General features: G+C 41.5%; 39 protein-coding genes. 16 read left to right on the forward strand and 23 right to left on the reverse strand.

Annotation, left to right across the window (positions count from 1 at the left end; translation table 11 throughout):
• Positions 1-113: 113 nt before the first annotated feature.
• The 6 genes from IQ264_RS14960 to IQ264_RS14985 form a co-directional block, all read right to left on the reverse strand.
• Positions 114-638: a protein jag gene (locus tag IQ264_RS14960; RefSeq protein ID WP_193981591.1), complete on the reverse strand. Its 525-nt coding sequence runs from the start codon at positions 636-638 to the stop codon at positions 114-116.
• 5 nt (positions 639-643) lie between these two features.
• Positions 644-1,792, reverse strand: a complete 1,149-nt coding sequence (gene yidC, locus IQ264_RS14965; protein ID WP_193981592.1) for a membrane protein insertase YidC — start codon at positions 1,790-1,792, stop codon at positions 644-646.
• Between the two features lie 225 nt (positions 1,793-2,017).
• A complete protein-coding gene (locus IQ264_RS14970) occupies positions 2,018-2,398 on the reverse strand; it encodes a PH domain-containing protein (protein WP_193981593.1) in 381 nt (126 codons plus the stop codon).
• Positions 2,385-2,831 (reverse strand): ribonuclease P protein component, encoded by a 447-nt coding sequence (rnpA, locus tag IQ264_RS14975; protein ID WP_193981594.1) that lies wholly within the window; start codon positions 2,829-2,831, stop codon positions 2,385-2,387. Before rnpA ends, IQ264_RS14970 begins: the two co-directional genes overlap by 14 nt.
• A gap of 34 nt (positions 2,832-2,865) precedes the next feature.
• Positions 2,866-3,003, reverse strand: coding sequence for a 50S ribosomal protein L34 (rpmH, locus tag IQ264_RS14980; protein ID WP_073594336.1), 138 nt, complete (start codon positions 3,001-3,003; stop codon positions 2,866-2,868).
• Between the two features lie 77 nt (positions 3,004-3,080).
• Complete coding sequence (locus tag IQ264_RS14985) at positions 3,081-3,611, reverse strand: DUF2808 domain-containing protein (RefSeq protein ID WP_193981595.1); 531 nt, start codon at positions 3,609-3,611, stop codon at positions 3,081-3,083.
• 728 nt (positions 3,612-4,339) lie between these two features.
• Here IQ264_RS14985 and IQ264_RS14990 point away from each other — a divergent pair.
• The 3 genes from IQ264_RS14990 to IQ264_RS15000 all read left to right on the forward strand — a co-directional run bounded on the left by IQ264_RS14990 (position 4,340) and on the right by IQ264_RS15000 (position 7,501).
• Positions 4,340-5,500 (forward strand): Re/Si-specific NAD(P)(+) transhydrogenase subunit alpha, encoded by a 1,161-nt coding sequence (locus IQ264_RS14990; protein WP_193981596.1) that lies wholly within the window; start codon positions 4,340-4,342, stop codon positions 5,498-5,500.
• Positions 5,501-5,601: 101 nt separating this feature from the next.
• Positions 5,602-5,895, forward strand: a complete 294-nt coding sequence (locus tag IQ264_RS14995) for an NAD(P) transhydrogenase subunit alpha (RefSeq protein WP_193981597.1) — start codon at positions 5,602-5,604, stop codon at positions 5,893-5,895.
• Positions 5,896-6,097: 202 nt separating this feature from the next.
• Complete coding sequence (locus IQ264_RS15000; RefSeq protein WP_193981598.1) at positions 6,098-7,501, forward strand: NAD(P)(+) transhydrogenase (Re/Si-specific) subunit beta; 1,404 nt, start codon at positions 6,098-6,100, stop codon at positions 7,499-7,501.
• Positions 7,502-7,575: 74 nt separating this feature from the next.
• Here the strand turns inward: IQ264_RS15000 and IQ264_RS15005 are convergent, their stop codons facing one another.
• Complete coding sequence (locus IQ264_RS15005) at positions 7,576-8,760, reverse strand: homospermidine biosynthesis protein (protein WP_193981599.1); 1,185 nt, start codon at positions 8,758-8,760, stop codon at positions 7,576-7,578.
• Between the two features lie 207 nt (positions 8,761-8,967).
• Between IQ264_RS15005 and cobO the strand changes: the two genes are divergently transcribed.
• The gene (gene cobO, locus IQ264_RS15010) at positions 8,968-9,633 is read left to right on the forward strand and encodes a cob(I)yrinic acid a,c-diamide adenosyltransferase (protein ID WP_193981600.1); all 666 of its coding nucleotides are present in this window, start codon (positions 8,968-8,970) and stop codon (positions 9,631-9,633) included.
• 21 nt (positions 9,634-9,654) lie between these two features.
• On the opposite strand, the gene IQ264_RS15015 is transcribed toward cobO, so the two are convergent.
• A complete protein-coding gene (locus IQ264_RS15015; RefSeq protein ID WP_193981601.1) occupies positions 9,655-10,242 on the reverse strand; it encodes a hypothetical protein in 588 nt (195 codons plus the stop codon).
• Positions 10,243-10,684: 442 nt separating this feature from the next.
• Here IQ264_RS15015 and IQ264_RS15020 point away from each other — a divergent pair, with 442 nt between their 5' ends.
• Positions 10,685-10,822, forward strand: a complete 138-nt coding sequence (locus IQ264_RS15020) for a hypothetical protein (protein ID WP_193981602.1) — start codon at positions 10,685-10,687, stop codon at positions 10,820-10,822.
• An 80-nt stretch (positions 10,823-10,902) separates the two neighbouring features.
• The gene (locus tag IQ264_RS15025) at positions 10,903-11,493 is read left to right on the forward strand and encodes an SMI1/KNR4 family protein (RefSeq protein WP_193981603.1); all 591 of its coding nucleotides are present in this window, start codon (positions 10,903-10,905) and stop codon (positions 11,491-11,493) included.
• A gap of 173 nt (positions 11,494-11,666) precedes the next feature.
• Here the strand turns inward: IQ264_RS15025 and IQ264_RS15030 are convergent, their stop codons facing one another.
• From IQ264_RS15030 to IQ264_RS15040, 3 genes are all read right to left on the reverse strand, one after another.
• Entirely contained in the window at positions 11,667-12,653 is a 987-nt protein-coding gene (locus IQ264_RS15030) for an RNA polymerase sigma factor, RpoD/SigA family (protein ID WP_193981604.1), read from the reverse strand.
• 773 nt (positions 12,654-13,426) lie between these two features.
• Complete coding sequence (locus IQ264_RS15035) at positions 13,427-15,163, reverse strand: helicase HerA domain-containing protein (protein ID WP_193981605.1); 1,737 nt, start codon at positions 15,161-15,163, stop codon at positions 13,427-13,429.
• A gap of 177 nt (positions 15,164-15,340) precedes the next feature.
• Positions 15,341-16,132 (reverse strand): glutathione S-transferase family protein, encoded by a 792-nt coding sequence (locus tag IQ264_RS15040; RefSeq protein WP_193981606.1) that lies wholly within the window; start codon positions 16,130-16,132, stop codon positions 15,341-15,343.
• Positions 16,133-16,447: 315 nt separating this feature from the next.
• Between IQ264_RS15040 and IQ264_RS15045 the strand changes: the two genes are divergently transcribed.
• Entirely contained in the window at positions 16,448-17,053 is a 606-nt protein-coding gene (locus IQ264_RS15045) for a fasciclin domain-containing protein (protein ID WP_193981607.1), read from the forward strand.
• Positions 17,054-17,164: 111 nt separating this feature from the next.
• On the opposite strand, the gene IQ264_RS15050 is transcribed toward IQ264_RS15045, so the two are convergent.
• From IQ264_RS15050 to IQ264_RS15075, 6 genes are all read right to left on the reverse strand, one after another.
• Positions 17,165-17,716 (reverse strand): hypothetical protein, encoded by a 552-nt coding sequence (locus tag IQ264_RS15050; RefSeq protein WP_193981608.1) that lies wholly within the window; start codon positions 17,714-17,716, stop codon positions 17,165-17,167.
• A gap of 43 nt (positions 17,717-17,759) precedes the next feature.
• Entirely contained in the window at positions 17,760-18,146 is a 387-nt protein-coding gene (locus IQ264_RS15055; protein WP_193981609.1) for a hypothetical protein, read from the reverse strand.
• A gap of 39 nt (positions 18,147-18,185) precedes the next feature.
• Positions 18,186-18,512, reverse strand: coding sequence for a hypothetical protein (locus tag IQ264_RS15060; RefSeq protein ID WP_193981610.1), 327 nt, complete (start codon positions 18,510-18,512; stop codon positions 18,186-18,188).
• 144 nt (positions 18,513-18,656) lie between these two features.
• A complete protein-coding gene (locus tag IQ264_RS15065) occupies positions 18,657-19,040 on the reverse strand; it encodes a hypothetical protein (protein ID WP_193981611.1) in 384 nt (127 codons plus the stop codon).
• Between the two features lie 145 nt (positions 19,041-19,185).
• Complete coding sequence (locus tag IQ264_RS15070; RefSeq protein WP_193981612.1) at positions 19,186-19,569, reverse strand: hypothetical protein; 384 nt, start codon at positions 19,567-19,569, stop codon at positions 19,186-19,188.
• Positions 19,570-19,714: 145 nt separating this feature from the next.
• Complete coding sequence (locus tag IQ264_RS15075; RefSeq protein WP_193981613.1) at positions 19,715-20,098, reverse strand: hypothetical protein; 384 nt, start codon at positions 20,096-20,098, stop codon at positions 19,715-19,717.
• A 273-nt stretch (positions 20,099-20,371) separates the two neighbouring features.
• Between IQ264_RS15075 and IQ264_RS15080 the strand changes: the two genes are divergently transcribed.
• The 4 genes from IQ264_RS15080 (at position 20,372) to IQ264_RS15095 (ending at position 27,842) form a co-directional block, all read left to right on the forward strand.
• A complete protein-coding gene (locus IQ264_RS15080; RefSeq protein ID WP_228061557.1) occupies positions 20,372-22,369 on the forward strand; it encodes an AAA-like domain-containing protein in 1,998 nt (665 codons plus the stop codon).
• A 44-nt stretch (positions 22,370-22,413) separates the two neighbouring features.
• Positions 22,414-22,785: a hypothetical protein gene (locus IQ264_RS15085; protein WP_193981614.1), complete on the forward strand. Its 372-nt coding sequence runs from the start codon at positions 22,414-22,416 to the stop codon at positions 22,783-22,785.
• A gap of 372 nt (positions 22,786-23,157) precedes the next feature.
• Entirely contained in the window at positions 23,158-26,547 is a 3,390-nt protein-coding gene (locus IQ264_RS15090) for an AAA-like domain-containing protein (RefSeq protein ID WP_193981615.1), read from the forward strand.
• Positions 26,548-26,648: 101 nt separating this feature from the next.
• Positions 26,649-27,842 (forward strand): TPR domain-containing glycosyltransferase, encoded by a 1,194-nt coding sequence (locus IQ264_RS15095; RefSeq protein WP_193981616.1) that lies wholly within the window; start codon positions 26,649-26,651, stop codon positions 27,840-27,842.
• 114 nt (positions 27,843-27,956) lie between these two features.
• Here IQ264_RS15095 and IQ264_RS15100 read toward each other — a convergent pair whose 3' ends face one another.
• Complete coding sequence (locus tag IQ264_RS15100) at positions 27,957-29,309, reverse strand: D-alanyl-D-alanine carboxypeptidase (RefSeq protein ID WP_193981617.1); 1,353 nt, start codon at positions 29,307-29,309, stop codon at positions 27,957-27,959.
• 351 nt (positions 29,310-29,660) lie between these two features.
• Between IQ264_RS15100 and IQ264_RS15105 the strand changes: the two genes are divergently transcribed.
• The 5 genes from IQ264_RS15105 (at position 29,661) to IQ264_RS15125 (ending at position 37,751) form a co-directional block, all read left to right on the forward strand.
• On the forward strand, positions 29,661-29,858 hold the full coding sequence (locus IQ264_RS15105) for a hypothetical protein (RefSeq protein ID WP_193981618.1): 198 nt from the start codon (positions 29,661-29,663) through the stop codon (positions 29,856-29,858).
• A gap of 349 nt (positions 29,859-30,207) precedes the next feature.
• A complete protein-coding gene (locus tag IQ264_RS15110; protein ID WP_193981619.1) occupies positions 30,208-30,948 on the forward strand; it encodes a class I SAM-dependent methyltransferase in 741 nt (246 codons plus the stop codon).
• Between the two features lie 375 nt (positions 30,949-31,323).
• A complete protein-coding gene (locus IQ264_RS15115; RefSeq protein WP_193981620.1) occupies positions 31,324-32,847 on the forward strand; it encodes an efflux RND transporter periplasmic adaptor subunit in 1,524 nt (507 codons plus the stop codon).
• 120 nt (positions 32,848-32,967) lie between these two features.
• Positions 32,968-36,303 (forward strand): efflux RND transporter permease subunit, encoded by a 3,336-nt coding sequence (locus IQ264_RS15120; RefSeq protein WP_193981621.1) that lies wholly within the window; start codon positions 32,968-32,970, stop codon positions 36,301-36,303.
• Between the two features lie 323 nt (positions 36,304-36,626).
• Positions 36,627-37,751 carry a peptidoglycan-binding domain-containing protein gene (locus IQ264_RS15125; protein WP_193981622.1) on the forward strand — a complete coding sequence of 375 codons (1,125 nt, stop codon included), beginning with the start codon at positions 36,627-36,629 and terminating at the stop codon, positions 37,749-37,751.
• A 304-nt stretch (positions 37,752-38,055) separates the two neighbouring features.
• Here the strand turns inward: IQ264_RS15125 and IQ264_RS15130 are convergent, their stop codons facing one another.
• The 5 genes from IQ264_RS15130 to lipA all read right to left on the reverse strand — a co-directional run bounded on the left by IQ264_RS15130 (position 38,056) and on the right by lipA (position 43,172).
• Positions 38,056-38,511, reverse strand: coding sequence for a Fur family transcriptional regulator (locus IQ264_RS15130; protein WP_193981623.1), 456 nt, complete (start codon positions 38,509-38,511; stop codon positions 38,056-38,058).
• A gap of 140 nt (positions 38,512-38,651) precedes the next feature.
• Positions 38,652-39,152, reverse strand: coding sequence for a Fur family transcriptional regulator (locus tag IQ264_RS15135; protein WP_193981624.1), 501 nt, complete (start codon positions 39,150-39,152; stop codon positions 38,652-38,654).
• A gap of 328 nt (positions 39,153-39,480) precedes the next feature.
• On the reverse strand, positions 39,481-40,719 hold the full coding sequence (gene sigC, locus IQ264_RS15140) for an RNA polymerase sigma factor SigC (RefSeq protein ID WP_193981625.1): 1,239 nt from the start codon (positions 40,717-40,719) through the stop codon (positions 39,481-39,483).
• 446 nt (positions 40,720-41,165) lie between these two features.
• On the reverse strand, positions 41,166-42,095 hold the full coding sequence (locus tag IQ264_RS15145) for an NAD(P)H-dependent glycerol-3-phosphate dehydrogenase (protein ID WP_193981626.1): 930 nt from the start codon (positions 42,093-42,095) through the stop codon (positions 41,166-41,168).
• A gap of 195 nt (positions 42,096-42,290) precedes the next feature.
• Complete coding sequence (lipA, locus tag IQ264_RS15150; RefSeq protein ID WP_193981627.1) at positions 42,291-43,172, reverse strand: lipoyl synthase; 882 nt, start codon at positions 43,170-43,172, stop codon at positions 42,291-42,293.
• Between the last annotated feature and the right edge of the window lie 86 nt (positions 43,173-43,258).

Here is a 43,258-nt window from a genome sequence, read left to right on the forward strand (position 1 = left end):
TGTGTATAAGAGACAGGGGGATGGGGGGATGGGGAGAAATTTACCCTTTTATCCCTGGAGTCCCTCTACCCCTCTGCCCTTTTGCCTTCTGCCTTCTGCCTTCTGCCTTCTTACTAGCGCCGTCGCACCACCAAACGACGGTCTGGTTCTTTACCCCGACTATAGCTTTCTAAATCGGTGAACTCTTTCAAAAAGGTATGAATTTGTCGTCTTTCTGCGGCAGAAAGTGACTTCATTTCAAACTCTTGACCATTGGTGCGTACTTGCTGAATGGCGTACTCTGCCAAAGCCAAAAGTTCTGCTTGTCTGCGAACTCGGTAGCCATCCAACTCAACGGTATAAGCAGCTTGTTCATCATGCTCTTTACCCATATTGAGAATGGCATTAACTAAATATTGAATGGCATCTAAAGTGGCACCTTCATTGCCAATCAATATTTCAATTTGCGATCGCGACAGGTTGGTTTCATCAATTGTTAACCAGTAGCTAGCTGGTTCTTCTGGTTCTTCTGGTTCTTCTGGTTCTGCTAAGTCTACTTGTGTTTCAGCTTTTTGGGCTTTAACCATAGCTGGAACTTTGATTAGTTTTAGCAGTTCTTCCAGCCATTTTTGACCACGTTGTATGCGAGTGTCCGTCATGAAAACTAACCCGAGGCTTTTTTCTTAGAACGACCTGGTTCAAATGGGAGTGCCTCTCTTTCCTTAGCAGTTGCTTCTTTTTCTTGAGCTTCCACTAATTTTTGTAGATTTTCTGGCAATGGTTCCCTAGACAAAATAAAGGTCTGAGCGGTTTGAAAAATATTAGCAATCACCATGTACATTAATACACCAGCGGGTAATGGGAAGAATAAAAACATTCCCGAAAATATCACTGGCGTAATTTTATTTACCGTATCCTGTTGAGGATTGGAAGTAGCACCTGGTTGTTGTCCTGAGAGTAGCTGGTTGATATATAAGCTAATACCAAAAAACAGCACCATCCCCACGATATCCCAGTGGATAGCACCGTCTTCATCAAATGCTCCAACTCTTCCCAAAGCGTCGATAAATAGAAATCCTTTATCAGATGCTAAACCTGGAATTGTTCCCTGAATAGTGGCATCACCTGGTTGTAAGGCTTCTATATTGCCATTGGCATCTATTTTGATCCGCTCTTCGCCTTTTGTAACCTTCCAAGTCGGAACCAGTTTCGTTTCTGGAGATTCTGTTACTAAAGCTTCTAAAGGTTTACCTGCCGGAGTTTGAAAATCTAATTTAGTTTTCTCACCCACTGCGAGTTTATTTCCACCTGGTAATAAAGCAATCACTGGAGCATGGCTGCTATCAGCGAAATAAATATTTTGAGGTGCGGTGGAAAAAGCTTGTTTTTGAACTTGCTCGATTTGTTCTTTGGGTAGTACTTGAACATTCACGGTGTAATTTATATCCGAGAATGGTGAACCACGCAAAGTAGCAAATAGGGCAAATAGTACGGGCATCTGTACTAGTACGGGTAAGCAACCTCCCAATGGGTTGCCAAACTCTTTGTAGACTTTGCCCATTTCTTCTTGTTGCTTTGCTGGGTCGTCTTTGTAGCGTTCTTGAATTTCCTTAACTCGCTTTTGCATTAGCGGTTGGGTGACTCGCGTCTGGCGCATACTGCGAATTGATTTAGCACTTAGGGGATAAAGTGCGAAACGAATCACCAGAGTCAGCGCTACGATAGCCAACCCATAGCTGGGGACGATCCCGTAGAAGAAATCCAGGATCGGCAGCATTACGTTGTTGGAAAGAAAACTTACACCAAAATCCATGCTTATGAAGTCTACCTACAAGCGCTGTATTGTCTTTATCTAATCTATCTTGTGAACCAGCAGTATTAGGGGATAACTGCCTAAACTAGGGGAAATTGAGCAGGGAATGAAAAAGCTTTTTTGTTGGCTTCGGTTCCCTTTTGCCAAGGCGGTTAAGGCAAGATAAAAAGCCAAAACCTTTGTTTTAACGGTTTTTCCCTTGGAGCCTTCTGCCTTCTGCTATAACTACCTGGTAGTTGTTGCTGGCTTAATTTTGGCTTTTTCGGTAATGTAATCGTAAATTTCGCGGAATTTAGGAATTGCTCTGAGTTCTAAACGGCTACCGTCTTTCAAAACTACTACCATGTCTCCCCACAAACCTATGCCACGAGGGACTTTTTTCACTTCGGCTATTTCCGAGTAAATGATGTCAGTGCGGTCTTGTCCACGAAAGCCGCCTGTGACGGAGATCCGTCGATCGGTAATTCGATAACGCAGCCACAGGGCACGAGCGATCGCACCTACGGTTAACGGCAACCCAATTACCGTCAGTCCTATGAGAATGTTTAAAATTAAATCTCCGATATGAGGACCGCCCTCATAGTAAACTTCTTCACGAATACCCATTGAATACCTCAGCTTCTACCAACAACTGCTCTAATTCTTGCAGAAATTGATGATATTCGCACTGCGTAGCTAATGGTTTTACTACTATTACTAGTAACCAACCGGGAGCAACTTTGGGTAAGAGTTGCCGAAAAGCTGCTTTTAGCTGCCTTTTGATCCGGTTTCGCACAACTGCCCGCTTGCTGACTTTTTGGCTGATGGAAATGCCCATCCGGGATGGAAGTTGGGACTGCGCGATCGCTGTATCATTCCCCTGAGCAGCAGTAGCAGCCGCAGTCGGCAATCTCGAAAGCGACTGCTTCCCTGATTCCACTTTGGCTGACTGCCGCAAGGCTCTTAAAGTTAAATGGGGTGTGCTACATCGCATCCCCTTGCGGAATAAGGCAGAGAAGTCCTGCCTATTTTTTAGTCGATGTGCTTTTGGCAAAGCCACAGGCGTTTTTATTCCTGCCTCAAATAGCCTGACATTAAACTGCTAAACGATAACGACCCTTTTTCCGACGGGCTTTGAGTACTAATTTTCCATTTTTGGTTCGCATCCGGGCGCGAAAACCAGAAGTTCTCTTTCTCTTACGGCTAGTGCCGTGTAACGTGCGTTGGGTCATTACGGGTTCTCCAAGCTGGCGAGCCTAAAACAATTCAAAAAGTCACAATCTCTTATTTTATCACCGATTTTCCGTACCTAATCAATACTTACCAACCAAGTGCCGATATAGCGCATCAAAGGCACATCACCCGGAGTCATAATGCTGCAATTAAAGTAAAACATTCCCCCTGAAGAAGGGTTTTTCACGTTGGAGAGAACTAACTCCACGTCGTTACCTGCGGGGACTGGTTCTCTTGGGAAAATTTGGATCGTCCGGTTTTCCTTATCCCAGGTGACTTCATCAAGCTTGACAGATTTGCCTTTAACTTTCACCTCAACGTCTTTGGTGTCAAATGTACCTTTGTAATAGTCAGGATAAGAAATCGAAAACTGCGAAACGGCTAATTTCATCTTTTTATTCGGAATTTTTAGCCGATACCGATCCCAAGTGTTGATTCTCCCACCAAAGTCTAAGCGAAACGGCAGTTGATTTTCGCGAGGTGGCCCACCAAATAGGGTAAATCCGGGAAGGCTATCTGCCCAGACAATGCTAGAAGTCCCCGTGAGTAAGCAACTCGTCACTGCTAAGGCCGAAAGGATACGTCGAAAAGAAAACTGCAAAGACATAGCACTAGATTCTGTTATAGCTTCGGAGTAATGGTTTGTTACCAAACTTAACTTACACTCAATTTACGATATTTAAAGATGTTTTCTAAGTGTTAGTGGTTCCGGCAAAGCAACTTTGATTATAGGGGATCAACTCAGAAAGTTGCGTCAGTAAGGATAAAAAATAAAGCTTTTTTCCCAAATTTGTCCTGAAAAATCTTAGTTAACTTTAATAGGACTTACGGAAAATCAAGGATTGTAGGAGCGGGTTTTGAACTAGGATGAGTTGTGAAATGCCTAATTTATCAACTCTCACCCGCCCCTACACCTCTAATTGACTGCTTAAGTCCTGTTTCAGTTTGTTAAATAACAATTTAGAAAATTCGGTAATCAAAGTAACATTATTTGATGAAAATCATATTTCTAAATGTGTCTAATTGTATATAAATCTTATATGAATATTAAGAAAATAGAGGTAAACAGGCAAATTAAGTAAAGAATAGGTATTTTCTCATTAGCCAAACTATGAATCTATAAAATAAGTTAAAGAGAATACCCCAAAATTTGGGGATCAACATAGGATGAAAAAGTAGAAGAGTTAACAGGGCGAATTAGATTGAATTGCGGCAGCGCTATCAAGAAACTGAATCATGAAAATGTCCAAATAACTAAATTGGAAGGAAAAACTAGCCACGCACTAAATTTGTAGTTTGGCTACAGAGAATTACTTAAACTAGCAAGGAGGTTCAATGAAATTAGCAGTTGCCAAAGAAATTGAAATGGGTGAAAATCGTGTAGCCCTAATACCTGACACTGTGGCTCGGTTGGTTAAACAAGGAATAGAAGTGTGGGTAGAAGCTGGTGCTGGTGAGCGATCGTTTTTTGCTGATGAAGCATACACAACAGCAGGAGCAAAAATTATTTCCGACCCGTATACTTTATGGGGTGAAGCTGACATATTGGTAAAAGTCAGCCCACCTCAAGAACGGGAAGGTAGGCATGAAGTGGATATGCTGCGAGAAGGTGCGGTTTTAATCGGTTTTACTAATCCTTTGGGAAATCCTACTTTGGCGCAAAAATTAGCCCAACGTCGCATCACTAGTTTGAGTATGGAATTAATTCCCCGTACCACTAGGGCGCAAAGCATGGATGCGCTTTCCTCCCAAGCTTCAGTGGCGGGATACCAAGCAGCATTGATTGCAGCAGCGGCGGCACCGAAGTTTTTCCCCATGTTAACAACTGCTGCGGGAACGATCGCACCTGCCAAAGTATTTATTATCGGTGCCGGAGTTGCGGGTTTGCAAGCGATCGCCACCGCCCGGAGACTCGGTGCAGTGGTGGAAGCTTTTGACATTCGTCCTGCGGTAAAAGAAGAAGTACAAAGTCTGGGCGCTAAATTCGTAGAAGTAAAATTAGACGAAGAAACGGTGGCAGACAACGGTTACGCGAAAGAGATTTCTGAGGTTTCTAAACAGAAAACTCAAGAAACGATCGCCGAGCACGTCAAAATGTCTGATGTTGTAATCACCACCGCCCAAGTTCCAGGAAGGAAAGCACCATTACTAGTTACTGAAGAAATGGTAGCGCAAATGAAGCCCGGTTCAGTAATAGTTGATATCGCCGCTGAACAAGGGGGAAATTGTGCTTGCACTCATCCTGGGAGAGATATTCGCTATAACGGTGTAACAATTATTGGCACGATTAATTTGCCTTCTTCGACCCCAATTCACTCTTCGCAAATGTATGCGAAAAATATTCTGACTCTGTTGCAATACTTGATTAATAAAGAGGGAGAATTAATCCTCAATTTTGAGGACGATATTGTGAAGAGTACTTGCGTTACTCACGCTGGGGAAATTCGCAATCAAAAAGTACAAGAAGCATTGGATCAATTGCGGGTAAATGCTTAATTAAAGGGACTGGGGATTAGGGACTGGGGACTGGAAATTTTGACAATTACTCAATCCCTAATTACCAGTCACTAATCAGCAATTTTTAGGAGTTTTAAACGATGACGGAAACATTAATTGCGGCTTTGTTTGTGTTTGTTCTTGCTTCTTTTACTGGGTTTGAAGTGATTAACAAAGTTCCGCCAACTTTACACACGCCTTTGATGTCTGGTTCAAATGCGATTTCGGGAATTGCTGTGCTAGGTGCGATCGTTGTTTCCGGCGAACGTAATACTAGTTTGACAGTAATTTTGGGTTTAATTGCGGTGATTCTGGCAACGGTTAACGTTGTCGGCGGTTTTTTGGTGACAGACAGAATGCTGCAAATGTTTAAGAAGAAGGAAGCTAAGGCTTAGTTTGGTTTATTAGGCTTCTGGCAAATGGCGAAATCTGAATTTTTTACCACAGATGTCCACAGATGAACACAGATTGGGTTATCTGTTTTTGCTAGGGGTTTTTATTGAACCGCAAAGGACGCAAAGAGCGCGAAGGAAGAGAAGAAGAAAGAGAAGTTCTCTCGATTTGCATAGTTACTGAAAGTAAGAAGAAAGAAGGAATATGACTGATTTTTTGCCGACTGGAATTCAGCTGACTTATTTAGTAGCAGCATCTCTGTTTATTTTGGGTTTGAAAAAGTTGGGATCTCCAGCAACCGCCCGTGCAGGTAATGTTTGGGCAGCGGTGGGGATGTTTTTGGCTATTGTGGCGACTTTGCTCGATCGCCAAGTGCTCAACTATGAAATGATTTTAATTGCGATCGCCATTGGCAGTGTTATTGGTGCTGTTGTTGCCTATAAAGTGGCAATGACGGAAATGCCCCAAATGGTTGGTTTATTGAACGGTTTAGGCGGTGCAGCTTCCGCACTTGTCGCTGTTGGGGAATTTTGGCGACTTTTGGGTAGTGGCGAACCCATATCTTTGGATTCTAATATTTCGATGCTGCTAGATGTGTTAATTGGTGGTGTCACTTTTACAGGTAGTTTTATCGCCTTTGCTAAACTGCAAGGGATTATGAGTGGTTCTCCGATCACTTTTTCCTTACAACAACCGTTTAACGCTTCGCTTTTAATCGGTTATGTAGTTGGTAGTGGCTTTTTGATTCTCGATCCGGGTAATTTACCAATATTCTTGGGAATTGTGGTAATTTCTCTGATTTTAGGCGTAATGTTCGTTATCCCCATTGGTGGCGGCGATATGCCAGTAGTAATTTCGCTGTTGAACTCGTTTTCTGGTTTAGCTGCTGCTGCTGCTGGTTTCGTGGTGATGAACAATATGTTAATCATCTCTGGTGCTTTGGTGGGCGCTTCTGGTTTAATCCTTACTCAAATTATGTGTAAGGCGATGAACCGTTCGCTGGCAAATGTGCTGTTTAGTGCTTTTGGTACTGGTAGCGGTGCAGCGGCGGGTGCAGCAGGTGGCGCAACCGATCAAACTGTCCACAGCATCGATGCCGAAGAAGGCGCGATGATGTTGGGTTATGCGCGTTCTGTGGTAATTATTCCTGGTTATGGAATGGCGGTGGCGCAAGCACAACACGCAGTTCGGGAATTGGCAGATCAATTAGATAGGTTGGGTGTGGAAGTAAAATATGCTATCCACCCAGTTGCCGGAAGAATGCCGGGGCACATGAATGTGTTGTTGGCAGAAGCAAATGTGCCTTATCCCCAACTGTACGATATGGATGATATTAATCCTCAGTTTGATCAAACTGATGTAGCTTTGGTAATTGGGGCGAATGATGTGGTGAACCCAGCGGCACGTCATGATAGTGCTAGTCCTATTTATGGTATGCCGATTTTAGATGTCGATCGCGCTAAACATACGATCGTCATTAAACGCGGCATGAGTACTGGTTTCGCTGGCGTAGAAAATGAGTTGTTTTACAAAGATAAAACAATGATGCTTTTTGGCAGTGCGAAAGATATGGTGGCGAAGTTAGTTTCTGAAGTGAAACAGCTTTAGGAAATTTCCATTGCGTAGGGCAGGCATCTTGCCTGCCATTTTTCTAACAAGCAATGACAGGCAGGATGCCTATCCTACGGCATTAATCTACCAGTAGGATAAGTTGCAGGTTCCTCTTCAGGAGTTGAAGTAGCCATAGTTGTTGGTACTTCTTCCGGTGAATTGGTTTTCACTTTTTTGTAATCAGTAATCAGTTTTTCCATCATTTCACCCCGCCGATCGTACAATCGTTTTAAAGGTCGAGGTTCGCATTGATTAATCACGTAAGCAGCAATAATGGGAACTGCGATCGTACTATCGGTATAACAAACAATTGTATCGGGTAATTCTTCAGGATCGACCTTTCCCCAACTCACAGCTTCAGCCGGAGTTGCACCAGATAAACCACCTGTATCGGGACGTGCGTCAGTAATTTGGACAAAGAAATCATGACCTCTTTCTTCTAAACCTAAAACCTCATGTAATTGGGGTTGAGTTTGTAATAAGAAATTCTTCGGACTACCGCCACCAATAATTACCGCCGCGCTTTTACCTTCAGTTTGCGAATTACCAAATTCACGGGCACAATAGGCGATCGCAGCTGTCTCATTCACATCTATTGCTGGATCGATTACTAATTCCGAACCGTCCAAAGCCATCGCCGCCACATTCATTCCAATAGAACTATCACCAGGCGAAGAAGTATAGATTGGAACACCACATTCATAAGCAGTAGCCAACAAGCAAGAATTTTGCACGCCAACTTGCTTTTCCACTTCCCGCACATACTTACCCAAAAGATAGTGAAACTCCGCAGTTCCCATGCGTTTTTGGAAAGGTTCAGCTTGCAAAACCTTCCGTACAAAAGCATCAGTTTCCAACAAAACATCGTAGCCAAAAGTAATATCATAGATGCGAATTGTGCCTTCCTCACGCAACTTCACATCATCTAAAAACGGACTACTAGAATACAAATCAAAACCCAAACCAAAGTGGATATCATGATAAAGATTCGCCCCAGTACTGATCATCCAATCAATAAAACCATTGCGAATTAAAGGTGATAAAGCTGCTACCCCCATACCCGCAGGAGTCATCGCCCCAGAGAGACTAACTCCCACAGTTACACCCTCCTGCAACACCTCCCGACTCAATAATTGACAAATTTCCCGCAACCGAGCCGAATTATAAGCAGTAAAATAATTATTTATCAGATCGACTACACTAAGATCCTTTGGAATAGGCGCAGGTGCAATTTTCCGACCACGCTTTTGCGACATTTTGGCACTCCTAAACAATAAATAGTAAATACGCCAATACTAATGCTACCTATATTTACTCAACTTCCCTCATAACCTTCAGATAACCTTCTTTCTCTCTTTCTTTCCTTCGCGTCCTTTGCGTCCTTTGCGGTTCAAAAAAAAAATCTCTCGTACCAAACAAATAATACTGCTCTACAATCTGAAATATTACCTGACACAAACCAAATGGAATTAAACAACTCCCCAGACTTAACAGCAGAACGCTTAAACGAAGAAGCAACCTCATCATCATTAAGCGAAGAACAATACAAGCGCAAAATGGAAAGGCGCAAAGAAGTTCAAGAACAACGCCTCGCCCAGCGCCACCTAGAAAAAGGATTAATAATCGTTCATACTGGCAACGGTAAAGGAAAAACCACTGCTGCTTTAGGGATTGTAATGCGATCGCTTGGTCATGGTTATCGAGTTGCGATCGTACAATTTATTAAAGGAGCTTGGGAACCAGCAGAAAAAGCAGTCTTAAGTCACTGGCCCGATCTGCTAGAATTTCATGCAATGGGCGAAGGTTTTACCTGGGAGACTCAAGACCGCCAAAGAGATATCCAAAAAGCTGAACAAGCGTGGGAAAAAGCCTTAACTTTTATCAGTAACCCAGAATTTAAATTAATCTTACTCGATGAAATAAACGTAGCTCTAAAATTGGGCTATTTAAAAGTAGAAAATATTCTCGCCGGATTAACAGAAAAGCCAGAAAATTCTCATGTTATTCTCACTGGTAGAGGCGCACCCCCAGCATTAATTGACCAAGCTGATTTAGTTACCGAAATGACACTAATTAAGCATCCATTTCGGGAACAAGGAGTCAAAGCCCAACCAGGAATTGAATTTTAAATTGAACTAAATTAAGCTGTTTTATCTGCCCCAAACTTGTTCCTGCATATCAGCTTTACACATTCCTAAAATCCGTTTGTCATTAGCGCTCACGTTCGCAATTTGGCGATAATTTTGCAGTGTGACCGAGTAGGGAACAGAAACTTGGTCAATACCTTGATAGTTACCTACAGCCGCTACTCTAGCAGCAGGTTGTTTTTCTGGAGGAGTTGAGTCAGCAGTTTCCACCATTGGATCGACCATTGTTACATTTAAGCGTTGCGCCTGAAGCGTGCCATGAAAACAGTTAAATTCGGAACGAGGCATATAAACTGCACCAATCACCCGACCATTACGGATCTCGAATACGACATACTCCTTACCAATCTCTTCTGGCTTGGCAGACTGACCATAGAGATATACGCCATTACTGAGATTAGCTGACGCAGTAGTGTTAGTTCTTGTTTGGGCTACTTGCGTTCTAACTGTGGTTGGTGTATCCTTCTTTGGCGTAGCACTAACATCACCAGAGCTAAAACCTGTCATCAGCATCAAGGCGGCGAGGGAAATTTCTACACCTTTGAATTTTTTCCCTAATTGTAAAGAAGTATGAATAGTATGTTTAATCATGGTTATTGCCCCTGATGAACTTAATTTGCTTGTGAATTCGCCATTATGGGACTGACACACCACCCATTACAGGTAGCTTTTGGAGATTCAATCTGCATAAATCCTCATAATTTCAAGTTACAGGAAAATACAGGTTTTACACTTCACTCTACTGGTTGATTGCTCATATTCCAATGGAGGATTTTTACCTCACCACTATTAGTTACCTATCTAAATAGCGGCACGGTATCTCCAATAGAGGGATTCACTGAGGGCAAAACAGATTTCTGATTTCTGTTACAAAACTTTACGAATATTGTCAGAAAACAAAAATGGCTTTGGTTTTGGGGACTAGGGACTGAGAACTGAGATTCTTGCGATCGCTTTTTAGCCTTTGTGTGAAAACGATTGCTCGCAACCAGCATTCTCATTCAAGAAAGCAAACCTTCTGAACTGATCGTAGTTGCGGCGCACTTTAACAGAGTTAAATGATGCTGTCGCCCAAGATGCTCGAAGTGGCAATTTAGAGCAAAGCAATCGGGTACGCGATCTGCTGGTTCAGGTAAAACGTGAAATTTACAAACTGCTTTCAGAGCCGTAATTAGGAAGTGCAGATGTGTTGATTTCGCGATCGCATTGTATCCTTCAACTTAATGCGAGAGTTCTTTATGGGGTAATATTATGTCAGCTTTAACCGATGCTCTAAACCGCATCATGAAATGGCTTCAACAAAATAGCCCGATTTGTGCGTCAAGTTTTCAGTCAGGCTTATCACCCGCAGAAGTTGAAAAGAAGCTAGGTGAGCTACCTTTTTGTGTATCTCGTGAAGTCCACGAATTATATCAATGGCGTAATGGTACTAATGATAGGTGCGGTGTTTTTGTATATCACTACTTGCTAGATCTAGACACTGCTTTGCAATATTCACAAGAGTTTAATGATTCTTATTGGCTTGAAGTTCGAGAAGAAGATGGAGACCCTCTTTACCTGTTTCTAATATTTGATTTTGAAGGTGAGTATTTTGCTGTTACAGGTAGTAGCAGTCCAAATGATGCTGCTCCTGTTTTTCATGTAGGTGATGATTGTTCAGTGAAGTTTGCTTTCACAAACCTTACTAATATGATGTTGGCCTTAGCTGAGTGCTATGAGACGGGTGTTTATGCAGTGACTTCATACGAGGACGTAGAAGTTACAGATGAGGCTAAGTTTGGCGAGATTCGCCGTAAGCACAACCCTGGTTCGGTTAAACAGCTATATGCTGGGGGATGGTAACGTTGTTTGGCATCGGTTGTAGAACAATTCGCTGCAAGTGGATTGTGGAATTGGTGCAAGATCTAGCGCCCAAGCGCAACAACGTACTTTTTCAGAAAAAATTTAGGGACAGGTAGCAAACAAACTACCTGTCCCTTTTTCATTTTGCGTCAGAAACTAACTAACACTTTGCCTTAACTCGCAAGATATTCGCGGACGTTAGCACGGTGACGGCGCAGGTGATCCAATGCTTGGCGTTCTAGCTGTCTGACTCTTTCCCGACTGAGATTGAGTTGTTCACCTACTTTAGCCAAAGATAGAGCATTTCCATCAGCTAAACCAAAACGCAGGCTCAGTACTTGCCGTTGTTGGGGTGTCAGTTCTGCCAAGAGGTCTTCGAGGTCTTGACGCAGAGACTCTTGGGTGATGAAGTTTTCTGGAGATGGGCCGTCATCTTCCAAAAGGTCGGAAAGTTCGGTATCTTGGTTATCACCAACGCGCACATCCAGAGAAATTGGCTGACGAGCAATAGTTAAGTATTCGCGGATCTGACTGGTGTCGAGTTCCAGAGATGCGGCAATTTCTGAAGGAGTAGCGCTGCGACCAAGTTGTTGGGAAAGTTCTCGTTGGACTTTCTTGATCTTATTCAGTTTTTCGGTGATGTGGATGGGAAGACGAATGGCGCGTCCTTGTTGAGCGATCGCTCTGGTAATCGCTTGTCTGATCCACCAGTAAGCGTAGGTGGAAAACTTGTAACCGCGCATGGGGTCAAATTTTTCGACACCTCTTTCTAAACCTAGAGTACCTTCTTGGATCAAATCCAAAAATTCTAAGTTCCGCTTTTGGTATTTTTTGGCGATCGCAACGACCAAGCGCAAGTTAGCTTCAATCATCTTTTGCTTGGCTCTCTGTCCCCGCCGAATCGCATCAGAAACCTCTGCTTCACTCAACTGGACATCATCTGCCCATTCCTTGCGAGAAGGTTCACGTTTCAAACTGGTCGCTAAGGCTTCCTTCGCTTCCAGCAGGGTCATCATTTGTTGTACCTGCTTGCCATAGACGATTTCTTGTTCACGGGTGAGCAAAGGTACTCGTCCAATTTCCCGCAGATAGGTACGAACCATATCAGCAGTGAATTTGGGGTTGGCATTGGTTGTTTTTTCGGTCTTTACAGTGGGCATGGGTGCTTAATCAACTCTCTTAGACAAACAATGAACTGGTGGCTGGGATGGAGCGGAAGCGGAACCAGAAAACTTGCTTAACAAAAGCTTAGTCTGATGGGTAAAAAAACTGCATCCTGCCATAGATGTAAGGGTTATTATCTTTTCTCTCAATACCAGAGAATTAGAATCAGGCTATCTGGGATAACTAAATTTTTAATTTTTAGCTTTGACCCAGGTATTTCGTCCCATCATTTGGCAAATAAAGAGGTAAGCTGTTTATTAGGGGTTTACTTGATGCCTCAACTCCTGGATTTTGAGGAGCGGGTAAGGATAGTAAATGAGCTGGAACCAGAAATACATCATGAAACCTGCTCCTTTAGACTCTTGGTTATAAATTTTTCAACTTGAACTCGTTATAAAATCGCTCTAGCCTAGCTTTGTTGTAAGTTTAGACAGCGATCGGGGACTTATGGTTCATCCTTACGTTTAATATTCCCCAATTCTCCTCAAAAATTTCGTTGTGAAGATAATCATTGCTCTATGCCTCTTCAATTAATTTAGGCATTCTCTCTAGTGCTCTATATATAAGGATGCCTTACTATCCTTGCCTTGAAAAGGTTTCGGCTTGTGGAATAACCGTACTTTTTGAGGCGTGATAAACGATCATAGCAAATGCGGAAGGTTTTGTGTAGGGGTTTTCTGGGAGTTAGGGACTGGAGATTGGGGACTGGGGACTGGGGACAAGGAGACAAGGATAATTTTTACTTCTGCCTTCTCCTTCTGCCTTTCTTCTAAAAGCCTAAGTCTGCTTTAGCGGCTTCGGCGGCTGCGAAAACTGCTTCGTCTGGCTGTTCTTCCCAGATGGTGTCGCCTATTTCTTGATAGAACTTTTCGTCGTAGGGACGAGTTCGCACGACTACTGGCATGGGGACGGCATGACCTAAAATTAAGGCTTGTTGTTTGGAGTCTAGTTTAGCTAAGACCGATCGCAAACTGCCAGCCCCAGAAACTCCGGTAAAAATCGCATCAATATCTTTTTCGTCGTTCAGTAAGGCAGTGATCCGAGTACCAATTTGGGACATGACTTCATTATCAATTCCCGAAGGACGCTGATCCACAATTAATAATGTAACAAAATATTTCCGCATTTCACGGGCGATAATCCCAAAAATTGTACTGCCGACAATTGCTGGATCGAGAAAACGATGGGCTTCTTCAATGGTAATTACTAATTGTTGGGGGCGATCGATCGGATTTTTAGTTTGCAGAAACATCTCTGCTTTACGGACATACTCTTTATGAATTCTTCTGGTGATCATATTCGTCACCAACATATAAGAAAGCATATCCGATTGCGAACCAAATTCAATTACTACGTGCTGACCAGCTTCTAAAGACTGTAAAATTGAATTAACATAATTTTTCGGACAAGTAGTTCGCATATATTTTAGGTTTTCCAGACGCAACAACTTGCGCTGTAAAGCCATAATTGAACCTTTATGCCCTTTCTTTTCTTCGCAAAAAACTTGGATATCCTCATTTGTCATATTTAACAATGTAATAATCCAAGACTTGCCGAATTCATTATGTAAAATTGTCGCATTATCTAACGCTGCATCAGAAAGCCCTAAATCATTTGCGACTAATTTAATATCTTCTATTTCGATTTGATCGTAACCTAAATATAACTCTTGAGCATCTCTAACACCACGTCGTTTGGTAGATTGCGGATCGAGAGTAAACATTTGCACTTGTCCGGGAAATAGTTGACGCAAACCTTTAACAGTGCTGAAAGCTTTGCCTTCTCGCACCGCTTCCCAACCATATTCCGAGTGCATATCAAAAATTAAATTAACTGCGGCTTGTCTGCGAATAATCCCTGATAATAATAATCTAGTTAAAAAAGATTTGCCAGTTCCCGACTTCCCAAAAACTCCATTACTACGTTCGACAAATCTTTCTAAATCCAGGCAAACTGGTACATCCATATCTAATGGTTGACCGATGGCAAAATTACATCTTTGGGGGTCATCTTCCCAGCCAAAAACGGTGCGAAAATCTCTTTCTTCTGCGTCGTAAACTTGGCTAAAGTGACTGGGAATGGTTTTGACTGGGCGTAGTTCTATTTCTTCGCTATTAGTATTTGGTTGAAATGAAGCTAAATTTTTCGCTGCTTCTGGTAAAGATTTGCGGGATTTACCATTGAGGGGGAAGAAAGCTGGGGGATCGGGAACCGGAGTAAACATTAACATAGGAGTGAGTTCGATCGTCCCATAAGTGCTACTCCCGGCGAGAATTTCCCTTAATAAATCATCACCAAAATCGGGAGGATTAGCAGTAATCCTTTGGCTAGAAGTGCCTAGTGCCACATCGGTGAGCATACAGAAAAAACGCGATCGCGTACCCTGCACCACCAAAAATTTCCCCACCCGCATATCTTCTACCGAAACATCCGGGTGCAAACGCACTTCTAAACCTTCACTCAGAGAACCTTGAATAACTGAACCTAATGGTTTGCCTAAAGTCATTTCTAATAGTTATTAGTCAATTGTCATTGGTCATTGGCAAAATTTTACTTTTGTTTCATGGTATTTGACAATTAATTTTTGTCCTAATTAGCAATTACAAATATATTTTTAGGTAGTTAAGTAGCGGAAATATTCAACCAGCTACCTACTACCTACTAACTACTACCTACTACCAAATTAATCAATTTGAATTGATGTCGGGCCAGAAGAGGGAGAACTAGTAGCAGTCAAAGGCTTGCGATATTGCGCGTAAAGTTGATCTCGCCAGTTAAAGAATGTGTCAAAAGCCATGCTGTCAGCAATTCCTGGGACTCCTTTTCCTCTGAGATTAGGTGGAATATCTAAATAAGGGCCATCAGGGAATTTGATATACATACTCAAACCCGCTACAGCAAAGTCTGCTAAAGTAGGTCGATCGCCAACTAAATAAGGTTTGTCCAACAGCATCATTGACAAGGATTCTAAGATTTGTTTTAGGTCATCCAAAGCTGATTGAACCACATCTGAAGTCATACCCACTCCCAACCCTAAAACATTTAACAAATCGCTGGGTACTGCTGCCACCAACTGTTTGAGAAAGTCTGGTGTGGTGGTGGGCAAAATTGAGGTGCGGAAGTTTTGACTTTGACTCAAACCGCTAAATAGCGCCTTCCGACTTTTCTGCCCAAGAGATTCATCAGCTAACTCTTCAAGCAGGAAACAAAGGGCTCTTTGTTGGGGGTTGGTGGGAAGAATTGGTCTTTCTGGGTACTGACGCTCTAGGTATTTGGCGATCGCAGTTGAGTCAGCAATGATTTCACTACCATCTTTAAGCACAGGTACTTTTCGCTGACCAGACATTCTGTAGAGGTCTATTTGACCAATTCCCGGCGTAACCTCAATCTTTTTATAGGTTAGCCCCTTGTAGTCTAGAATTAGTCGGACTTTCTCGCAATAATGCGATATTTCAAATTGGTATAGCTCTAGCATTTCGCCTTTCCTTGAGCATTTTTTCTAACTATGAAAGTTTATCCGATCGTAGCTGCTATATTCACCTGACTTTAGTTAGTAACCAATGCTTAACCAAATAATTTTTGTTACTAAATATACAAATTCCTAAAAAGGTTGCCAACGTTCGCTTTCTTTACTTCAACCAGTGATTTTTCATCTTTACCAAAAGTAAAGTTAATAAAAATATATCCTGAGTTAGATCTTATTTGTTCATCTTTTCTTTACAAAAGATTATGAATTGATAGTTTAGTTTACAAATCCTTTACAAAAGGACAAAAAAGCAGGAGCAACATAATGAAAGCAGTAAACAGCCAGAATTGGATCAAAAAGCTGAGTGGTGTTGTTGCAGTAGCAGGAGTTAGTGCCTTCATTTCCCTGCCAGTATTAGTCCAAGCTCAATCTACACCAGAAAGCAGTCCTGGTTCCATGACCTCAGAGCCAGCAGCTGCGCCAGCATCAGAAGGTACATCCACTGCACAAGGTCAAACCATTGTAGCTCTCGCTTCTACCAACGATAATTTTTCTACCCTCAAAGCAGCTTTAGAAGCTGCTGGGCTAACAGAAACTTTAGCTGGACAAGGGCCATTTACCGTTTTTGCTCCCACAAATGCCGCATTTGAAGCATTAGGTAAAGAAAAAGTACAAGCTTTGTTGAAGCCTGAAAACAAAGACAAACTAATCAAAGTTTTGACTTATCATGTAGTTCCCGGTCAAGTTCTGTCCACTGAACTGAAGTCTGGAAAAACCAAAACTGTAGAAGGTGCGGAAGTTACAGTAATGGTGAAAGACGGCAAAGTAAAAGTCAATAATGCTCAAGTAACCCAAGCTGATGTTAAAGCTAGCAATGGAGTTATCCATGTAATTGATAAAGTTTTGTTACCTCCAGATTTGAAGTTGTAGTACTTCATTAAAGTGCATTAAGCAAGTTGTTGGGCGAAAGCTCTCTTACTCAATGGTAAGAGGGCTTTCGCCCAACAACGTACCTTTGAGTTATTGGTTTCACCCCTACTTTTAATGCACATTGATAATCAAAGTTTGTTTGAGTTTACCGCTACCACCAGTTGATTGACTTACCGATGTTCCCGGCACTTTTAACTCTATTGCAACTGAGGAATTTACTGGACTGTAGTTGCCTGCAATGAATAAAGTTCGTTTACCTTTGGAGAGAAATGGCGATATGTTTAGGGAAGTTTTATTGCCAGTAAATGTTCTCAAAATTCGGTCATCTAGAGCAATATATCCAACTATAGAAACCCCAGAATCAGCGGTAATTTCTATAGTATGAGGTTGTTCGAGATTTGCTGAATTGATATCGATCTCAGTAGTTTGTTCTTCTGAAGATGAATTGCTATTTGATGCAGAGGCAAAGCTTTGTTTGTCACGGCTGAAATCACAAATCATAAATGATAAAAATGATTGGTCAGCCATGTTTCTTTCTTGACAGGATACCTGCCTATACTCTCTGCTATTTGAGCCATTCAAACTTCCAGTAATTAACTGTTGACTATAACCTGTGAGGGAAGATAAAAAAGCTACAGCCAAAGCCAAAGTGATTAAATTCATATTTGCTCCTTGGTGCAAATTTTTTCCGGCAAGTCGCGCCAACTTAACGATCGATTAGATTTCTATATTTATCTGCTGGATTGCGGACATCGATTTGAGGATTGACTCGGATTTGAATCGTTCGACCACTGCCTGCTTGATTTTTTCCGTCCCCGCGAAGAGTCTGGCGGACATTTCTTTCTTGAACTGCTTGACCTGGACCGACATGAACTTGGGTTCCTGTAGTAACGCCGTAACTTCCAGTACAAGAACCTTCACTGCGTAGTTCTATATTATTGCGGCGTTTGGCTGGGCTCGAACCGCTGATGGAAACTTGTACAGATTGGTCTAGTTGTACGCACTGTCCAGAAGCAGAATTAGTAGCAGAAGGGCTAAAAATCAAAATACTGGAAACAGATAAGAAACCGAAAACTAGTGCTGGGAATTTCATGTTTATCTCCGAAAAATCTCTGATTTAATGACTTATGCTTTAAAAAGACCTCAGCGGTGACTGTATCATTGGTGGTGGATTTTCTTGGATCTGTAGTGGTGGTGGGATCTCTTGGTTTTGTGGAAAGGATCGGATCGATCGCGTTCTCACAGGATTGAATCTTTTATTTGGGCTTCGACCAAAGCGAGGCTGTGTAACATTGATGACGTTGATATTCTGAGTCACATTGTTGTTATTACCGATCACCGTAGAATCTTGCCTAGCTTGCTGAGAATTAGAGAAGCCAACAGTTTGGGCAAGTGAGGCAGTCGGAAAGGTTTCCAGAGTCAGAAAGCTGAATAAGGCGATCGCAACAGTTTTTTTCACTATCTTCTTTCCATCCAAAACACTCTTTAATTTGCATTGCGAATTTAATGAAGAGGAAAAAGTAGCCTTAGCCCAAGACGATCCAGCTTGATACTTGCTTTTTCCTCCAATGAAATCCTGCCAATTCAAGCTAAGGCTCTAATCTTAGATGCACCGCTGAGTGCAAAAAACTCTACGTCCTCTGACCGGAGCCGGAGCATTTCGATTGCTGCTGTTTTGGCGATTGACTTGATTAACTCGGTTGCCAAAACCGCTGCTACTAGCATCTTGAAATTGGTCTTGAACCACACCTTGATTGCCTCTAGTGCCTCGACCAATGGCATTGTTACTACTCTGGCTGGAAATTTGGTTAGTGCTGTTGTGACTTCCCGAAACATGAGATTGCTGTCTACTGGTTTGAATCACCGCATTATCACCACCACCAGTACTAACTCGCTGGCAGCAGGGGTCAGTGGCTCGGGCAGTTAAGGGAAACAAAGACAAGGTGGCAACAGTTAAAAAACCAACTACACAAGAATTCTTCAGCATTTTACTTTTTCCTTTGCGATCTATTGGAGTTACTGGCAAGAGCTTTTCTGCTATCCTCTGAAAATTGGGAAACTATTCAGTCCTCTGAGTGAGAAACTCGTCAAGAAAGTTGTTACAGTTCGTTAGATAAAATTGGTCAGGAACATTAGATGCACCGCTGAGTGCAAAAAACTCTACGTCCTCTTACCGGAGCCGGAGCATTTCGGTTGCTGCTGTTTTGGCGATTGACTTGATTAACTCGGTTGCCAAAACCGCTGCTACTAGCATCTTGAAATTGGTCTTGAACCACACCTCGATCGCCGCTAGTGCCTCGACCAATGGCATTGTTACTACTCTGGCTGGAAATTTGGTTAGTGCTGTTGTGGCTTCCCGAAACATGAGATTGCTGTGTACTAGTTTGAATCACCGCATTATCACCACCACCAGTACTAACTCGCTGGCAGCAGGGGTCAGTGGCTCGGGCAGTTAAGGGAAACAAAGACAAGGTGGCAACAGTTAAAAAACCAACTACATAAGAATTCTTCAGCATTTTACTTTTTCCTTTGTGATCTATTGGAGTTACTGGCAAGAGCTTTTCTGCTATCCTCTGAAAATTGGGAAACTATTCAGTCCTCTAAGTGAGCGCCTCGCCAAGAAAGTTGTTACAGTTCGTTAGATAAAATTGGTCAGGAACATTAGTGCCGTTGCGGGCAAGGAGCTTTACGTTTTTTAACCGGAGTAACGGGAGCATTTTGGGTGCTACTGTTTTGGCTATTCACTTGAGTGACTCGGTTGCCAAAACCGCTGTTATTAGAACTCTGACGTTCGTCTTGGAGAATACCTCGATCGCCTTTAGAAACTCGACCAGTGGTATTGTTACTACTCTGGCTGGAAATTTGGTTAGTGCTGTTGTGGCTTCCCGAAGTATGAGATTGCTGTCTACTGGTTTGAATCACTGCATTATCACCACCACTTGTACTAACTCGCTGGCAGCAGGGGTCAGTGGCTTGAGCAGTTAGGGGAAACAAAGACAAGGTGGCAACAGTTAAAAAACCAACTACATAAGAATTCTTCAGCATTTACTTTATTCCTTTGTCATCTAGTGGAGTTGCTTGCTTGAGCTTTTCTGTTACCCTCTGAAAAACTCTGAAAATATTCTGGCTTTTGACAAGAGCCTCGTCAAGAAGGTTGATACAATTCGTTACATCAGATTAAAGAAACCTGGTTTTTTCAAAAAACCTGGTTTCTGGACAAACAGGGAATAGAGAACAAATGTTTTGCCTAACCTTATCCCGGCTCAGATTGGTAGCTGATATATTAAGCTAAGGTGGAATCAGAGGTATTTATCTGGTTTGTCGAATCAAGTTTGTGAGGTTAAGGGTAGAGGCACGCTATGCGATCGCCTCTACAAAGTAAAACCCTGTTTCTCTCAGACGAGTTGGCAAAACTCAGCCGACTCAAAATCTGCTTCTTTCCACCTTTTGAACCTGTCGTTAAAAACTTTCCTGATGTTTTCCCGCCAATTTCTAGTTCAGATGGCTCACAGTCGCGAACTTTCTCCCGAACAAGAGGAAGTATTCTTGCTGCGGTTTGCAGAAAATCTGGACTACGAACAAATTGCTGCTCAACTGCAAACCTCTCCCGGTGCCTGCCTGAAACGCATGGGCCAAGTGTATAACAAGTTTGGCATCAGCGGATTGAACAGAGGCAAAGAGAATCGGCTGCGAATTTTCCTGATTCAGGAGTTGGAAAACCAGAGAATAGTAGAGCCTGATAAGAATGTGGCGCAGGAGCAATCTATTAGCCATTCGGGAAAAGTCTTAATTAGCTATCGCAGCCAAGAACCAGATAACACTCTGGCGCGGCAATTGTCCACTGCTATTTCTGATTTTGGTTACGAAGTATTCCCAGCGGAAGAAAGCATTAAAGTTGGGAAAAATTGGCCGCAACGCATTCAATCTCTATTAGAAGAATCGGATTTTTTACTGTTACTATTGTCTCCTCAATCTGCTTTCAGCGATATGCTGATTGAGGAATTAAGACAAGCTAAAGAAATGCAGGATTCTGGTGCTGATAGGAAACCTAAAATTTTAGCAATTCGGGTAAATTTTCCGTTCAATTCCCCGCTTAGTTATGACTTACGCAGCTATTTACAAACTGTGCCGCAACGGGAATGGAATTCGGAAGCTGACACCCCAAATATGGTGCAAGAAATCCTGAATTTGATGGCTGGAACTGAAAACTTAATTGATTCGTCTGCCATTTTAGATCGAGCTAGTTTACCAACTGCTTGGGAAAGTTATGATGGTCGTCCGCTGCCAGTAGCGAGCCCTGAATTACCTGAAGGACAGGTAGATTTGGCTTCTAACTTTTATGTTGAACGACCACCGATCGAAACTCGCTGTTATGAAATGATTTTACAACCAGGAGCTTTGATTCGGGTTAAGGCTCCCAGGCAAATGGGTAAAACTTCTTTAATGGCGCGAATTGTTCAGTATGCAGGAGATCGTGGATGTCGAACCGTAACTTTGAGTTTTCATCTCGCAGAAAAGGCAATATTCAAAGATTTGGAACTGTTCTTACGCTGGTTCTGTGCTTATGTTGGTTTGGAGTTACAGTTACCTAATAAGTTAGATGATTATTGGGATGATATTTTTGGCAGCAAGGTTAATTGTAAAGCTTACTTTGAAAAGTATTTGTTGCCAGAATTAGATCGACCGCTGGTGTTGGGGTTGGATGAGGTCGATCGCGTTTTCTTACATCCAGAAATTGCCGATGACTTTTTTGGACTTTTGCGTGCTTGGCATGAAGAATCTAAAAAGCGGGATATTTGGAAAAAGTTGCGCTTGGTAGTAGTACACTCGACCGAAGTTTATATTCCTCTCGATATCAATCAGTCTCCTTTTAATGTGGGATTACCAATTGAATTGCCAGAATTTTATAGCGAACAAGTGCAGGAATTAGCACGGCGCTATGGATTGGATTGGGATATCACCTCAGTTAAACAACTGATGGAAATGATGGGAGGACATCCATTTTTGGTGCGAGTTGCGCTGTATCATATTGCTCGCAAAGATACTACTCTAGCCGAACTGCTGAGATCGGCACCCACCGAATCGGGACTTTATGCCGATCATTTACGTCGTCATTTATGGAATTTACAACAGCATCCTGAATTAGCAATAGCAATGAGGGAAGTTGTTAGTAGTTCTCATTCTGTGAAATTAGAAGCAATTCTGGCTTTTAAATTACACAGTATGGGATTAGTCAATTTGCAAGGTAATGAGGTGAAACCGCGTTGCAATTTATATCGTCTTTATTTTCGGGAAAGATTAGAAAACGGAGGTTAAAAACCGCTCTTAATTTGACCTCAATGCAGTGGGGGGTACTCGCTATGCTGCAAACATTATTTTTATTGTCTGTTCCGACAAATATGCTCAAAGCTGATGAGTTCTCTGATGAAACTATCCAAGCATCTGGGCGTTCTTGCTCGATTTCTGGCAAAATATCTGGTTCTGGTTTAGATCGGGAACGCTCCGATTTTGTGGTGATGGCAAATAATAATAGCGATCGCTCATCCAAAGTGGCTCGGATTAATTCTAATCAACCTGCTTATAATTTGTCATCTTTGCCAGCAGGTCATTATGTGTTGCGGGTATTTCGCAACGAAGCGGGCTCTCTTCTTCCGGTGAGAACTTATCCTCGGCAAAGATTAATTAGATGTCGTGGTAATGAAATCAAAAATGTCGATTTTGAGCTAGAGTAAATATAGTTCCTCTTTCTCTAATCACTCTCAAGGTTATGGTTTAATATCAGCTACGCCTCAGCCGAAATCAGGTTTTTCCTGGGTTAAAATATCTCAAAAATCCGATCTTTTATCTACCGCATCATTGACAGTTTTAAGTTTGGCACACTGGGATAAGAGTTACCAAGACGTAAAAGTTTCTTGAGTTCAAATGTTGCATCTCTCAGTATCTAAGACAATCTTATATTCGTCACAAGGCATTAACGCACCCATAAAAGTTAGAGTACAACCATAGTATACGACCTGCGAAATTTTTAGGTGATCGCCAGCGGTTAATTCATCTAAACAAAGCCGGAGTAAAAATTTTAACTCTAATATTTATGTGGTGCTTTTATGAGAATCAATTTTAACAGCCCGGATTTTTCCTGCCCTTATAACTACAAATATCAAGTAGGTGGGAGTCTCCCTCCTAATGCACCAACTTATGTTAAGCGTCAAGCAGATGAAGATTTTTACCAATCTTTGAAATCAGGAAAATTTTGTTATGTGCTCAGTTCCCGACAAATGGGAAAATCTAGCTTACAATTGCGAACAATGCGCCGTTTAGAAGCCCAAGAAATAGCTTGTGCTTCGATCGACCTTTCCGAAATTGGGAATTGGAATGTTAATCAAAGTCAGTGGTATGCTGGGATAGTTTATTCTTTAGTAAACAGTTTCAATTTATTTGATCGAATCGATTTAAGGAGTTGGTGGCGCGAACATGAGTTTCTGTCTCCCTTACAGCGATTTAGTGAATTTATTGAGCGATTGCTACTTGTGGAAATTACGCAAGATATAGTTATCTTTGTTGATGAAATCGATAGTGTTTTGAGTTTAAGTTTCCCGATCGATGATTTTTTTATTTTTATTCGGAGTTGCTTCAACAAACGAGCAGATAAACCAGAATATAGAAGATTGACTTTTGCCCTTTTGGGAGTGGCGACACCATCAGATTTAATTAAAGATAAAAGTCGCACTCCGTTTAATATTGGGCAAGCTATACATTTAAAAGGTTTTCAGTTAGACGAAGTTCAGCCGTTAGCGGTAGGATTGGCGGCAAGAGTTAGCCATCCCGAAGTTGTGTTACCAGAGATATTATCTTGGACGGGAGGACAACCATTTCTCACCCAAAAGTTGTGTTATTTAGTGGCGAATGGGGATGGAGAATTGGGGATTGAAGAGTTAGTGCGATCGCAAATAATAGAAAACTGGGAAAGCAACGACGAACCGAAACATCTCAGAACAATCATCGAGCGGATTTTTAGAAGCGAACGCAACACCAGCCGATTGCTTGGATTGTATCAGCAAGTATTGCAACAAGGAGAAATTACCGTAGACCACAGTTTAGAACAAACTGAATTACAACTATCAGGATTAGTCATTAAAGAGCAAAATAAATTAGTTATTGCTAATCGGATTTACGGGAGAATTTTTAACCAAGATTGGGTAGAAAACGCCTTAGTAAATTTGCGCCCTTATGCAGAAGCACTCACAGCTTGGTTAGCTTCCGATTGTCAAGATGAATCCCGATTATTGCGGGGAAGAGCATTACAAAATGCTTTGGAATGGGCAGCGGAGAAAAAATTGAGCGATCGCGATTATCAATTCCTCACCGCCAGTCAAGAATTAGAGCGAAAAGAAGTTCAAAAAGCCCTAGAAGCAGAAAGAGAAGCCAATCAAATCTTAGCCACAGCCCAACAAAAAGCCAATCAAACAATTAAAAGAGGCTTAGCCGCATTAGCCGCTATTTCCGCTGTTGCCGCCACATTAGTACTAAACGCAGGCACAACAATTAAACAAGCAAGAGAAGGCAGCAAACTAGAATGGGAAGGAATTAGCGCCCTTAGACAATACGAATCGGAAGAAAAAGAAATTGAATCCTTACTGTTAGCCATGCAAGCAGGACAAGATTTGAAATCCCTAAGCAACAAACAAGCTTTACTACAAGAATATCCAGCCATCAGTCCTATTTATTCATTACAAACAATTCTCGATAAAATTAACCAACGGCATCAGTTTAAAGGACATCAAGGAGTAGTTTGGCGCGTCAATTTTAGCCCCGATGGAAAATACATTGCCAGCGCCGACGATGACGGCATTGTGAAAATTTGGCAGCGCACAGGTTTAAATGTAGCTAAATTGAAAGGGCATCGAGGAGAAGTATTTGATGTTAGTTTTAGCCCAGACGGAAAGCAGATTGCCACAGCGGGTGGTGATGGTACAGTTAGACTTTGGAACAAAGAAGGAAAACTATTATTTTCAATGCCAAGTCATGCTGGGAAAGTTTGGAGTGTGAGTTTTAGCCCTGATGGAAAAGCGATCGCCTCAGCCGGAGAAGACGGTATCATTAGAATTTGGAATCACCTTGGCAAATTAGTAACTCAGTTCAACTCCGAACAAAATCAAATTTGGAGCATCCGTTTTAACTCGAATCAGCAATTAGCAACTGTAGGAGAAGATGGCACTGTTAGGCTTTGGAATCAATCTGGTAAACTGCTGCATAAACTAACATCTAACACCAGTAAAATCAGAAACCTAAGTTTTAGTCCCAAGGGAGATTACATCGCCACTGGAGAAGAAGACGGCACAATTCGAGTTTGGCAGCAACAAGGCAAACAAATAGCACAAATCAACTCCTATCAAAGCAAAGTAACGAGCATAAGTTTTAGCCCCAACGGAAAACAACTTGCCACAGGTGGAGCGGATGGAACAGTGCGACTTTGGGATTTTTCAGGCAAACAATTAGCTAAATCGTACTCTCATCAGGGTCAGATTTTAAGTTTAAGTTTCAGTTCCGATGGCAAAGAAATTGCTAGCGGTGGAGATGATGGAATAGTGCGACTTTGGCAATTTTGGCAGAGAGGAGTATCTCGTTCAGTGTTGCAAGGCGGACAAATGCTTAAAAATGAAAGTGAGGAACTGTGGCGCGTTAGTTTTAGTAGCGACGGAAAACAAATTGCCACTGCCGGAGTTGATGGTAAAGTGAAATTGTGGGATTGGTCTGGTAAGCAATTGGCTCAATTCAAAAGTAATCAAAGTCGGGTTTTAAGCCTTAGTTTTAGCCCCGATAGACAAAAAATTGTCACTGCTGGAGCCGATGGTAAAGTAGAAATTTGGCATCGCCAAGGCTTCCGATTAACTGAATTTAAAAGCGATCAAGGTAGAGTTTGGAGCGTCAGTTTTAGCCCGGATGGAGAAGTAGTTGCCACCGCAGGTGATAATGGTACGGTGCGTTTTTGGAACCTATTTGGTGAGCCTTTGACTAAATTTAATTCGCACCAAAATCAAGTTTGGAGCGTCAGTTTTAGTCCCGATGGACAAGTAATTGCCACTGCTGGAGATGATGGGACAATTCGACTTTGGAATCGTTCCGGTAAGCTGTTGGAACAGTTTAATTCCCATCAAAGTGAAGTGAGAAGTCTGAGTTTTAGCCCTGATGGAAAACGCCTTGCTACTGCTGGCGCTGATGGTACAGTGAAGTTATGGTTTATTTCTGGTAAACCCCCTAGACAGTTATTAGCTAATTACAAAGTTTACGATCCGGGGGAAGTTTTGGCTGTAAGTTTTAGTTCTGATGGCAAGCATCTTGCTGCTGCTGGATCTGATATTAGCAAAATTCGCTGGTGGCGTGTGCAAGGATTAGATGAATTGTTGCAACGGGGATGTGTGTGGTTAAAAGATTATTTAGCTACTCATCAAGAAGCACGAAAACAACTTACTGTTTGTCATAGTTCTGGTAATTAGATTTGAGATTCAACGAATGAACAAGCTCAAAGCTGTCTACGAGTCTGTCAGATGTGTTTACCCAAAGAATCTATTTCTTCAATTAAATTCTCAAGCGTAATATGAAACTTAGCCTTTGCACGATCGCCAAAAATGAATCACAATCCTTACCAAAATGCCTAGAAAGCGTCCAAAATGTAGTTGATGAAATCATAGTTTTAGATACAGGTTCTACCGATAAAACACCGGAAATCGCTCAAAATTTCGGAGCAAAAGTTTATCATTTGCAATGGTGTAATGACTTTTCGGTATCGCGAAATGAAGCTTTAAAATATGTGCAATGTGACTGGGTTTTAGTTTTGGATGCTGATGAAGTTTTAAAACCAGAAATTGTTCCCCAGTTAAAACAAGTAATTCAGCAAACTAACCTTTTAGTGGTGAATTTAGTAAGACAAGAAATAGATGCGAAACAAACACCTTATTCTTTAGTTTCTCGGTTATTTCGCAAACATCCAGAGGTGTATTTTTCTCGTCCTTATCATGCCATGATTGATGATAGTGTAAGTTTGCTTTTGCAGAAAGAACCGCAGTGGCAAATTGGTAGTTTATCAGATGTGGCTATTTTACATTATGGCTATGAACCTGGGGCGATCGCATCCCGCAACAAATTCCAAACCGCAAAAACTACAATGGAAGGTTATCTAAACCAGCATCCCAACGACCCTTATGTTTGCAATAAATTAGGAGCATTATATTTAGAAATTGGTGAAACAGCAAAGGGTATAGAACTTTTACAACGTGGGTTAACTGCTAATTCCATAGATGCAGGTATACTTTATGAGTTACACTATCATTTGGGTATTGCTTACGAGTCTTTACAACAACTGAATTTCGCAGAGTCGCATTATCAAACTGCTACACAATTGGATATTTTACCACAATTAAAGTTAGGTGCTTTCATTAATTTAGGGAATGTTCTTAAAGCAACAAATCAACTAGCGGCGGCGCAGGAAGCTTATGTAAGTGCGATCGCAATCGATCAAAACTTTGCTGTTGGTTATTATAATTTGGGGATGTTGTTAAAGCAGGTGGGTAGGTTTACAGATGCGATCGCACTTTACCAACAAGCAATTAAACTAAATCCCAATTATGCTGAAGCTTATCAAAATTTAGGAGTTGTTTTCCTGAAAGTTGGTAATGTTGCTGAGAGTTTGGTAGCTTTTAAAAGAGCGATCGAACTTCACCAAACAAATAACCCCAGCGAAGCAGCAAGACTTCGCCAAGGATTAAAAGAAATGGGACTTGGAGATTTATGAATTTGTAGGGGCGGGTTTAGCAGATAATACTGTAATCACAGCAGAAGAATTAACAACAAAACCCGCCCTGACAGAATTTTTTTCTCCTCTGCCCCTCTGCCCCTCTGCTCCCTTTCACTCCTTCACTACTTCATTTCGAGACATTTGATCTTCAGGTTTTTGAGTTGGCGTTAACTCCGAAGGTAGAGAGTCAACTACTCCCCATTGATTAACTAAATTGTTTAAAAGTAACTCTTGTTGAGTGCGGAAACCTGTTAAATTTGCTCCTCCATTCATAATAGCAAACCAGACAATTCCCTTGTCTTTTGTTGGTAAAGCACCTGCTAAAGCACTGACAGTATTTAAAGTACCTGACTTCACCACCGACATTTGAGGAATTTTGCGTTCATCCAAAATACTTTTATCCTGTCCTACCACTGTCAGCACATCGCCAACAGTCATATTTAATGGTTTTAAATAGCGGTCAATTGCCAAAAACAAAGCTACTACTGCACGGGGAGAAATCTTATTTAATTCACTCAAACCAGAACCATTAACTAATTTAATTTCTGCTTGTGGAACATTAGCAATAGTCGCAGCTTTTTTCTCTACTTGTTTAGCGCCACCAACAGAATCAGCAATCATTTCCGCCATTTTATTATTACTGTACCGATTCATTTTTTTCAACAAATCGGCAAGAGTCGGGGAGTAATGACGCACTAAAACTTTAGCATTACTCGGCTGTACCGGAACTACTTTGACTTTACCATCAATTATTACTTGTGGTCGAGGAGTACCGGGAGGCAAAGTTTGATACTGAGTTAACGCTTGGGGTGTCCAAAGTTGAGAATTCATCCCTACTTTTAACAAAGTTCCTGATTTTAAAGGGTCATATTCATAATTCATGTAAAACTTGCCACTAATGACCAAGTTTCCCTTAACTCGCTTGATGCCTAACTCATTTAAAAGATTACCTAAAGCAAATGCTTCTTCCCAAATAAAGAAAGGATCTTTGTTTCCTTGAATGACTAAATCACCCTCTAGGGTACTATTCTGAATCGGGCCAGTTGTGCTAATTGTAGTCACAAACCGATGATTCGGGCTAAAGGTAGAAAGTGCTACCAAACTTGTAGCTACCTTAGTAATTGAAGCGGCGGGTAAAGGTGTTGTACCTTGGTGATTTGCTAACAAACTATCGCTTGTTTGTACCCATACTCCTTGACTTTTTTTGGTAAACCCTTTAACCGCTAAACCACTGAGATATTGATTTATTTTTAGTTGTTCTGCGGGCTTGGGATTAATAGCAGCTAGAGTTAATTTGGTAGCTGAAACTGAAATAGCTGGTTCTGTCGTAGCATCTTTTAAAGCGTTCACTTGCGGCGTAGCAGTATTAGATACAGCTGGAGGATAAATATTAGAGGAACATCCAGCAGCCGCAGTCAGTAGAGTTACAGCTAGGGTAGCAGTCAAACGTCGGGTTTCTAGCATCTATTGTCTCAACAGAAAGTCTGCAAGGATATCATCAAACTTTTCTGGCTGTAGGTCAAGTTTAGGGGAAGAATTTCTCTCAAACCAACTAGTCTCTGAGAAATTTCCCAAAAAAACCGGATGAAATCTCTTACTAGGAGAATTCTGGATCATCAATCTAGCATTTACCGATCGCCATCAGTTAACCAGTTTTCTAACCGTCTACTGCCTAGCCTAAACGCAAGCTACCAGCAAGTTGTTTTCTCCAAGACTTTACCTAGACAATCAAAATACTGGTTACTCAACAATTCAATTCCCGGTAATTTCCAGCTTTACTAAAATCAAATACAGAAAAATACAGGAGGCTCAATTATGGAATCTTTAGCTCATATCCATATCACTTTAGAATATGAAAACTCTTTACAAGCCGAATCTAAAAATAAACAATTGGCTTATCAATATCAATTAAAAAATCCGCCGATAAAAGTCTATCTATTTCAGAATGGGTGGCTATTCAACTTATTCACAGCCTTATTCCCAAGACAAAACAAAAAACTATTCAATAATTAATATTAACTCAAGTTGCTACTTACTAACGTGGTGATAGGTAGTGGATAGTGGGTAGTAGGTAGTAGGAATCCCATTACCTATTACCTACTAACTCAAGTTGCTAGTTACAAATCTGACTCTTTCTTAGCCCCCCTTAATAAGGGGGGTTGGGGGGATCTAAACCTAGTAATCACACCCTTAGATCCCCCCTCCGCCCCCCTTACAAAGGGGGGAACTGGAAAGAATTGATAACTAGCAACTTGCGTTACTACCTACTACCTACCTCAATTTAATAACTAGCAACTTGCGTTATTAGTACAAGAATGTATTATGCTATGCTAAATCAATCTATAAGTATCGGCATAACTTAATGAGTGAAAATTCGGCATTTCCCAGTCATAATCTAGTTTTTCCAGGAGAGGTTTTTCCGAATCCGGCTGATTTCGATCGGGGAATTCGCCAATTATTGCGAAAATATGATGAAATGCTTGAGATTTTGGTGAGGTGTATTCCAGCAAATGTCGATCGCATTTTAGAACTTGGTTGTGGGACAGGCGAATTAAGTTTAAAATTACTTAATCGCTTTCCTACAGCTCAAATTACAGCCGTCGATTACGCACCACGAATGCTGCAATATGCACAAGAAAAAATTCGGTTAGCTGGTTATGCAGAAAAATGGATTGCTAAAGAAGCAGATTTTGGAGAATGGGCAAATAATTCCCAAACAGCTAATATTGGTAGCGAATTCGATGCCTGTGTTTCTTCCTTAGCAATTCATCATCTTACCGATGAAATGAAATTAAAATTATTTCAACAAATTCGCAAAAGTCTTAATCCGGGCGGAGTTTTTTGGAATGCAGACCCAATTTTACCAGAATCGGAATTAATGAAAGCTGTTTACCAAACGGCTAGGGAAGAATGGGCGATCGAACAAGGAAGTACTTTAGCACAAATTCGCTCTCAAGTTGGTCAGAGTGTACCTTACGGATATTCTAGCCCCGATCAATTAGCAACATTAGATATACAGCTACAAATGCTGAAAAAATCGGGATTTGACGGCGTAGCTGTACCTTGGAAGTATTATAACTTGGCCGTATTTGGCGGAAATTGAAAACTTTTAGGGTTAAAACAAAATTCAGATAATTAATTTAAAGTTAAAAATTCCTTAAATTATCTTTATTTAAAATTGTAAAGCCTCAATTATTGAAGAATTCTCAAGAGAAATTCCGTGAAATTTCTCAAGCCAAAGAGAAAAAAGCAGTAGTACTATAGAACAGCATTGTTCATCTCTAGATCTTCACTATTGATGATTACTAATCGACATAGAGATGAATTTAAACATAAGAATCTACAACTGTGTTACAATCCAGTTTTTGTAAGAATTCAGAGCCTTAAGTCAAAAAATAGTTCTTTTGGCTGTGGCAGAGTGACTGATAATATTACTAAAATTTCCTAGCGGCATCTAGTCAATTATATAGAGGGGCAGATGAATACCGAAAATACCGAACAGCGCAGCAGTAGTGAACAGTTGCCAAATATAAAAGTACTGCCTGTAGAGAAAAAAGACGATCGCCAAGACTACTTAGAAAATTACCAAGAAGAAGAAATTTCCACATTCGATACTTCTGCCTCTAAACCCAGCAAAAAATTTCTCCGCATATTAGGAATTTTGTTCATGCTGTTGTTAGTTGGTGGCGGTGGATGGTTCGCTTACAATCGATTTTTCCAACCGGGAGGGGCAACACAAGCAGGCCCAGGTGGGCCAGGTGGCCCCGGTAAACCAGGTGGGCCAATGGCAATGCCAGTCAGGTTAGGAGAAGCACAACCAACAACCGTTGAAGAGAATTCGGAATATGTTGCGAGATTGGAATCTCGGCAATCAGTAAGACCAAAACCGCAAGTTTCCGGTCAAATTACTAATATATTTGTTAAGCCGGGGCAGCGTGTCAGAGCAGGCGCACCGATCATACAAATTAACCCTGCTGAACAAGCTGCATCCTTGCAAAGTCAACTAGCAGCAGTAGAATCAGCACGCTCTGAGTTGAAATTAGCACAGGCAGATGTTGCCAATGCTAAACAAAACCTGATCTCTAAACAAGCGCAAAAACAATCTATTTTGTCTAATTTGCAATTTCAACAGGGGGAATTTCGCAGATTTGCCCAACTGCAAAGTCAAGGCGCTGTGACTAGACAAGCGTTAGATCAAAGACGACTGGATTTGCAAAAAGCACAAGCTGATGTAGCACAAATTGAAGCGGAAATTCGCGCTCAAGAAGCTGCTATTGCTAGAGCCGAGGCCAATATTACCAAACAAAACAGGTTAATTCAACAACAAGCAGCTGGAGCAACTGAACAACGAGTCAGGCTGAATTATTACACCATTAATGCGCCTTTTGTGGGTGTAATTGGCGATATTCCAGTAAAAGTCGGTGATTATGTGAGTTCTTCTAGCGAACTTTATACGATCGCAGACAACAACACCCTACTAACCCAAATCAACGTTCCGGTAGAACTAGCCACCAGACTCCGCATGGGAATGCCAGTAAAAATCATCGACAATCAAGGTAAACCCGTACAAACAGGACAAATATCCTTCATTGCCCCCAATATTAACCCCCAAACCCAATCAATCCTCGTTAAAGCCAGCTTCGACAACTCAAATGGCTCACTGCGAACCGATCAATTTGTGCAAGCGAAAATAATCTGGGATACTCGTCCCGGAGTAGTGGTACCAGTTACCGCAATTTCCCGGCAAGGAGGACAAAATTTCGTTTTTGTTGTGGAAAAAGCACCCGACAAACCAGAAAATATGGTTGCTCGTCAAGTACCTGTAGAACTAGGCAAAATCACTGGTAATCAACAGGAAATCCTCAAAGGTTTGCAGCCAGGACAACAAATAGTCGTCGCCGGAATTTTGCAACTGCGAGACGGCGCTCCCATTATGCCTGAATCGCAAGCTCCTGGAGCAGGTGCGCCTGGGGGACAAGGTAATAAACCACCATCAAACTAGTCATTAGTCATCGGTTATTAGTCATTAGTGAGTTTAATTTATAACCAATGACAAATGACCTTGGCGAAGCACTATATGACAAATGACCAATGACCAATCAGAAAAACCTGATTAAACTTCATGATTTTTTCTATATCCGACTTCTTCATCAGGCGACCAGTCTTTGCCACAGTTTGTTCGATCATTATTACTATGGTTGGAGCAGCTTGTATTTTCTTATTACCTGTCGCTCAGTATCCAGAAATCACCCCGCCTCAAGTAACAGTTACCTCTAATTATATTGGTGCTAACGCTTCCGTTGTTGAGTCTACTGTCACCAACATTTTAGAAAGAGAACTCAACGGTATTGAAGGTGTGAAATACATTAAATCTACTAGTGCTAATGATGGTACTAGCAGTATTTCTTTAACTTTTGATTTGGAGCGAAATCAAGATATTGCCGCAGTAGATGTCCAGAACCGAGTTTCTTCTGTTTTATCCAGATTACCAGGGCCAGTACAACAAACGGGAGTCAGGGTAAATAAAGAAACGAGCGGCTTTTTATTGGCGATCGGACTTTATGCCGACAATAATCAATACAACGACTTATATCTGAGTAACTATGCCGACTTGTACATTACCGATGCCTTAAAAAGAATCAAAGGTGTTGCTAATGTGCAGATATTTGGGGAACGCACTTATGCAATGCGTTTGTGGTTAGATCCTAATCGTTTAGCAAGTCGTGGTTTAACACCTCAAGATGTGGTAAATTCACTGCGTCGGCAAAATTTGCAAGTAGGTGCAGGACAAATTGGACAACAACCAGCACCACCAAATCAACAGTATCAACTTGCCGTCGAAGCGATAGGAAGATTTAAAGATGCTAATGAATTTGCCGAGTTGGTAATTAGAACTGGTGAAGATGGGAGTTTAATTAAATTAAAAGATGTCGGTAGAGCCGAATTAGGTGCAGAAAATTATAGTTCAGTTTTGCGATTTGACGGACGCAGAGGGGTTGGTTTAGGAATTAGTCAATTAACAGGTAGTAACGCTTTAACTGTGGCGCACGCTGTCAAAGTAGCTATGGCAGAATTAGCGCCAAGTTTTCCTCCAGGAATTAAATATGCCGTCGCTTACGATACCACCCTATTTATTGAAGCAGGAGCCGAGGAAGTAGTAATTTCCTTACTTCAAGCCATTGGTTTAGTAATCCTAATTATTTTTCTGTTTTTGCAGGATTGGCGATCGACTCTGATTCCTAGTATTGCAATTCCAGTAGCTTTACTGGGGACTTTTATGTTTGTCAAATTACTAGGATTTAATATTAACACATTGACCTTATTTGGTCTGACTTTGGGTTCAGGTCTGGTGGTGGATGATGCGATCGTAATTGTAGAAGATGTCTCCCGCAGACTTCAAGAAAAAGATATTAACCCAGTCGAAGCTGCCATTGAGTCAATGAATGAGTTAATGGGTGCAGTTATTGCTACTTCACTAGTACTAATAGTCATGTTTGTACCAGTGGCATTTTTCCCTGGTACAACAGGACAATTGTACAAGCAATTTGCCTTAACGATCGCTTTTTCAGTAACAATTTCTACCTTTAACGCTATTACTCTCACTCCAACTATTTCCGCTTTACTACTGCGAAGAAGCCAATCACATAACCACTGGTTTTTTCGTCCAATTAACTGGGTAATTGAACAAATTAGAGCAGTTTATGGTTGGTTGCTACGTATAGTAACCAAACTGAGATACATTATTCTCGTTTTGTTTGTTGTAGCTTTGGGCGCTACTTATTGGTTGTTTACGATCGTCCCTGGAGGATTTCTTCCTCAAGAAGACCAAGGCTACTTTATTACTATCGTTCAAGGGCCGGAAGGAACTTCTCTAAATTACACTGAAAAAGTCTTAGAACAAGCAGAAAGTATTCTCAGAAAACAACCAGATGTAATGAATGTGTTTGCCATTGGGGGCTTTAGCTTTAGTGGCGCAACACCAAATAATGGCTTGATTTTTACAACTTTAAAACCTTGGGAAGAACGGAAAAGACCTGACCAATCATCACAGGCAATTATTGGTAGTCTTTTTCCCCAATTAATCTCAATTAAAGAAGCGACAGTCATCCCATTTGCGCCACCAGCAATTCAAGGGTTGGGTAACTTTGGAGGTTTTGAATTCCAACTCCAAGATAGAAATAATATTGGGTTTAGAGCTATGGAAGAAGTAATGGGTCAATTCTTAGGTAGAGCCAGCACTTATCCAGGTACTCCTAATAACCAAGCACCGCCACAATTAGTCGGATTGCGACCTAATTTTAATGGGAATACACCTCAGTTAGTTGTAGAAGTCGATCGCAACAAAGCCAACGCCCTGCAAGTTTCTTTAGAAGATATTTTTAGTACTTTGCAGATTTTCTTAGGCTCACAATATGTGAATGATTTCAATCAGTTTAACCGGAGTTATCGGGTGTATGTCCAAGCCGATCAACAATTCCGCTCAAATCCAGAAGACATCAGTAAATTTTATGTGCGCTCGGCAACTAACGAAATGGTTCCGCTGAGTAACATAGTGAAAGTTACCCAAACAACAGCGCCATCAGTTATCTCCCATTACAACTTATTGAGGTCTATAGAAATTAATGGTTCTGGAGCACCAGGAGTAAGTTCTGGACAAGCAATTCAAGCTATGCAAAACATAGCCAAAGAAGTCTTACCCAGAGGTTTTGGTTATGAATGGTCTGGTTTGACTTTAGAAGAAATTCAAGCCGGAGGACAATCAGTTTTAATTTTCGGTTTTGGATTTATCGTTGTGTTTTTGGTGCTAGCAGCCCAGTATGAAAATTACATCGATCCATTCATAATCATGTTGAGTGTACCTTTAGCAATTTTTGGCGCATTATTAGCAGTATTATCGAGGGGGTTTGCCAATGACGTTTATACTCAAATTGGTTTGTTAATGTTGATCGGTATGGCAAGTAAAAATGCTGTACTAATTGTCGAATTTTCTAACCAATTGCGAGAGCAAGGTGTACCAACTATCAAAGCAACTATTGAAGCTTCTCAACAACGGATGCGACCGATTTTGATGACAGCTTTATCTACTATTATTGGGACTTTACCATTGGCGATCGCTACTGGTGCAGGTGCAGCAGCACGCCAGTCCTTGGGTACGGCTGTTATTGGCGGAATGTGCATCGCTACAGTCTTAAGTTTGTTAGTAGTACCAGTACTCTATATTGTCATTAAGAACATAGAGGATCTCTTCCGTAAACGGACTCACAAACCAACTGTAACTCCAGCCAAAAAACCAACTCAAATACCAAAAGCTCAAACTTTACTCTATTACCGTCATGGGAAAAATTCAGACAATCATGATTCTTCTAATGGTAATGGTAATGGATTTCATCCCCAGGATAATTCTCCAATAACTCAGGAGCCTCGGAAAACCGATCGGCATAATTCACCAGAAAAATAACCTCTGAACATCAGGAGTCAAGAGCCAAAATTCTCTGAACTCCTGACCCCCTCTGCTGCATCCCTCTTAGTGAGGGAGTTTGTCCAAGATTTCTCTATTGAAAAATCAATCACCAGGCAAAAATATCCTGATTTAACAACTAACTGAGGAAAATTGACTAAATTAGCTAAATTGCCTGAACCTTTAGTTAAATTTGACACAGCAAAGCGTCACATTAATTATTGATTGAGTTATTGAACAGAAAATAACTGTAAATTAAAATTTTGATAGCCTACTCATTACTTGGAGTAGCTTTTCATTGTAAATAGTTGGACTGGGGAATTATGGAAAACCTTATTTACATACATCTGGCAAGTTGCCAAGCAGAAAACAACGAGGATGTAAACTTTAGTGCTAATTTAGACAATGTAAAGTCTTACCAGAAAATAAACTGGAAAAACATAGGCAAAACAGCCTGGATTCATTTACTTAGCTTAGTACTCACAATTAGCACTGTAGGAATTGCTACCAAAGCTATGGCCCAAATGAGCCAAGGTACCAAAGGCTCAGAAGTAGCAGAACTTCAGACAAATTTACAAAAACTAGGCTATTTCGATCGCCGCCCTACCGGACACTTTGGCCCCTTAACCAAAGAAGCTGTGATTCGCTTTCAGCAAGATGAAGGAATAACAGCAAATGGGATCGTTGAAAGCACAACTCTTGCTGCCTTAGAACGGAAACTTCAGAACAATACCACAGTAGCTCAAACCACTCCTGAACCGGAAACAGAAAAAAGCGCACAAACAGCTGAGCCGAAAACAGAAAAAGCCACACAAACAGCGATCGATCCGAACAAACAACCGAATTTACGGCGGGGTGCCGCAGGCCCATCTGTTAAAGCCTTACAACAACTTTTAAATGATGCAGGTGTTTACAATGGTTCTATTGATGGTAAGTTCAATCTGGAAACTGCCATAGCAGTTAGGCAATTTCAACGCACTAATCGCTTAATGGTTGATGGTATTGTCGGACCTAATACTTGGGCAGCTTTGGTTAAAGGCGGTACGACTCAACAAGCACTAGATCCCACTTTTAATAATTCTCCTTTTACTAATGGCTCCTTAACTGATAATGCCGACAAACCTGTAAGTAATAACAGAACTTTAATTCAAGCTAGCCTAAAAATAGGCGATCGCGGTCAGGAAGTCAAAGACATACAACAACGTCTCAAAGCTTTAGGCTATTACAAAGGCAATAACACAGGCAGCTTTGGCTCCTTAACTAAACAAGCTGTAACTCGTTTCCAAAAACAAGCCGGACTCACACCTAACGGAATTGTAGACAGCAGCACCAAAGCCGCTTTATTCACAACTATTAATGGTGTCAACGACCAAACAAATGCGGCACTCAATGCCGAGCCAAAGTCATCAGCAGTTGGTGAAAATGCTCCTCCCTTCCAACAGCCATAGCTATTGCAGTTATCGGTCTAAAACGGGATTTTTTGGTCACAGAAGGCTTGGTCAGAGGAGGTAGGGAGAATTGAAGAGCTAGTTAGTTAAATTATCTTCCCCCCATCTCCCCAGGGCTAATTCATGGTCAACAGAGAAATTGATTTGTGAAGGAAAGATAATGCAAACAACGGAAAAATCATCTTTCCCCTTGTCCCCTTGTCCCCCCATCCGTTTAATTTTCTTTGATGACCATGAATTAGCCCTGCCCATCTCCCCATCCTCCATTTCCCCATTTCCCTGAATGGGCTCGACCTTTTTGTTTTTAAATAGGTAGCAAAGCCCGTTGACAAGCAGGACAAATCGCATGAATAGTAAGTTGGCAATCAAGTAGCTGATATCCTTCTTTTTCTGCGGTTTTAGTTCCTATTTTCAAAATTGCATCATTTTTAAATTCCACCGTTTTATTACAACGCACGCAAATCAGGTGGTCGTGATGATGGGGATAAGGCTGGTTTAGCTCATAATGTTTATGTCCTTCGCCCAATTCCAACTCACGCAGGATACCCATTCTCGCCATTAATTTCAGGCTGCGGTAAATTGTAGATAAGCTAATTGGTTCCCCTTGGCTTTCTAATCGGTGATAAAGATCCTCAGCACTTAAATGATCGCCTCTGGGTAATTCTTGGAAAAGGTGTAGAATGGTTTCCCGTTGGGGAGTTAAACGCCAACCTCTTTCATTTAGCTCAGCTTTCAGTGAGGATGCTGTATAGACTGGCATGATCTCATTCTCAAGAAAGGTACAGTTATTGAAAATAATAACTAATTAGCGATTTATTTTCAAGAAACTTAGACTATTGAGAATTTATCTTAATTATACTAGGGACTTGGATTCCTCAGCTTATAGGGCGATCGATATGCCTACGGCAGGCTATGCCAACGCAAACAAGACCAATTGCTTGGTAGCAGCGAGGGCCATCCCTGGCGCAAAGCTTCTGGACAAACAGTATGAATAGTCAGTTGACAGTCTAACAGATGCAGCCCAGCTTTTTCTGTTTGTTTCAAGCCAACTTTCAAAATCGAATTATCTTTAAATTCGATCGTTTTGTTGCATTGAATACAAACTAAATGATGATGATGATTAGGATAGGGCTGATTGATTTCATAATGCTTGTGTCCTTCTGCTAGTTCCAATTCTCGGAGAATGCCCATTCTCGCCATTAACTTTAGGGTACGATAAACCGTCGATAGGCTGATTTTCTCACCTTGACCTTGTAGCACAGAGTAAAGCTCTTCCGCACTCAAATGCTTCCCTTCAGGAAGGTCTTGAAAGACTTGCAAAATAGTTTGTCTTTGGGGAGTTAAACGCCAACCTTTTTCATTCAGTTCAGCTTTAAACGAGCCTGATGTATAGGTACTCATATTGACGTTCTCAGAAAGCCTTCTATTCAGGAAGGATACACAATATTGCTACTCATTTTCAAGAACTTTTACTTATTGAAAATTAATTTCTAAAAGCATCTAATAAAATTAAGATTATTGAGAAGTTTTTTGATTAAATAAAGCAGAGCAAAAATTAAAACCTTTGTTATAAAAGGCTTCTGAGGCAAACTGAGATTTTTAACCTAATATTAAGAAAATTATAATTATTGATAATCGGATTTTAAATCAAGAGTTTACTTGCTAAAAAAAATGACCGAGAAAAAAATCTCGGTCAATGGAGACAAACACAATGAACTAACTGAAAAACTTAACCAAAAGATTCAAGATAGTCACGAACACGATTACGGCGTTTAGGTTGACGTAATTTTTGTAGAGCTTTGGCTTCAATTTGTCGGACTCGTTCGCGAGATAGATCCAACGCCCGACCAATTTCTGCTAAGGAGTAGGAGCGGCCATCTTCTAAGCCAAAGCGCATGAGAATCACATCTCTTTCCCTACTAGTTAAGTCAGCTAAAAGCTGCTGTAAGTCACGGTAGAGAGCTTCCCGCATTAAAGTATCTTCAGGAGAAATTTCTTCGGTGGGTAGCAGGTCGCCTAGTTCGGTATCTTTTTCTTTCCCGACTTTAGTTTCAAAGGAAACAGAGCGGGGAACGCGGAAGAGAACTTCCCGGACTTGCAAAGGTGTCATTTCTAGTTCCTTTGCTAAATCTTCTAGAGTGGCGGTGCGACCTTTTTCTTGAGAGATTTTACGCTGGGCTTTTTTTATTTTGTTGAGTTTTTCGGTAATGTGGACTGGAAGACGAATGGTGCGGCTTTGAGTGGCGATCGCACGGGTGATTCCTTGACGAATCCACCAGTAAGCATAAGTGCTGAAGCGATAACCTTTCGTGGGGTCAAACTTCTCAACAGCTCGCTCCAATCCCAAAGTACCTTCTTGGATCAAATCCAACAATTCCAAACCACGATTTTGGTATTTTTTAGCGACAGACACAACTAAGCGCAAATTTGCCTTAATCATGTGATCTTTCGCCCGAATCCCTTCAGTTTGAATTTGTTCTAGTTCTTCAATAGTTAAATCTACTAATTCTGCCCAACGGCGTTTTCCGGTAGCTAAAATTGGCTTAAGTTCCGCTACTGTTATTCCCGCAGCATTTGCCCATCTTTCAAAAGAGGGACGATGACCTAAATTAGCCGCTAGGCGGTCGTGAATTTCAATCAATTCTACATATTGCCGGAGTACCCCATCTTCCTCTTGGGCAGCCAGATCTCGTAATTCCAGCAACCGCATATAGCGCTGGACTTGTTGGGCTTCCGAAACTTCTTCATCTCGCCCTAACAAACGCACTCGACCAATATCTTGGAGATACAAACGAACTAAGTCGTTGGTACGACGGTTAGGACTTTTTGCTAAATTGGCAGTTTCTTCTTCCTCCATCTCTAAATCAACTATATCCCTAACTGTTGGTTCCATTTCATCTAACTGAAAGCTAGGGGCTTCTGGTTGACTATTGTAGGTGGCATCAGTGGTATAAAAGGTTGCTGGCATAGTGATTGCCTCAACTGCTCCGGATGACAAAGGGGCTTTTTGAATTCGGCGATTGGTTTCTGGTGTGGGCATCTTTACATGACGAAATATAATCTTGATAGTTGCCCTACTCACTCATAAGACTTCCAGTGATGCACTCTGGAGCTTGACGACTACCGTCTTTAGTAGCACATAATTATCTTTCCCATAATTAGTAGAATAGATAACAGTGTTGTCTCATAAAATGAAAATTTCCAGACGGAGTGTGTGAACTTTGTGTATCGTAAGCTAGTATAAAGGGACATCATGTAAGTCTTGAGTGACCTCTGTCTGAGGGTAAGTTAATCTACATCACTAGGTAGATGAGTTCCCGATCACTTTCTAGCTAATAGCGGGAATTTTATTAAAGATATATTACAAAAATCCCTAAAACATTATTAGCTGTGATAGTAAAAAAAATTCAAGGATTAGTTATTAGATAGATGTGTTTCTGGTTTAACATCTCGCAGCATCAGAGAATCTACGGCTGCTTGTGGGGTGATTTCTCCTTTGAGTAAGCGATCGACTTGGGCGGAAATAGGGATATAAATTCCTTGTTGATTAGCTAAATGAACTAACACTTGAGACGTATTTACTCCTTCGGCTGTTCCTTCTAAATTGGTTAAGATTTCTGTGAGGTTTTTCCCGATCGCTAATCCATAACCAACTTGATAGTTCCGACTCAAAGGGCTGTTGCAAGTAGCGAGGAGGTCGCCTAACCCTGATAAACCATAGAATGTATCGGTTTTAGCTCCCCAATGATTCCCAATACGGATAATTTCTGCGAGTCCGCGAGTCAGGAGTGCGGCTTTGGCATTAGTTCCTAACTGTAAACCGTCACAGGTACCAGCTGCGATCGCCATCACATTTTTTAGCGTACCACCTAACTCTACACCCAAGGGATCGTCATTAGTGTAAACGCGAAACCGACTGGAATTAAACAATGTTTGTACTAGTTTAGCCGCTTCCAAGTCATTACTGCCAACTACGGTAGCTGCGGGTAATCCGGCTTGAATTTCTTTAGATAAATTTGGCCCAGCCAGAACTACTACAGAATTTGCTGGAAATGCCGCTTGCCAAATTTGGGAAGGAGTACAAGTAGTCGAAGGGTCTAACCCTTTTGTAGCGGTAACAAAAATTACTTTATTCATCTGTAAAGACCGTAATTGTTCTACTACAGGTCTTACACCCTTCATGGAAACAGCAGAAACTACAATGTCTGCATCTGCTAAGACATCCGCAAGAGTTGACGAACTTTGGCGCGACCACACACGCACTTGATGACCATTCGCTTTAGCCAAAAAAGCTAAAGTCGTACCCCAAGCACCTGCACCAATAACTGCTATCTTAGTTTCCATCTAGGGAAGTTTTGAGTTTTGAGTTTTGAGTTTTTCATGGGGAATAGGGAATGGGGACTGGGGACTAGGGACTGGGAAAGTTTTGCTAGCGTAGCGGTGCGTAGCACATTTTGAGTTAGTTTGGGGAACTGTGAGTTTTGAGTTAGGGAGAAAGTTTTAATTTAATACACTTCTCCTTGTCCCCTTGTCCCCTGGTCACCCTCGCTGAGGGCGGGGGTATCTTTCCATTAAAGCTCTAACTTGTTCTGCATGGTAAGAGCTACGAGTTAAGGGAGAAGAAACTACTTGCAAAAATCCGATACTTTCGCCAAATTTTTGCCAAGCGGCGAACTGTTCGGGGGTGACAAAACCTGCGACTTGGAGATGTTTTTGGCTGGGTTGTAAGTATTGACCTATGGTGAGGATATCGCAATCTACTGCTCTTAGGTCTTGCATAACTTGGCGAACTTCGTCGTCAGTTTCTCCCAGTCCTACCATGATGCCAGATTTGGTGTAGACTTTGGGGGCTAGTTGGCGCGTTAGCTTAAGTAATTCCAGCGTCCTCTGATATTCCCCTTGCGGACGTACCCGACGATATAAACGAGGTACTGTTTCTGTATTGTGGTTTAAAACTTCCGGTGTAGCTTGTAAAATCTCAGCTAATGCTTCCCAATTGCCACACAAATCAGGAATTAGCACTTCAATTGTAGTACCAGGAGAAATAGCGCGGATTTCTGAAATACAACGAACAAACTGAGATGCGCCACCATCGGGTAAATCATCCCGGTTAACTGAAGTAATTACCACATGATTTAAGTTTAACCTTCGCACCGCCTCTGCCAATCTTTTTGGTTCTGTAGGGTCGAGGGGTTTGGGCTTTTTTTCAAAATCAATGTCACAGTAAGGACAGGCTCGCGTACAAGCTGGCCCCATAATTAAAAATGTTGCCGTGCCATTGTGGAAACATTCGCCAATATTCGGGCAAGATGCTTCTTCACAAACTGTATTCAGGGATAAATCCCGTAAAATTTCTTTAACGCTGCCAACACGCTCCCACTGAGGCGCTTTTACTCGCAACCATTCTGGCTTGACTACCACTATTGCCTCTTACTGTCGATCTCTTTAACCAGGATTTATCATAGCAGAAGGCAGAGGGGCAGGGGGGCAGGGGCTGTCTCTTATAC

Origin of the sequence: [Phormidium] sp. LEGE 05292 (assembly GCF_015207735.1) — a bacterium.
Lineage (GTDB): Bacteria > Cyanobacteriota > Cyanobacteriia > Cyanobacteriales > Aerosakkonemataceae > Floridanema.

Excerpts from the sequence above, each read along its gene's own strand:
- IQ264_RS14960 (WP_193981591.1), bottom strand. The coding sequence starts at position 638 with ATGACGGACACTCGCATACAACGTGGTCAAAAATGGCTGGAAGAACTG.
- yidC (WP_193981592.1), bottom strand. The coding sequence starts at position 1,792 with ATGGATTTTGGTGTAAGTTTTCTTTCCAACAACGTAATGCTGCCGATC.
- IQ264_RS14970 (WP_193981593.1), bottom strand. The coding sequence starts at position 2,398 with ATGGGTATTCGTGAAGAAGTTTACTATGAGGGCGGTCCTCATATCGGA.
- rpmH (WP_073594336.1), bottom strand. The coding sequence starts at position 3,003 with ATGACCCAACGCACGTTACACGGCACTAGCCGTAAGAGAAAGAGAACT.
- IQ264_RS14985 (WP_193981595.1), bottom strand. The coding sequence starts at position 3,611 with ATGTCTTTGCAGTTTTCTTTTCGACGTATCCTTTCGGCCTTAGCAGTG.
- IQ264_RS14990 (WP_193981596.1), top strand. The coding sequence starts at position 4,340 with ATGAAATTAGCAGTTGCCAAAGAAATTGAAATGGGTGAAAATCGTGTA.
- IQ264_RS14995 (WP_193981597.1), top strand. The coding sequence starts at position 5,602 with ATGACGGAAACATTAATTGCGGCTTTGTTTGTGTTTGTTCTTGCTTCT.
- IQ264_RS15000 (WP_193981598.1), top strand. The coding sequence starts at position 6,098 with ATGACTGATTTTTTGCCGACTGGAATTCAGCTGACTTATTTAGTAGCA.
- IQ264_RS15005 (WP_193981599.1), bottom strand. The coding sequence starts at position 8,760 with ATGTCGCAAAAGCGTGGTCGGAAAATTGCACCTGCGCCTATTCCAAAG.
- cobO (WP_193981600.1), top strand. The coding sequence starts at position 8,968 with ATGGAATTAAACAACTCCCCAGACTTAACAGCAGAACGCTTAAACGAA.
- IQ264_RS15015 (WP_193981601.1), bottom strand. The coding sequence starts at position 10,242 with ATGATTAAACATACTATTCATACTTCTTTACAATTAGGGAAAAAATTC.
- IQ264_RS15025 (WP_193981603.1), top strand. The coding sequence starts at position 10,903 with ATGTCAGCTTTAACCGATGCTCTAAACCGCATCATGAAATGGCTTCAA.
- IQ264_RS15030 (WP_193981604.1), bottom strand. The coding sequence starts at position 12,653 with ATGCCCACTGTAAAGACCGAAAAAACAACCAATGCCAACCCCAAATTC.
- IQ264_RS15035 (WP_193981605.1), bottom strand. The coding sequence starts at position 15,163 with ATGACTTTAGGCAAACCATTAGGTTCAGTTATTCAAGGTTCTCTGAGT.
- IQ264_RS15040 (WP_193981606.1), bottom strand. The coding sequence starts at position 16,132 with ATGCTAGAGCTATACCAATTTGAAATATCGCATTATTGCGAGAAAGTC.
- IQ264_RS15045 (WP_193981607.1), top strand. The coding sequence starts at position 16,448 with ATGAAAGCAGTAAACAGCCAGAATTGGATCAAAAAGCTGAGTGGTGTT.
- IQ264_RS15050 (WP_193981608.1), bottom strand. The coding sequence starts at position 17,716 with ATGAATTTAATCACTTTGGCTTTGGCTGTAGCTTTTTTATCTTCCCTC.
- IQ264_RS15055 (WP_193981609.1), bottom strand. The coding sequence starts at position 18,146 with ATGAAATTCCCAGCACTAGTTTTCGGTTTCTTATCTGTTTCCAGTATT.
- IQ264_RS15065 (WP_193981611.1), bottom strand. The coding sequence starts at position 19,040 with ATGCTGAAGAATTCTTGTGTAGTTGGTTTTTTAACTGTTGCCACCTTG.
- IQ264_RS15070 (WP_193981612.1), bottom strand. The coding sequence starts at position 19,569 with ATGCTGAAGAATTCTTATGTAGTTGGTTTTTTAACTGTTGCCACCTTG.
- IQ264_RS15075 (WP_193981613.1), bottom strand. The coding sequence starts at position 20,098 with ATGCTGAAGAATTCTTATGTAGTTGGTTTTTTAACTGTTGCCACCTTG.
- IQ264_RS15085 (WP_193981614.1), top strand. The coding sequence starts at position 22,414 with ATGCTGCAAACATTATTTTTATTGTCTGTTCCGACAAATATGCTCAAA.
- IQ264_RS15090 (WP_193981615.1), top strand. The coding sequence starts at position 23,158 with ATGAGAATCAATTTTAACAGCCCGGATTTTTCCTGCCCTTATAACTAC.
- IQ264_RS15095 (WP_193981616.1), top strand. The coding sequence starts at position 26,649 with ATGAAACTTAGCCTTTGCACGATCGCCAAAAATGAATCACAATCCTTA.
- IQ264_RS15100 (WP_193981617.1), bottom strand. The coding sequence starts at position 29,309 with ATGCTAGAAACCCGACGTTTGACTGCTACCCTAGCTGTAACTCTACTG.
- IQ264_RS15105 (WP_193981618.1), top strand. The coding sequence starts at position 29,661 with ATGGAATCTTTAGCTCATATCCATATCACTTTAGAATATGAAAACTCT.
- IQ264_RS15110 (WP_193981619.1), top strand. The coding sequence starts at position 30,208 with ATGAGTGAAAATTCGGCATTTCCCAGTCATAATCTAGTTTTTCCAGGA.
- IQ264_RS15115 (WP_193981620.1), top strand. The coding sequence starts at position 31,324 with ATGAATACCGAAAATACCGAACAGCGCAGCAGTAGTGAACAGTTGCCA.
- IQ264_RS15120 (WP_193981621.1), top strand. The coding sequence starts at position 32,968 with ATGATTTTTTCTATATCCGACTTCTTCATCAGGCGACCAGTCTTTGCC.
- IQ264_RS15125 (WP_193981622.1), top strand. The coding sequence starts at position 36,627 with ATGGAAAACCTTATTTACATACATCTGGCAAGTTGCCAAGCAGAAAAC.
- IQ264_RS15130 (WP_193981623.1), bottom strand. The coding sequence starts at position 38,511 with ATGCCAGTCTATACAGCATCCTCACTGAAAGCTGAGCTAAATGAAAGA.
- IQ264_RS15135 (WP_193981624.1), bottom strand. The coding sequence starts at position 39,152 with ATGAGTACCTATACATCAGGCTCGTTTAAAGCTGAACTGAATGAAAAA.
- sigC (WP_193981625.1), bottom strand. The coding sequence starts at position 40,719 with ATGCCAGCAACCTTTTATACCACTGATGCCACCTACAATAGTCAACCA.
- IQ264_RS15145 (WP_193981626.1), bottom strand. The coding sequence starts at position 42,095 with ATGGAAACTAAGATAGCAGTTATTGGTGCAGGTGCTTGGGGTACGACT.